Source organism: Gluconacetobacter liquefaciens (genome assembly GCF_003350405.1).
Taxonomy (GTDB): domain Bacteria; phylum Pseudomonadota; class Alphaproteobacteria; order Acetobacterales; family Acetobacteraceae; genus Gluconacetobacter; species Gluconacetobacter liquefaciens.
The window spans coordinates 1-55,932 of record NZ_QQAW01000003.1; the positions used below are offsets into that span (position 1 = coordinate 1).

The following is a 55,932-nucleotide window of genomic DNA, read 5'->3' on the forward strand; positions in this document are numbered from 1 at the left end:
GCCGAAGCGATACTGCCCGCACCCGCAACATACGCGCCCCCCGTCGGCAGCGCCTGCGCCGATGCCACCGACGTCATCCACGAGGTCAACGCCGTAAACCCGAGCAGGAATGCGCGCTTATGCAGTCTGGTCGGGGGCATCTTCATGACAGGGCAAGCTTTCTGGCGATGATTTCAAGGGTAAGGAACACGGTGCGTGTTCAACGGACTTTCAGGTTCGGTCAATTGGTGTGACCTGATTCCTTGTATGATCCGGGAAGAACGGTTTTTGTCATCTCCCACTTAATGGGAGCTAATTTCTGTTTTTTTTGAAAAATGTTCCAATTAATTTCATATTTTTATTTTCATGTTATTTATATTTAGTTTCAAAAGATTGCTTTTTTGTTTATTTTTATGGTTTCTTTTAATTTTATTTTCGGCCTTATTCTGCATGCCTTTCTTCTGTTTGCAATGCGAAGTAACAACACCACCAAAAATGTTACAAATCCCGTGAGGGGGATGGGTGGCTGCGCCTTCGCGTACGACACACCGTCCATCGTGGGGTGCTGTTTCGGATTGAATAAACGTTTCAAGTCGTATCAGGATGAATTTCGAAATTGCGCCTTCGGATAGTCAGAATGGGCGGGATCGCGGTTCGGCCGGAGAGAATGGATGAGCGACAAAATGCGATTTTTGCGGTTGGCGTGTTCGTTCTGTCTGGCATCGGCCCTGTGGCTTGCCGGACAGGACCCTGCCTTTGCACGGATGGTAACGCGGCCCGTTAGCTGGACGCAGGATGGCGTGCGGTTCGATAGCGTGCTGGTCTATGACGATTCGGTTTCGGGCCATCGGCCGGGGCTGGTCATGGTGCCCAACTGGCATGGGGTGAATGCGATCGCCATCGACAAGGCGCGGATGATCGCGGGGCATCGTTATGTCATTCTGCTGACGGACGTTTACGGTGCCTCGGTGCGCCCGGCGGATGATGCGCAGGCCCAGGCCGCGGTCAAGCCGCTGATGGCCGACCGGGCGTTGCTGCGGGGGCGGATGGCGCGGGCGCTGGCGGAATTGCGGGCGCAGGCGGCGTCGGCGCCGATCGATCTTTCCCGTCTGGCGGCAATCGGGTTCTGTTTCGGCGGAACGGCGGTGCTGGACCTGGCGCGCAGCGGGGCCGACCTGGGTGCGGTGGTGTCGTTCCATGGCGATCTGGCGACCGACGATCCTGCACTGGCGCGGGGTATTAGGGCTTCCGTGCTGGTGATGAATGGGGCGGATGATCAGTGGACGATGCCCGACGTACCGGCCTTTCTGCGCGAAATGGGCCAGACGCCCACGGCCTGGCAGTTCGTGGCGATCGGCCATGCGGTGCATTGTTTTACCGAGACCGAGGCCACCACACCGAACGGCCCATGCCGGTACGATGCCGGTGCGGCCGAGCAGTCTTACGCGCTGATGCGTGGCTGGCTGGCGACGCATCTCGCGGGGGCGCCACGGTGAGGATGTCGTCCGCCGCCCGGCTTGCCGCCCTGATCGTGGGGCTGGCAGGGCTGCCGTGGGGAGCAGCGGCATGGTCGCAGGCCTATCCTGCGGGTGCGGGCTTTCCACCGGGCGTGTTCATGCCGGGGGAGGGCGTGGCGTCGGCGGCCGACCGGGCGCGGCGGCAGATTGCGGCGGAGACGGCGATCAGACAGCAGGATCTCGCTGCCCGCACCCGTCAGCAGCAGGCGATTGCGCGCGATCAGGAGGCGCTTGATGCCGCGCGCGGGCAGCGTGGCGCGTCGTCTCCGCCGACACCGGAACAATGGCAGCGCGAGCAGGCGTTGCATAATGACATCGATCGGCGGATCGCGGTGCAACGCCGGGGCGTGACCGTGACGCCGACCGGGCCGGGCGGATGGATCATCCGGGACGGGGAAGGAACGACCCGGGGCGTGTGCCGCGAGATCGGCGGCGTTCTGACCTGCTAAGAGGGGCGGCCCGTCGCTTTATGGCGGCCAGCCGTCATGGGCGGGTGGCGCGTCATGGCGGTTCCACCAGCCGCCGCCGAGCGACTGGAACAGGCCGGCGGTGTCGGACAGGCGGGCCGCGCGGGCCTGTGCCAGGGTGAGGCGGGCCTGGAGCGTGGTCTGGGTGGCCAGCAGCATGTCCACCCGCGAGGCGTCGCCATAGGCGAGGCGTGCGCGGGCGATGTCGAGGCCGCGCGTGGCCGCGCGTTCGGCTTCGCTGTCGGCGACCACGGCGGTGGCGTCGGCGCTGACGGCGTTGAGGCTGTCCGTCACGTCCTGGACGGCGGTGACGACGGCGGCGCGGTATGCAGCGGCGGCCTGTTCGTACTGCGCGCGGGCTGCGCGTTCCTGATGCATCAGTTGTCCGCCCTGGAACAGGGGCTGGGAGACCATGCCGGCGATCATCCACTGACCGTAGCCGGGGACGAACATCTGGCCGATCGAGGCTGCCGCCACGCCGGGCTGGGCGCTGAGTTGCAGGTTGGGCAGGCGGTTGGCGATCGCGACGCCCACCTGCGCGCAGGCGGCGTGCCAGCCGGCTTCGGCCACCTTGACGTCCGGCCGCTGGTCGATCAGCCGGGCGGGCAGGCTGACGGGCAGGTCCTGGGGCAGGGTGAAGCCGTCCAACGTGAAATCGGGAGTGGGTGCGTCGGGCATGTCGCCGGCCAGGGCCGCGATCTGGTCATGCTGCTGCGACAATTGCTGGCGCAGGGGCACCAGCGTGGCTTCGGCCTGGGCGAGCTGGGCGCGCTGCTGGGCCAGGTCGGCGTCGGACAACTGCCCCAGGGTGATCTGGCGTGTGGCGGATTCCAGAATCTGGCGCTGGCTGGCAATCACCTCCTGCACCGTGTCGACCTGCGCGCGCAGCGCGGCGTAGGCGATGGCCGCCTGCACCAGTTCGCCGGTCAGGGACAGGTAGGCGGCCTCCAACTGAAAGCGTTCGGCGTCGCGCTGGGCGCCCGAGGCTTCGATCCCGCGTCGCAACCCGCCCCAGATATCGGCCTGATAGGAGATGTTCAACTGCGCCGTGTGGACGGTGTACAGCCAGCTATTGCTGTTGGGCACCGGCGAGTAGGTGCGCGAGGTCTTGAAGCGTGCCGGATTGAAGCTGGCCGAGATGTTGGGATACAGCACCCCCGCCTGGGCGGCGCGGTTTTCCTGTGCCACGCGCAACGCGTGGCGTGCGGCCTCCAGGTCCGGGCTGTTGGCCAGCGCGTGCCGGACCAGCCGGTCCAGCGCCGGGGAATGGAACAGTTCCCACCACCGGGCGGGGATGTCGGCGCCGGGGTGGAAGGTCTGGGCCTGCCCGTCCGCCACCGCCGCACTGTCGGTGCGCGTGGGGCGGCCCGCCTGCGCGAACTGCGTCGCGGGGGCGGAGGGGTGGTGGAAGTTTGGTCCGACCGCGCAGCCGCCCAGGTCCGCCAGCAGCGCGAGCGCGCCGGCTCCGCACAGCAGGCGTCGCCAGTGGCCCGGAAACGGGGTGCGCGCAGGAAAGGCGGTCATGCCCGGTCTCCCTTCCGGCGTGGGGCGCGGCGGGCATGCCAGGCTTCCAGCTCGCAATAATAGGTGGGCAGGATGAACAGCGTCAGCAGGGTGGCGATGCCCAGCCCGCCGACGACGACCGTGGCGAGGCCACGCTGGACGTCGGTGCCGATGCCGGTGGCGATGGCCGCGGGCAGCATGCCCATGCTGGCGACGGTGGCCGTCATCAGCACCGGCCGGAACCGTTCGCCGGCCCCTTCCAGCACCGCGTCGCGCAGGGGCATGCCTTCGTCGCGCAGCCGGTTGATGGCCGAGATCATGATGATGCCGTTCTGGATCGCGACGCCGAACAGGGCGATGAAGCCGACGGCGGTGGCGATGTTCAGCGTCTCGCCCCGCAGGTTCAGCGCCACCAGGCCGCCCAGCGTGGCCATGGGCACCACCGCCAGCACCAGCAGAGCCTGGCGCATGCAGCCGAACTGGCTGAACAGCAGGACCAGCATGACGCAGAACATGATGGCGAGGGCCACGCTCAGCCGGGCCTCCGCGCGTTCCTCCTGCTGGAAGGTGCCGGCCCATTCCAGCCGGTAGCGCGCGGAGTCGAAATGTACCTGCGCGGCGATGCGGCCCTGCGCATCGGCGAGATATTGCGACAGCGGGCGCTGGCCGTTATCGACGCGGATGGTGATCTGCCGGTGGTTCATCTCGTGCGCGATGTTCGCTTCCCCGGTCTGGAGCGAGACGCGAGCGACCAGTCCGAGCGGAATGCGCGCGCCGTTCAGGCCCGTAAGCGGAATCTGGCGGATGGCCGGCAGGTCGTTGTTCAGGCGCCGTTGCATGTGCGCGGTCATGGCGTAGATGCGGTCGCCCACATAGACCTGTCCCACGGCGGCATCGCCGACCATGTTCTGCACCACGTTCATGATATCCGTGCCGTTGACGCCGTAGCGGGCCGCCGCGGCCCGATCGACCGTGATATCCAGTTGCGGAATCTCCGGTTCCTGGAAGATCGAGGCGTCGGCGGTGCCGGGGACCTGGTGCAGGATGGACACGATATGGGTGCCGATCCGGCGGAGTTCCTTCAGGTCGTCGCCATAGACGCGCAGTACCAGCGGGCTGTGCGCGCCGCCGACCAGATCGTTCATGTTGTCGGCGATCGGCTGGCTGATGCCGAAGCTGATGCCGGGGATCTGCGCCAGCCGGTCATGCAGGCGGCGGATGAATGCCACGCGGGTTTCGCCGTGCGGCCACGTTCTGTAGGGCGTGAGGCCGACCGGGGCTTCGATATGCGAGGGGCTCCACGGGTCGGTGCCTGAATCGTTGCGGCCGATCTGCGTGGCTACGAAGCTGGTCTCGGGGAAGGCACGGATCGCGCCGCGGATCTCGTCGGCCATCGCGCTGGCCTTTTCCAGCGACAGGCCGGAGGGAAGCTGGATCTGCAGCCACAGCGAGCCTTCGTCGAGATCGGGCAGGAACTCGCGGCCCGTGCGCGCGCCCAGCCAGACCACCAGGCAGAAGGCGATCGCGCCGGCCAGATAGGCGGCCCACGGCCGGTCCACCATATGGCCCAGGCCCCGGTGGTAGGCATGGTGCAGCTTTTCCAGCGGCACGTTGTGATACAGGCGGTGCGGCTTGCGCATGGCCAGATAGGCCAGTGCGGGCGTAAGCGTCGTGGCACAGAGCAGGGCGCCCAGCAGGGCGAAGCTGACGGTGAAGGCCATCGGCCGGAACAGGCGGCCTGCGGCGCCTTCGAAGGCGAAGAGCGGGCCGTAGGCGATGATGATGATCAGGGTCGCGAAGACGATCGCCTTGCCCACATGCCGTGTCACGGCAAGGATGTCGCCCTCGTCCATCTTGTGGTCCGGCCGTTCCTCGCGGATGCGCAGGATGGCCTCGGTCACCACAATGGCGCCGTCGACGATCACGCCGAAATCGATGGCACCGAGCGAGAACAGGTTGGCCGGCATGTGCAGCAGGTGCATCAGCACGAAGACGGTGGCCAGCGCCAGCGGAATGGTGACGGCGGCGACGATCGCGCTGCGCGGGCTGCCCAGGAACAGGACCAGGATCAGGAAGACCAGGCCCACGCCCTCGATCACCGTATGCGTGACCTTGTCGGTGGTGGTTCGCACCAGGCTGTCGCGGTCGATGATCGGCACGATCTTCACGCCCGAGGACGCAAGCTGCGCCTGAAGCCGGGTGACCGTGGCGTGCAGGTTGTCCAGGACCAGCGACGGGTTCTGTCCGCTGAGCATCGTGACGATGCCCTCGATCGTGTCCGGATTGCCATTCAGGCCCAGGATGCCCTCGCGCACCTGATGGCCAAGCTGCAGCTCGCCCAGGTCGCGGATCAGGACCGGTACGCCATTGTGCTGGGCCACGGCGATGGTGCCCATGTCGTCGAGCGTATGGACCATGCCGACGCCGCGCACGATGTAAGACTGATCGCCACGCGTGATGCGGCCGCCGCCGGCGTTGGCGTTGTTGGCCTGCAGGGCGGTGATGACGTCATTGACGCCGACGCCGTAGCGGAACAGGGCCTGCGGATCGAGCACGATCTGGTACTCGATGGTAAAGCCGCCGAAATTATTGACCGCCGCGACACCGGGCACCTGTTCCAGGGCCGGGATCACGATCCATTTCTGGATATCGGACAGTTCCATCAGGTTCCGGCCGTCGGATTCCAGCGTGTAGCGATAGATCTCGCCCGAGGGGCCGGTGATCGGCCCCATCGTGGGGATGACGCCCGACGGCAGCATGGCCTGTGCAAGCTGTTCCGACACATGCTGGCGCGCGGCACTGACATCGGTGCCGTCGCTGAAGATCAGGGTGATCAGCGAAAGGCCGAAGGTGGAGCTGGAGCGGCTGTCCACCAGCCCCGGCGTGCTGGCCAGCAGGCGCTCCAGCGGGATCGTGACTTCCTGCTCGATCTCCTCGGCCGCCAGGCCCGGAACCTGGCTCGTGATCTGGACGTTAACCGCGCCCAGATCGGGATAGGCCTCGACCGGGATCTGATGCCAGGCGATCGCGCCCAGGGTCATCAGGACCATCATGGCGGCGAAGACGACGCGCCTCTGCTGAAGGCAGGCGGCGATAAAGCGGTTAATCATCGTTCAGCAGCACCGCACCCTGGGTCACGACGCGGTCGCCGGCAGCCAGGCCGGATGTGACCTCGCACAGGTCGCCGTTGTCATAGATGATCTCGATATCGCGCCGTCTGTAGGCGTGGGGCGCGACTTCGACGAACACCGTCACGGTATCGTTGTTCATCAGCAGCGCCGATTGCGGCACCATGATGCGCGGCGGCTGCGGGGTCAGGATGGTCACGGTGGCGAACATGCCGGGCTTCAGCGTGTCATCGTCATTGGCCAGCACCACGCGCGCCTGGAGCGTGCGGGTATCGGAATGCAGCGCCGGTTCGATCGCCGCGATCGTGCCGTGCGTCGTCCGGCCCGGCAGGGCGGGAAAGGTGATATCGACCGTCTGCCCGACATGGACGGCATCGGTCAGGTTTTCCGGCACGGCGGCGACGGCCCAGACCTGCTGTGTGCCGGTGACCGTCATCAGTGGTGCCGTCGGGTCGGTGACGAAGGCGCCGGCGGCGGTGTTGACCGCCGAGACCATGCCGTCGATCGGCGTGGTCAGCCGGATCACGCCGCCCTGTCCGGGCTGAGCGCGCAGGGCGGCCAGTCGCGCGGTGGCGCGGTCATCTTCCGCCTGGGCCTGGAGCCACGCGCTGCGTGCGGCTTCCACATCGCGCGTGGCGGCGCCGCCGGCGCTGGCGACGCCTTGGGCGCGCAGCAGGGCCCGCCGCGCATAGTCCAGCCCGGCGCGGGCCTTCGCGGCATCGGTCGTGGCCTGGGCCATGTCGCCCGAGGCCAGTTCGGCGAGGATCTGGCCGCGCGTCACATGATCGCCGGCGGTTACCGGCAGGCTGATGATCGCGCCGGCAACCGGCGTCATGACCGAAAGCGACTGAGACGGCTCTGCACGGATTTCGCCGGGCACCGGAATCGTGCGGCTGGGCGAGGCGAGCGTGACGGGGGTGACAGACAGGCGGGCCGCCAGCGGCGAGTCTGGCGTGACCGTCAACAGGCCATGGTCATTGCGTACCATGGTGCTGGCCGAAGCCATGGCGGACGTGGCGGCGCCGGACAGGATGGCGCAGATCACGAGACCGGCCCCCAGCAGACGCGCTGTGCGGCCGGATGATCGGGAGAAGGGCGGCGAATGTATCACGGGCGCGATCTGGTGCATGGGCCTGAGCCTGGGGTCCTGGAAGAAAAGGCGGCATCCAACCCTAACGAGAGCCAGGACGGGACCGATTCCGGACGAGAATATGATGTTACGGGAAGGCGGTTACGGGGAGGCTGGGGCCGACACCGCGCGCTGCCACTAGCGACGATCCCGATCCTTGTCCATGGGCGCGCCGGAGGTGCCGCCTTGCACGCCGCGGAGCCGACAGTCGGCACGAAACGGGGCTGTCGCCGGGGGAGGGAGACAGGTGCCGGAAGGACGGAACAGGCCGTGGCAACCGGGCGGAAAAGGGAGCCGGCCACAGGGGGAAAAACGGGACCTGTGGAAAAGGAAATGAAAACATCTGTCTGTATCAGGTCTGGCACGGCTGTTTCTTTTGTATCGGGCCGATCCGGCCGATGCGCGGCCAGGAGGGACGGGCACGACAGGCACGTATGACGATCGATAAAATATTACAAACTTTTTCAAAACCATAACGATAAGATGATCGTTATTTAATATTTTCTCATGAGAGAATGCGGAATTCGTATATGTCATGAAAATTTCACAGCCCTTTTCCGGGCTCTCCGGAGGGGATCTGCCTGTGGGCAAGGGCGCACGCCGGCCTGCGGCGTGACGGGCCGTGCGTTTCATGTCATTGCGGAATGTGATCGCCGGGCCTGTGACCCGGCACTGCATGCGATTTCCCGAAATTTTGAAAGGTTGCCCATTTGCGTCCGCTTTCCAAACGCATTCTCGCCCTTTCCTTGTCCACAGCCCTGGCCACGGTCGGCCTGGTGGGGCTGTCGCAGAGCGCGGGGGCGGCTGACAGCCAGCCCCAGCCGGAGCCTCTGCCGCTGCCCGATTCCATCCCGGCGCCGCGGGACGTGCCGTTTGGTGGCACCATCCGGCTGTCGGTCGATGCCACCGACCTGGCGCGTCATATCATGACCGTGCATGAGACCGTGCCGGTGCCGGCCGCGCTCGCGGCGACGGGCGGCGACCTGCCGCTGTTCTACCCGATGTGGCTGCCGGGCGATCATTCGCCGACCGGTGCGCTCGATCAGTTCGGCGGCCTGGTGGTGAAGGCCGGCGGAACGACGCTGCCTTGGCTGCGTGACACTGTCACGGTCAGTGCCTTCCATATTCCCGTGCCCAAGGGGGCGCATACGGTGGATGTGTCGTTCCAACTCCTGTCGCCGGTTTCGCGCGAAGAAGGGCGCGTGGTGATGACGCCCGCGATGCTGAACGTGCAGTGGAATGCGGTGGCGCTCTATCCGGCCGGGTATTTCACGCGCCAGATCCCGGTCGAGGCCAGCTTGCGCCTGCCCACGGGCTGGCAGTACGGCACGGCGCTGCGCGCGCAGAGCAAGGCCGGTGACGTCGTGACCTTCAAGCCGGTGCCGTTCAATACGCTGGTGGATTCCCCGCTGTTCGCCGGGCGGTATTTCCGCCGCATCGACCTGGCGCCGGGTGCCGCCGTGCCGGTGGCGCTGAACCTCGTGGCGGACAAGCCGGGGGAACTGGAGGTGACCGATGCCCAGATCGCGGCGCATCGTGCGCTGGTGACGCAGGCGAACCTGCTCTACGGCTCGCATCATTACGATCATTATGACTTCCTGCTCGCGCTGACCGAGGAACTCGGCGGGATCGGGCTGGAGCATCATCAGTCGAGCGAAAATAGCGGTCCGCGCGGCTATTTTACCGAATGGGACAAGACGTTCGCGACCCGCGACCTGCTGGCGCATGAATACACCCACTCGTGGAACGGCAAATACCGCCGGCCGGCCGGCCTGTGGGCGCCGAACTTCAATACCCCCCAGCGTGGGACGGGCCTGTGGGTCTATGAAGGGCAGACCCAGTATCGGGGGTATGTCCTGGCGGCGCGTGCGGGCCTGATGACGGCACCGCAGGTGATCGAGGCGCTGGCCGAGGTGGGGGCGGTGTATGACACGCGCCGCGGACGCACCTGGCGGCCGCTGATCGATACGACGAACGACCCGGTGATCGCGCGACGTGCGCCGCTGTCGTGGCGGAGCTGGCAGCGGAGCGAGGATTACTACTCCGAAGGCCAGCTCATCTGGCTGGATGCCGACACGCTGATCCGCCAGCTTTCCGGTGGCAAGCATTCGCTGGACGATGTGGCGCGTCATTTCTTCGGCACCAATGATGGCAGCTTCATCACCAGCACCTATGAGTTCGACGACGTGGTGAAGGCGCTGAACGACATCCAACCCTATGACTGGGCGACGTTCCTGCATCAGCGGCTGGACAAGACTTCGGAGCACGCACCGCTGGACGGGTTCACGCGCGGTGGCTACCGGCTGGTCTATACGGATCAACCCAACAAATATGTCGCGTCGTTCGCCAACGTGCGGCATGTGGCGGATTTCGCTTTCTCGCTGGGCCTCACGATCGGCAAGAGCGGCACGCTGGGCAATGTGGAATGGGGCAGCCCCGCCTGGCAGGCCGGCATAACCCGCGATGCGAAGGTGATCGCGGTGAACGGCGAGGCGTATGACCCCGACGTGCTGCGTGAGGCGATCGTCGAAGCGAAGGATGCGCACGCCGCGCCGATCGCTCTGCTGCTGCAGGAAGGCGATCGCTATGTGACGGTCTCGGTCCCGTATCATGGCGGGCTGCGCTATCCGCATCTGGAGCGTGTGGACGGCAAGCCGGACATGCTGGCCGATATTCTGGCGCCGCGTCACTGAAGACTGGAGGAGGGGGGCTGATGCGCGGGCGTTTCGGCTTCCCTCCGCCGGGCGGGGCTGGCGGATTCTGACATGCGTCCGACCCTGGCCTCGGTCGTGTTGGTTGCCGATCTGACGGGGACCCTGGTGTTCGCGGCGGAAGGCGCGATGGTGGCATCCGCCCGCCATCTCGATCTGTTCGGTATCATGGTGCTGGCCTGCGTGGTCGCCCTGGGTGGCGGCATGATCCGCGACGTGCTGATCGGCGCCGCGCCGCCCAGCGCGATCCGCGACTGGCGCTATCCGGCGCTCGCCTTCCTGACCGGACTGGTGGTGTTTCTTCTTCCGCCCGCCATGCGGCTGGCGCCGGGGGGGACGGTGCTGGCGGTGTTGGATGCAGCGGGCCTGGCGCTGTTTGCCGTCGCGGGGGCCGAGAAGGCCCTGTCACGTGGCGTCGGCCCGCTGGGATCGGCCCTGATGGGCATGGTAACCGGCGTGGGCGGCGGTGTGATGCGTGACCTGCTGCTGGCGCGCGTACCGCTGATCCTGGTTTCGGACATTTATGCCACCGCCGCGCTGGCCGGCGCGGCGGTGGTCGTCGCCAGCCGGAGGCTGGCGGTACCGGTGGCCTGGGGGGCCGTGGCGGGTGGGCTGGTCTGCTTCGGCCTGCGGCTGACGGCCCTGCGCTATGGCTGGAACCTGCCGGGGGCTGCGCATTGAGCCTTTCTGGACCTGCACGATGGCTGCGGTCCTGAAGGGCCGTTTCTGCGCATCCGCGCATATTGCCGGACAGGCTCTTATTAATCCTGTGTCGGGTGTATGCTGTATTCCGCATGAACGGGCGGGAGAGACCATGCGACGTCGGACGATGCTGCTGGGGGCGGCGATGCTTCCCGTTCCGGCATGGGCGCGGGGCGGCCGGACCGTGGACGTCCTGTATGCCGGATCGCTGCTGAAACTGATGGAGCGGGGGATTGCTCCCGCCTTCGACGCGGCTGGCGATGATATCTTTCGCGGCTACGCGGGCGGCTCGGGGGCCCTTGTCAACCAGATCCGGGGCGGGTTGCGGCGGGGTGATGTGTTTATCAGTGCCGATCCGGCCCTGAATGGCCGGCTGGGCGACCAGGCAGGCTGGTATATCGTCTTCGCACGCTCGCCGCTGGTGATCGGGTACAACCCGCAAAGCGCCATCGCCGACGCCTTGCGGACACGGCCCTGGTATGAAGCGCTGCAATTGCCCGGTGTCCGGATCGGCCGGACCGACCCGGCGCTGGACCCGAAAGGCGCGCTGACTGTCCGCATGCTTCAGCAGGCTGAGGCCTTCTATCATCAGCCAGGCCTTGCAGCACGGATCATGGGTACCGACCGGGGTGTCGATCGGTCCGGGCAGGTGCGGCCGGAGGAAAATCTGGTCGGGCGCCTGCAATCGGGGCAGATCGATGTCGGTTTCTTCTACGCGCTGGAAACAACCGACCTGAAAATTCCAAGCGTGGCATTGCCGCCTGAATTGTCTCTGGCAGCCCGGTATTCGGTCACGATCCTGAAGAATGCGCCGAACCCGGACGGCGCAGCACGGTTCGTCGCCTTCCTGCTGGGCAAGGAGGGCAGCGCCGTCATGCGGCAGCATGGGCTGGAGACAATGGTGCCCGTTCTTGCCGGGGATGACAGGACGCTGCCCGTTCTTCTGCGGCCGGTCCTTCGCCCCTGACCATGCGCGCCATGCGGCCGATGCCCCGTGCGGTAAAGGGGCTGGCCTGCCTTCTCGGCCTGTGGCTGCTGGCGCCCTTCGTGGCGGGCATGGTGCGGTTGGGCGATGCCGACTGGTCCGGCGTGGATCGGGCCGGATTGGTCCGGGCCGCCGGTGTGTCGATGGCCAGTGCCGGGGTGGCGACGCTGCTGATCGGGCTGTTCGGCATTCCGCTGGGCTATGTACTGGCGCGGGGGCGCGGCTGGTGGACGGTGTGGCTGGGCGGGGTGGTGCAGTTGCCGCTCGCCCTGCCGCCGCTGGCCGGCGGCGTGCTGCTGCTGTTTCTGCTGGGTTATGGCGGCCCGCTGGGCGGGCTGGGGCTGAGCGAGCATTTCGGCGGCATCGTCGCGGCCGAGATGTTCGTCGCGGCACCGTTCCTGATCATTGCCGCACGCTCGGCCTTCGCGGCGGTCGATCCGGTGCTGGAGGACGTGGCAGCGACGTTGGGGCACCGGCCGGGCGCCATCTTCCGTCGCGTGAGCCTGCCGCTGGCGTGGCGGCCGATCCTGGCCGGACTGGTTCTGGCGTGGCTGCGGGCCTTCGGCGAATTCGGCGCAACGGTCATGCTCGCCTATCATCCTTATTCCCTGCCGGTCTTTACCTATGTCGCGTTCGGCGAGGCGGGATTGCCGGCCATGTTGCCGGTGCTGGCACCGACCCTGCTACTGGCCGGGCTGCTGATGGTGGCGGGGCACTGGCTGACGCGCCCCGTCGCCCGTGGTGCCGCGCCCCGCATGGCCCCGTTGCCTCTTCCGGCCACGCGGGAGAGGGCCGAAGCATCGCCGCGCCACTTGGCCCTGGCGATCCACCGTGACCTGCCGGGCTTTACCCTCGACGTGACGCTGGAAAGCCGGACGCGGCGCATTGCCATACTCGGACCGTCCGGATCGGGCAAATCAATGACCTTGCGGGCGATCGCGGGGCTGGAGGATGTGGCCGGACAGGTGCGGCTGGATGGGGGCGACCTGTCGCCGCTGCCGCCGGAGCAGCGTGCGGTTGCCTATGTTCCGCAGGGCTATGCGTTGCCGGCGCATCTGACAGTGGCGCGGCAGGTGACGTTCGCGACCGATTGTGTGCCGGAGCGGGCTGCGGCCTGGATGGGCGCACTGGGGCTCGAGGCGTTGTCGGGGCGTTATCCTGCCGAACTCTCGCCCGGCCAGCGACAGAGGGTGGCGCTGGCGCGTGCCCTGTCGCGACGCCGTGTGGATCTGGTGTTGCTGGACGAGCCGTTCTCGGCGCTGGATGCGCCCCTGCGCGCGCGGCTGCGGCGGGAGGTTCTGGCCGTGCTGCGCGGCATGGAGGCGCTGACGGTATTGGTGACCCATGACCCGGCAGAGGCGCTGGCGATGGCGGAGGAACTCGTGCTGCTCGATGGTGGCCGCGTGATCCGCGCTGGACCGACCGCAGATGTGTTCGCCCGGCCGGGCAGCGAACTGGCCGCCCGCCTGCTGGGGGCGGAGGCGATCGGCGATGGTGTGATGCTGCCGGACGGGCGGATCGATCTGGGGCAGGGCGTGGGCCTGCTGGTGCGGCACCCGGTAGGCGAGGGGGCGGATTTGCCGCCAACGGGGACGCGCGTACGCTGGTCGGCGCGGCCCTACCAGATCCGACTGGCGAAAGATGGCGCCTATCCGGCGCGCATCCTGTGGCGGGGGACGGTGCGCGACGGCCAGCGCCCGACGAGATTGCGTCTGGGTGATGCCGAACTGGAGATCCTGGCCGATCCGTCCTGCGAGGCGGATGGCGCGTGCCGGGTGACTATCGACCCCGGTTGTCTACAGGTCTGGCCTGCCGCCTGATGCCCGGGTTTGGGGGGAGTAGATCAGACGATGCCGGTGGCCTCGCTGGTTACGGGTGCCTGAATGGCGTCGCGCACGATATGCAGTGCCCGCTCCAGAGTCGGGCGGTCGTCTGGAGCGCCGAGGCAGATGCGCAGACCGGATTCTGCGTCACGGGACACGCTGCAGGCTTCGGGCGGCGTCAGTTCAACGCCGGCGCGCAGGGCGTGGTTCAGGGTACGTTGGGCTGCGAGTGGAGAGAGTGGCACCCAGACATGGGGCGAGCGTGCCGCGCCCGGATTGTTCATGGCTGGTCCCAGGATCTGGCGCGCCATGGATACTCTCGTGGCGGTTTCGGCCTGCACCGCGTCCGCGACGGCGTCGGCAGTGCCGTCCGCCACCCAGCGCGCGAAGATCATGCCGCCGAGTGCCGGCGGGCAATAGCCCAGCGCGCGGATGCCCCGCATGATCTTCTCGCGCGCCACATTGGGCGGCAGTGTGACGAAGGCCAGGCGAAAGCCCGGACAGATTCCCTTGGAAATGCTGGCGAGATAGACGGTACGTTCAGGCGCGATGGCGGCGAGCGGCGGCGGACGGTCGGCGGGATCGGCATAAATATAATAAGCGTCGTCCTCGAAGATGGTCAGGTCGTGCTGCCGGGCGATCCGCGCGATGTCCTGCCGTCGGGAGGGGCTCATGGTCCGGGTGGTTGGGTTCTGCAGGGTCGGTACCGTAAACAATACGCGGGCGCGGGTCTCGATGGCGGCGCGTTCCAGCGCGGACGGGATCAACCCTTCCTCGTCCATCGCCACCCCGCGCAATGTCAGGCCCATATGTTCGGCGGCGGTGCAGGCACCGTAGAAGGTGGCGGACTCGCACAGCACAATGTCGCCCGGTCGGCAGAGCGAGGACAGCACCAGCGTGATCGCGTGCTGGCCGCCATTGCACTGGATCAGATCGGCCGGGTCGCACGCCAGGCCATGGCGGCGCGCCAGCCACGTCGCGCCGGCTTCGCGTACCGAGCGCAGGCCGCTGGCCTGGATATACTGGACGGCGAAATCCAGTTCTCCGGTGGTGGCCAGATCCGCCACCGCGCGTTCAAGAGCCCGGGATAATCCGACACGCGGCGGGATGTTGCAGCGCAGGTCGATGCTGGCGCCCCGTGGATGGCCTGCCTCCGGGGTGGAGGTGGATGGAACCGGATCGAAGCTGGTAGCGATCGTGATGTCGGGGCTTGCCCCGCGAATGAAGGACCCACGGCCGACATGGGCCAGCAGCAGGCCCCGCCGCTCGGCTTCGGCATAGGCCTTGGTCACGGTGCCGACGCTGAGCCCGAGAGTATGCGCCAGATCGCGCTGGGCAGGCAGCCGGCTGCCTGCCGGCAGGATGCCGGTCGCGATATCCCGTTCCAGTGCGTCGGTCAAACGGGAATAGAGCGGGCCGGGTGGAGGCGGAATGTCAGGGCGCCAGATGGGGGGCATTTGTCCTGCCTTGAACGGTGCATTCAGATTGAACTATGACAATATAACGATTGACCCTCGAAAATCCTAGGACAAAACTAATAATCAGAAGGGGAAATTAGCATTGTAATAGTACAATGATCGAAATTGTCATGCTCGCCGGGAAATGAATCCCCTGTCGGCGCAGACGGCCTCTTCGTGCCGGTATCGAGGACGATTGATGATGATCATCGCAGGAAAGGAAACGCGATCCACCCGGACGCCGGGCCAGCCACTCCGGCTGCCCGGAGCGGACAGGGTCTGGTCTCATGTCGAATGGGGCGGGATCGGGCTGGTCATCGCGCTGGGCCTGATTCTGTTGCTCGCGCTGCATGGGGCGTCAGGAGGACGGGGTGAGCCGGTGGAGAAAAATGCCGCGATGCGGCTGGCGTACGCGGCGGCCTACCTGCGGGACGTGGCCCATGCGCGATGGCAGCCGGTCCGGCTGGACCACGCCGCGCGGCATGAGCGTGCGACGGTATGATGAATGATCGTGGTAATTCGGAGAAATGACAGATGACGACTTACATCTTTCATCAGGTTGATGTCTTCGCGGCAGCCCCGCTGAAGGGTAATCCGCTGGCCGTCGTTGCCGGGGCGGACGGGCTGGACGATGCGCAGATGGCGGCCTTCGCGAACTGGATGAATCTGAGCGAGACGACATTCCTGCTGAAACCCACGCAGCCGGGTGCCGACTACCGGGTGCGGATCTTCACGCCGGAGGAGGAACTGCCGTTCGCCGGTCATCCGACTCTCGGATCGTGCCATGTCTGGCTGGCCATGGGCGGCGTACCGCAGGGGCGCGACGTCGTGCAGGAATGCGGCGCCGGGCTGGTGACGGTGCGGCGTGATGCCGACGGGTTCGCCTTCGCCGCGCCACCCCTGCGCCGGGCTGGGCCTGTCGACGCGGCAGACCTGGCGGCAGTGGCCCGTGGGCTCGGTCTGTCGCCCGATCGGGTGGAGGCTGCGAACTGGGTGGATAATGGACCCGGATGGATCGGCTTGATGTTGCGCGACCGTGCGGAACTACTGGCTCTCCGCCCCGATCTGCGGGCCTTGGGCGATTGGCGGGCTGGCCTGGTCGCACCGTGGGATTGCGCGCGCGACGGCGACGCGGCGCAGTTCGAAGTCCGTGCCTTTATCGGCGGCGAGACGGGATTCGAGGACCCGGTGACCGGCAGTCTGAATGCGGGACTGGCCAAGTGGCTGATCGGCGCAGGTCTGGCACCTGCATCTTATGTCGCCAGCCAGGGCACGGTAATTGGACGCATGGGGCGTGTACGGGTGGCCCGGGACGAGGATGGGCTCTGGATCGGCGGCGAGACCGTGACCCGTATTCGCGGTCAGGTCACGCTTTGATGGACGCTCCTGGGAGAAGATCAGGAAATTGCTTTTCTGGTCTTCTCTTATTTCGGATCGTGCAGCAGAAGGACGCAGCCGAACAGAATAAACAGCGCGCCGCTGGTGCGCTGCATGCGCCGTCGCCATGCGGCGCGGGACAGCACTGCCGCCAGCCGGGCGCCGCTGCCGGCATAGACGAGGTACCATAGCACTTCCACCACCGCCGAGGTTGCGATCAGCAGCGTGTATTGCGGGGCCTGGGGTGCGGCGGGGTTGACGAATTGCGGCAGGAACGACGCCGCGAAGATGATCGCCTTGGGGTTGCTGGCGCCGACCAGGAACGACGTGCGCAGCGAGGCATGCCAGGGCAAGGGCGGCAGGACGATGCCTTCCGCCTGCGCGGCGGGAGCGTTTGACAGCCAGCCGCGTACGCCGAGCTGGATCAGGTAGAAAGCACCAGCGAATTTCAGGATCGTGAACAGGATGGGCGAGGCCGCCAGTACGGCGCTGAGCCCCAGTGCCGAGGCCGCCATGAGCGCGACCAGCGACAGCAGGCAGCCCGCCATGTCCGGAATCGTCCGCCGCACCCCGTAGCGGATGCTGGCGGTCATGATATGCGTCATGTTCGGCCCCGGAATGGCCGAGAGCAGAAACACGGCGTTCAGATAGAGCAGCCACGATTGCAGCGTCATGACGGGGCGGGTTCCTATGCGGCGTCGGTGGTCGTGAGCGCGCGCAGGTCGGCCGCCAGCGCATCCACACGGGCAATTTGCGCATCCCATGCGAACATGAAGCGGGCGCTGCCGCCGATGAAGGTATAAAACCGCCAGCCCCGTGCGTGCAGCCCTTCGATCAGGGTCTCTGACAGTTTGAGAAAGACGCCGTTGGCCTCGACAGGAAACATGATTTCGACCCCTGGCAGCGCCTCGACCTGCTGGGCGAAATGGCGGGCGCAGGCGTTGGCGTGTGCGGCATGCGTGCGCCATGCGCCGGTTTCGAACATCACGGCCCAGGGCGCCGAGAGGAAGCGCATCTTGGAGGCCAGTTGCCCTGCCTGCTTGCAGCGGTAGTCGAAGCCTTCGGCCAGGGCGCGGTCGAAGAAGATCACGGCTTCGCCGATCGCCATGCCGTTTTTGGTGCCGCCGAAGCTCATGACGTCGACACCGGCCTGCCACGTCATCTCGGCCGGCGAGCAGCCCAGGCTTTCGATGGCGTTGGCGAAGCGCGCGCCGTCCATGTGCAGCCGCAGGCCCAGTTCGCGGCAGGTGGCGGAAATCGCGCGGATCTCGTCCAGCGTATAGACCTGCCCGGTTTCGGTCGGCTGGGTAATGGTGACGGCCCTGGGGCGCGGGAAATGGATGTCGGTGCGGCCCAGAACGAACGCGCGGATCGTCTCGGGGGTCAGCTTGCCGTTGGTGGTGCGGCCGACCAGAATCTTGGCGCCGTTGGAGAAGAATTCCGGCGCGCCGCATTCGTCGGTTTCGACATGGGCGATATCGGCGGCGATGATGCTTTCGTAGGACTGGCAGAGCGATGCCAGCGCCAGCGAATTGGCCGCCGTGCCGTTGAAGACGAAGAACAGTTCGCAATCGGTCTCGAATGTCCGGCGAAAGGCGTCGGCGGCGCGTAGCGTCCACGGATCGTCGCCATAGGCGGTGGCGGAGCCGCGATTGGCCTCTTCCATCGCCCGCAGGGCTTCCGGACAGATACCGGCATAATTGTCGCTGGCGAATTGCTGGGTATGGGGCATCGCGATTGCGGCCTTTCCTCGCTTGCTACAGGCATCACGAGGATCGATGACAGTGAGGTAGCGGTCCGTTTTTTGCCGGATCGGCCACATCTTCCCGGAACGGGAACGCCACCTTGCTCGGATGCAGGTTGGTGCCGGGAGGTCCCGGCTCTGGATGCGGCGCGCACCATATCGCAGCGTATTGGTGACGGCAAGCGAGGTCCCGGCGCATGGCGGGGGTGTGTTTCGACTGGATGGGAAAAGGCGCCCGGCGGTTGGGCCGGGCGCTGCCCGGATCAGGCTTTATAGCGGCCGAGCGCCAGATCCTCATGCGCTATGTCGGGCTTGCGGCCCGAGAGGATGTCGGCCAGCACCCGGCCCGAGCCGCACGCCATGGTCCATCCCAGCGTGCCGTGGCCGGTATTGAGATAGAGATTGTCGATTCCGGTCGGGCCGATGATCGGCGTGCCGTCCGGTGTCATGGGGCGCAGGCCGGTCCAGAAGGTGGCGGCCGGCACGTCGCCGCCACCCGCGAACAGGTCGGTCAGCGAATGTTCCAGCGTGGCCCGGCGCGGTGCGCGAAGCGTGGTGCTGAAGCCCGCCAGTTCGGCGGTGCCGCCGACGCGGATGCGGTCGCCCAGCCGGGTGATGCCGATCTTGTAGGTTTCGTCCATCACGGTGGAGACCGGCGCGCGCGCCGCGTCGATGATCGGGGCGGTGATCGAATAGCCCTTCACCGGATAGATCGGCAGGTCGAGCCCCAGGCTGCGTACCATGGCGGGCGAGAAGCTGCCCAGCGCCAGCACGTAGGAATCCGCCTCCATCCGGCCCCGACTGGTGTCGATGCCGGTGATGCGGCCCCCCTCGCGCTTCAGGCCGCGGATCGTGGTGTCGTAGAGGAAGGTCACGCCGCGTTCCGCCGCCATCGCCGCAAGGCGCTGGGTGAACATGTGGGCGTCACCGGTCTCGTCGCCCGGCAGGCGCAGGCCGCCTACGAGCTTGCCCTGGGCCGCCGCCAGGCCGGGTTCGGCCCGCACGCAGCCGGCTGCGTCCAGCAGTTCGTAGGGCACCTTGTACTGGTCGAGCACGCGCAGGTCCTCGCCGATATGGTCGAGCTGCTTCTGCTTGCGGAAGACCTGGAGCGTACCCTGCTGGCGGTCGTCGTAGGTGATGCCGGTGCTGGCGCGCAACTCGGTCATGACGTCGCGGCTATATTCCGCCAGCCGGACCATGCGGCCCTTGTTACGGTCATAGGCGGCGGTGGTGCAGTTGGCCAGCATCTGCGTCAGCCAGCGCCACTGGTGCGGGTCGGCCATCGGGCGGAATACGAACGGGCGATAGGCCATCAGCAGCCAGCGCACGGCCTTTAGCGGCACGCCCGGCCCGGCCCAGGGGGAGGAATAGCCGGGCGAGACCTGGCCGGCATTGGCGAAGCTGGTTTCCAGCCCCGCAGCCGGCTGGCGGTCGATGACCGTGACCGTGTGGCCTGCCTGCGCGAGGTACCAGGCCGAGGTCACGCCGACCACGCCGCCGCCGAGAATGATGATCTTCATGATATGTTGTCAGGTCCGCTCAGGAGAGGGAGGAGGCCGCGCCGTCCGCGACATAGGCACGGTGGTAGCGGTGGCCGAGGGAGGTCAGGATTTCGTAGCCGATGGTGCCGGCACCACGGGCGACTTCGTCGACCCCGTGCTGCGGCCCCAGCAGGTCCAGCATGGCACCGGGGCCGGTGAGGGAATCAGGGGCCTCGGTGATGTCGACGGCCATCGAATCCATCGAGATGCGGCCGACGATCGGCAGGGGCTGGGTGCCCAGCCAGGCGCGGCCTTCCCGCGCCGCGTGGCGCATGAAGCCATCGGCATAGCCGGCCGCGATGGTCGCGATCCGGCGTCTGCTGGTCGGGCGGTAGGTCAGGCCGTAGCCGACGCCGTCTCGGGGGCCGACGGTTCGGGTCTGCAGAATGCGGGCCTGCAGCCGCACGACCGGGCGCATGGGGTTGGGTGCGGTGCCGTTGGGCGCCACGCCATAGAGGGCGGCGCCGGGACGCACCAGGTCGAAATGGAAATCCGGCCCCAGGAAGATACCCGAGGAGGCGGACAGGCTGAGGGGCGCGGCCGGCAGGCGGGCGCGCATGGCCAGCAGGCGGTCGCGCTGATGGGCGCTGGCCGGGTCGGACGGGTCGTCGGCACAGGCGAGGTGGCTCATGACCAGGCAGTGCCCGATGCCTCGCCAGCCGTCGGGTGCGGTGTCGATCCGGTCGAGATCCTCTTCCGACAGGCCGAAGCGCGACATGCCGGTATCGAGTTGCACCGCCGCAGGCAGGGTGCGGTCCAGCCGGTGGGCCAGGGCGCGCCAGGCGCCGATCTGCTCGACGCTGTTCAGGACCGGGATCAGGTCGTGGTGTACGCAATCGGCCTCGGCCCCGGTCAGCGGACCGTGCAGGACGAAGACTCGGCTTGTGGGGGCAATATGAGGACGCAGGGCGATGCCCTCATCCACATGTGCGACGAAGAAGGTACGTGCACCAGCCTGTTCCAGCATGGGGGCGACCCGTGCCGCACCCAGCCCGTATGCATCGGCCTTGACCACCCCCGCGCATTCCGCGCCGGCCGCACGGGCCTGCACCGCGCGGTAATTGGCGCGGATGGCGTCGAGGTCGATCGTCAGGGTCGCACCTGCCCGGGCACGCGGCCAGCCGGCGTCGTAAGAATGGGGAATCGGGGTGGAATGGGGCATGGGCGGCGCGGCCTCGACCGATCAGGGCATGGGGTGTGCGCCATCAGCTTAGGCCGCCTTGGACTGATATTTCCTGCCGAATGATTGCATGATCTGTCGCTGGGGCGGGAAATATGCAATTCTCTGCGCCTAAATGGCATGATCTGCCGGGATGGTTGCCGAAGCATGATAGATTCCGATTCAAAACAAAAAATGGACCGGGCGACCGGAGCGATTCTGCGTCATCTGAGCCAGGATGGGCGCATGACCAATGCCGATCTGGCGCAGCGGGTCGGGCTGTCTCCTTCGGCCTGTCTGCGCCGGGTGCGGCAACTGGAGCAGGCCGGAGTGATCCGCGGCTATCGCGCCATCATTGACGAGCGCGGGCGCGAGGCGACGACGATCGTGATCGTGCGGATTACGCTGGACCGGCAGACGGAGGAATGTCTGCGGCGGTTCGAGGCGCGGGTGAAGACCTGCCCCGATGTGCGCCAATGTTATCTGATGACGGGCGATGCCGATTACCTGCTGCATGTCGCGGTACGCGATGCGGCGGATTACGAGCGTATCCATAACGAGGAACTTTCGCGCCTGCCGGGCGTGGCCCAGATCCAGAGCAATTTCGCCATTCGTCCCGTGGTCTGGCGATAAAGGAGGGCGCATGCCGGACCAGAGCGAGACCGTCATTCCCGACAGCCATCGTGCCGAGCCGGTGGAACTGGAGAAGGATGATACCGTGCGTCGCGCCGTGGTGCGGATCGCCCGCGTCCTGCGCGAGCATCTGGAGGCCAACCTGCCGGTGGCGATGGATGGGCGGAATGTGGAGGGCGTACATCAGGTACGCGTGGCCCTGCGCCGCTTTCGCGCGCTCGCGGGGCTGCTGCGGCGCGATTATCCCAGCGCCACGCTGGACGAAGCGGCGGCGCGGGCGCGCATGCTGGCGCGTGCGGTCGGCGAGGCGCGGGATTGGGATGTCTTCATGCTGGAGACGCTGCCCGGCCTCAGCCCGCTGGGGCGGGCGGGAGTCAATGTCGTCGGGCGCCTGCTGCCGCTGGCCCGGCCTCTGCGCGATGGCGCCTACGCGCGGGTGCGGCAGGCGCTGGCCAGCGCGGATGCCGAGTGGCTGCTGAATTTCATGGGGAATCTTGCCGATGGCAGCCTGTGGGACGAGGCGCGGTCGCCGGCGGGGCTGAAGGCGCTGGAAGAACCGGCGGCCGATTTCGCCGCCCGTCATCTGGCACGGCTGCATCGCAAGGCGCGACGCCGTGGACGGGGGTTCGCGCGGCTGACACCGCCGGAGCGTCATCAGGTGCGGCTGGCCCTGAAAAAACTGCGCTATGCGTCTGAATTTTTCGTGACGCTTCATGCGCCAGGTCGGAAGAGCGGGCCCTACCTACGGCGCCTGTCGGCGGCGCAGGCGGCCTTGGGGGCGGATAGCGATGTGTTGACCACGGGACGGCTGCTGACCCGATTTGGCGGCAGGCCGGACGACGAGATGCGCCATGTGGTGGGCGCGGTGACCGGGTTTCTGTGCTGCCGGCAGGACGCGACCCACGATGCGGCGCACAGGCAGTGGCGCAGGTTTCGCCGCACCCCGGTCTTCTGGGCCTGATGCCGGTAAAGGCCTTCATCAGAGTGTCACGAAGTCTTCATCCGGCCGTCGTTGCTTCCGGTCCGATATCGTGGTCTTGAGCCCCATTCTTACGGACATGCTGCCGCGAGAAGGAGAGCCATGTCATGATCAAATCCGAGATCGTCGAGATTGACGGTGTATTCGTCGGGGTTGTCATTCAGTCCCGTCACGATGGAACGCGCGTCTTCCGTGCCATTCATGAATGGCTGAGTCCGCTCAACGGGCAGATCATGGCCTCGCTTCAGGATGCGCGGATGCTCGCGGCCGGCCTGTTCCGCCGGCAGAGAGTGGCGGCACTCGCCGCCGCCTGACGGCACGACGGGAAACGTACGCCGGATCGCCGATCGTGCGCGTTTCCAGAGGGCTCTTTCAGGTGCCCTGAACGATGACGACGCGGTAGGACGAGCCTTTCCAGCGGTGCTTCACCACCTCCTGGTAGGCCGGGCTGTCGTACCAGGCGCGGGCGGCCTCCATAGTGGGGAATTCCAGAATCACCACGCCCTCGGGCGGCGTCCCTTCCAGCACTTCCTGGGCACCATAGGCTGCCAGTATCTTCAGGGGATGGCCCGCGAAACTTGCCGCGACTGCCTGTCCGTAGGCGTCGAGTTCCGTCTGGTCGGTGGTGGCTTCGCGGGTAAAGACGATATAGGCGGTCATGGCCTGTTTCTCCTGTGGAAGAACGATGCTGCCATGACGGCAGGTCGCCGGCCAGCCGCCGTCACGTCATTGTGGTCGGGTGCGTATCCATGGGCGCGCTTTCATACAGTTCCAGCGGCAGATCGTCGGGATCGGCGAAGAAGGTGAAGCGTCGGCCGGTCAGCGCGTCGGTCCGGACCGGTTCCACGGCGACGCCGGCCCCGATCAGGGCGTCGATCGTGGTGTCGAGGTCCCGCACCGCGAAAGCCAGATGCCGCAACCCGCAGGCTTCCGGCCGCGATGGGCGCGGCGGCGGGGTGGGGAAGGAAAACAGCTCGATCTGCATTGCGCCGACCGCAAGGTCGCATTTCCACGATTGGCGCCCGGGCCGCCAGGTTTCGCGCACCACCGGCAGGCCGAGGATGCGCGTGTAGAAATCCTTCGAACGGGCGTAGTCCGAGCAGATGATCGCCACATGGTGAAACGCTTCGATCATGGCGGCATCCTTTTGTGCTGCGGTTGGAGCGGGAACGCACCGGATCGGCTCCAGGCTCGGAAAACAGGCGGTGGGAAGAGCGCCGTGCGCATGAGACCTGCGCAATCCATGCCATTACGCGGTACGCGATTTTGACGCCATTCTCGCTGCAATCATTCATGCTGGGAAGGATTCGCGGCAATGGGCGGGGCTTCGGGGCCGTCGGGACAGCGGGAGAGAACGGGGAAAAGAATTCTGGCGGCTCATGTGCCGCAGGCCCTGTCCCGCCTGCGGGTTCATCGTGCGCTGGAAGGGCGGAGCGATGACAATATCGTGCGGGTGGGCCATGCCGACAGGGCGTGGTCCGATTTCTATCATCATGCCCTGACGATCCGCTGGAGCAGTTTCTTCTGGTATGCCCTGGCCGGTTATGTCGTGGTCAACGCCGCGTTCGCGCTGCTTTACATGATGGTGCCCCGGCAGATCACCGGCACGCAGCCTGGCGTGTTCTGGGATTATTTCTTCTTCAGTATCCAGACCTTTTCGACCGTCGGCTATGGCGTGATGGCTCCGGTAGGGCGGGCGGCGCATGTCATCGCGTCATGCGAACTGTTGGGGGGCATGATCCTGAATGCGGTGGCGACCGGGCTGGTCTTTGCACGGTTCGCTCGCCCACGGGCCCGGCTGATGTTCAGCAACAGCGCCCTGATTCGCAAGGATGGCGATACGGCGCATCTGAGCCTGCGCATCGCCAACCGGCGATTGAGCCCGATCCTGTCCGTCGATGTGGAATTGTTTCTCTCGCGCCTGATCGTCCAGCCGAACGGGCGCCTCGCCCGGCAGTTCGATCCGCTGGTGCTGGTGCAGTCGCATATTCCAGTCCTGCGCTTCGCTTTTCCGCTGATGCATGTCATCGACGCGCACAGCCCGCTATCCGGCCTGACGATCGAGGCATTGCGCAAGGAGGAGGCGGAGATCGTCCTGACCGTGACCGGAACCGACGAGGTCTCGGGGCAGAGCGTCTTTGCCCGCACGGCCTACGGTTTCGACCGGGTGCTGTATAACCACCGTTTCGTCGATATCATCGACGCCTCGGCCGATGGGCGGATCACGGTCGATTATGCCCGCTTCCACGCGACCGAGGGAGAGTGACGGTCAGAGAGGCTTTCGGTCCCATGTATCATGATGACGACCGGCACCCCACTTGCACCCCGTGCCGGCCCGGCACGAGAGATCAGAGCGTGACGTTCTGCAGCACTTCGAACCCTTCGAAGACCGGCGGCCCGATCGTCAGTTTCTTGCCTTCGCCGGCGGTGGCGTGGGCCTGACGGAACTGTTCGGATTGCGTCCAGGCGATGAAGGCGTCGCAGGATTCCCAGACGGTATGGGAGGCGTAGAGCACGTAGTCATCGCGCCGCGGGCCCTTGAGGAACTGGAACGAGACGAAGCCGGGAACCGTCTTGAGCAATACGTCGCGGTCCAGCCAGCGGCGCTGGAAAGCCTCTTCGCATTCGGGGGTGACGCGGAACCGGTTCATGGCGATGTACATGATGCGCTCTTTCTTTCGGTTGTGGCCCGGAACCGGGCGAAATCATGCGGAATGACGAACGGACGTCCGGTTTCCACATGGATGCGAAGGCGGGGGGCGGCAATGTCGAACGCCGTCTCCAGCATGTCCGGCGTCAGGACCTCGGCTGGCGCTCCTTCCGCGCAGGTGCGGCCATGGTTCAGCACGAGGATGCGGTCCGCGCGGCTGGCGGCCCAGTTGAGGTCGTGCAGTACCATCAGGCAACCGCCGCCTTGCCGGGCATGGTCGCGCGCAATGTCCATCACCAGGCGCTGCCTGGCGAGGTCCTGGGCCGAAATCGGTTCGTCGAGCAGCAGAAAGCCGGGCCGGCCCACGTGCATGGACGGGGCGAGCTGGGCGAGCACCCGTGCGAGGTGCGCCCGCTGGCGTTCGCCGCCCGACAGGCTCATGACATCGCGCCCGGCGAACGCCTCCAGCCCGACGCGCCGCAGGGCTTCGCTGGCGATGGCCTCGCGCTGCGCGGGCGCGCATGGCGGCCGGATGCCCAGCCGCACCAGTTCGCCGACCGAAAAGCGGGCGCGCAGCACCGAATCCTGGCCGAGCATCGCCCGCCTTGCCGCCAGTCGTTCCGGCGGCAGGTCGCCGATCGGTGTGCCGTCCAGGCTGACCGTGCCCGAGGTCGGGGCCGCCAGCCCGCTGGCCAGCCGCAGCAGCGTGCTTTTCCCCGCGCCGTTCGGCCCGATGACGGCGACGATCTCTCCCGGATGGAGCGTCAGCGATACGGTATCGAGCAGGGGACGCTCCCTGCCGTGAAGTGACACGGCGTCGAGGCGCAGCGTCATGGCTGCCCCCTCATGACGGGACATCGACATCATGGAGGCGGATCAGCAGCCAGACGAAGAGGGGGGCGCCGATGGCGGCCGTGACGACGCCCACCGGTACGTCGGCCGGAATGGCGATGATCCGCGCGATCGTATCGGCCGTCAGCAGCAGAATGGCACCCAGCAATGCGCTGCCGGGCAGGACCAGCCGGTGGTCCGGCCCGGTGACCATCCGCACCAGATGCGGCACCACCACGCCGATAAAGCCGATGACGCCGACGAAGGCCACGACAGGGCCGGTGGCAACCGAAACACCGAGCATGGCCAGCCGCTTGGCCCGTTCGACGCGGTAGCCCATCAGCGCCGCGTCGGTCTCGCCAAGCAGCAGAGCGTTCAGGGGGGAGGCGAGGCCGGCCATGAGGATCGTGGCCGCCAGCAGGAAGGGCAGCAGCAGGCCGATGCGTGTCCATGTCGCGCCGGCAAGGCTGCCCATGGTCCAGAATGTCAGGTCGCGCAGGGCCGTGTCGTTGGCGCGGAAGATCAGGATGCCGGTCAGCGCGGCGGCGAAGGCGCCGAGCGCAACCCCGGTGAGGATTACCAGATTGGTGGAGGTCACGCCCTCGCGGGTCGTGATCAGATAGAGCAGCGCCGTACTGGCAAGGCTGCCCGCCATGCCGCCCACCGGCACGGCCCAGCGCCCCATGGCGCCGCTGCCCAGCCACGCGCCACCGGCCACGATGACGATCGCGGCCCCCAGCGCCGCGCCGGACGAGACGCCAATCAACCCCGGATCGGCCAGCGGATTGCGAAACAGCCCCTGCATGACGGCGCCGGAGGTGGCAAGGGCCGCGCCGGTCAGGGCCGCCAGCACCACCCGGGGGGCGCGGATCTGGCTGAGGACCAGCCACGCCACGTCGTCGCGGCCTGCCGAGCCCGGATGCAGCAGCCCGCCGAGGCCGAAGCCGGTCGCGCCGATGGCCAGAGCGGCGATGCCGGTTGCCAGCAGCAGCACCGACAGGCCGGCCATCGTGGAGCCGAAGCCGGGGCGGCGGATGATCATGCCGGCATCGCGGCGTCGATCATCCGGGCCAGGTCGAGCGCCGCATCGGGCGTACGTGGGCCGAAGCCCAGCAGGCGCTCGCCCTCCATGGCGATGATGGCGCCCTTCTGGCCGGCCGGCGTGAGGCGGAAGCCGGGATCGGCGAGCAGGGCGGCGCGCAGGCTGGCGGCATCCTGCGCCATCGTCAGTACGATATCCGGCCGCAGGGTCAGCAGGGCTTCATCCTCGACGATCTTGTAGCCCTGCATGCCTGCCCCGGCGTTGGTGGCACCGGCCAGCCGGATCACCGCGTCCGCCGCCGTTCCGCTGCCGGCGGCCAGCGGGTGGCCGTTGGTCATCCGCATCACGAAAAGGATGCGGGGCGTGCGGGGATGGGCGGCCCGCCATGTCGCAAGGGCACTGAAGCGGGCATCGATCGCGGCGCTCAGCGCTTCGCCAGCCGCCTGGGCACCGACCACGCGGGCCAGGAAGCGGGTCCGGTCCCGGATTGCATCCGTGGAGGGCGTGGACTCCACGAACACCACGGGAACCGGGGAAGCGACGAGTTGGTCCATTGCCGTTGGCGGGCCTGCGTCGTTCATCGCAAGGATCAGGTCCGGGCGCAGGGACAGCACGCCCTCGGCGGAGATCGCGCGCATGTAGCCGAGGGATTTCTTCTCGCGCAGGGCCTGTGCCGGCCATGTGGACGTGATGTCCACCGCGACGATCCGATCCGCAGCACCCAGCGCGTAGAGGGTTTCGGTAATGGTGCCGCCGATGCTGGCAATCCGCCGGGCCGGGCCGATTGTGACGGATCGGCCCCGGCAGTCGGTGATTCTGCCTGCGTCGCCGATGCCTGCTGCCATGGCGGAGAGGGGACAGGTGCCTGCGATCGCCATGATCGCCGCGCGGTGGAACTGTCTGCGGTCGAGAAGGCGGGGTTGTCGCACTGTGTCGTCTCCAGAACGGCGAACCGGTTGTACCGGCACGCAGAATGTCGATTCGTCGACGTTATATGCGAATGATTATTATTACAAGTATCGGACGATCGGGCGATCTTCCGGACCTCTGACGCCATCAAATGCGGGGGCTGATCGCCTGCGAGTGATAATCATATCTATTATCATACTGATATATATGCGTTTTATGTTTGCAATCGGGGTGCGGCAGGGTGTAGGTCGAGGGTCGAAGCGTTGCCCCATTCATCGGAGACGGCACATGGCCATCAAAGACCCCAAGGTTATCGAGCACCTGAACACGCAGCTCACCAACGAGCTGACGGCGATCAACCAGTATTTCCTGCATGCCCGTACGCTGCGCCACTGGGGCGTTACCCTGCTGGGGAAGAAGGAATACGAGGAATCAATCGAGGAGATGCGTCATGCCGACTGGCTGATCGAGCGCATTCTCTATCTCGGCGGCCTGCCGAACGTGCAGCGGCTGAACACCATCCTGATCGGCCAGAACGTCCAGGAGATCCTGGAATGCGATCTGAAGCTCGAGGAAAAGGCGCTCGACGACCTGCGTGAGGGCATCGCCTATTGCGAGAGCGTGCGCGATTACGTGTCGCGCGACCTTCTTCTGAAGATCCTCGATAACGAGGAAGAGCATGAAGATTTCCTCGACCGTCAGTTCGACCTGATCAAGCTGGTCGGGATCGAGCGCTACATTCAGCTGAACTCGGCCCCCGCTCCCGACCAGGCCTGAGACCCCGCCTGTAAATGCGCGCTGGTGACGATCCGGCGCGCATTTCCTGCGCTCCGATGCTCACGGCCCTTGAGGCCGCTACGCTCCGGTGCTCGGAAACATCGACGGGCGCGCCGCTTCGCGGCGTTCCCGCTCACCAGCCCACATTTCCAGGCAGGGCCTGCGTGGCTGCCTGAAAATGGGGCGGTCCCGCTTGTCCGCCCATATTTCCATTCCGGCTGTGAAGGCTCAGGGCGCGACGTGTTCCGGCGCTGTGCGGGGCCACAGGACGCGGGTGGTCTTGATATCCAGCCCGTGCCAGCGGGACATGGTCCGCAGGCAGGCACCGCCAAGCAGTAGCCTTTCCTCTGCCGGGAGACGCGGCTTGGCATAAGGCAGCCAGTAGCCGGCAGCCATGAGATACTCCCCCAGCATCTTTACCGCCGCCACGAACCGGGCATGGACCGAGGGGCGGGAAAAGACGCGATACAGGGCCGCGCCGACTTCCGGCGTGTGGCCCTGCTGGGCGGCTGCCGTAGCGTGCAGGAAGCTCTGCTCCGTCGCCGTAAGTCGGGTTGCACCCGACGCGCCAACTGCCAGGCCGGGCAGGCATAAATGCGCCATGCGGCCAAAAGCATCATGAAAGGCGTGTGTCACGGTGGCATGCGCGGCCCGTGAGCGCGATGGGGGCGGCAGGGCGGTTTGTCTGTTCGCCTGCCGGGTTGTCCATTGGGCGGACAGGCGCCGGATGATCCGGACCGTCAGCCTTTCGCCGGGGGACAGGTCGTGAAGGCGGGGCATTGCGTCAGTCATGGGACACTCCCGATCGGCCGTTGCGCATCATGCGTGAACATGGCCTTAACTGAGAACGCCTCTCAATTGCAATACAAAACCCACTGTTCATCATGCCGTCATGACGCGCGGAGGTGGGGCAGGTTTCCTAAAAGCCGTGATTTTTTGAAGAGAAATCAATTCCATCGGAAAATGTGCGTGGCGTTGCCTTTTCCCGGGCGGTATGGGGCACGCCTATCACGCTTGCGTGAACGAGCACGCCCCGATTCCGTCATCCGGAATCGGGGCGTGCCATTCGGTCCAGCCCAGCCTTGGAGTGTTTAATTCATCGCCTGGACCAGGGCATCGACATCCTGCTGGTGGGCACGCAGAAGGGCGACATTGGCCGGGTTGGGGGTAGGCGCCTGTGCGCCGGCCGGCGGCGGCTGGCGGATCAGGGACTCGGTCAGCCCGAATGAGCTGAGCCCGAGCACGAAGTCGCGAGCCGTGAAGCCGTGCGCCGACAGGATCGGCGCCAGGCCCGGTATGGCGGCGGTCTGGTCGATCGTCTGCGCCAGCGACAGGTTCTGGGCATTCGGGGGGCTGATGTTGGCGGCCCTGATGGCGTTCAGGGTCGCCGTCATGCGCGGCAGGAAGTCGGCCGGCAGCGGATATTGCGCGGCCGTCTGCATGTCGCGCTTGAAGGCCGCGATTTCAGCGGCCGAAGGCTGGCGTGCCTGCTGGACGGGCTGCTGCTGGGGCTGCTGGGCCAGCGCCGCCACGGGCAGGGCGGCGGTCAGGGCGGCCGCCAGGATCGTCAGTCGTTTTGTCATACCGTCTTGACCCATTCACCATGTTTCATCAGGGGTTCGCGAACGCCATCCTGGGTGATGGCGGTCACGTCGATTTCGGCCGAGCCGATCATCCAGTCGATATGGATGAAGCTGGTATTCGCACCTCGGGCCTCAAGCTGCTCCGGCGTCTGGCCTTCGGTTTCCACCATGCATTTCGTGTAGGCCTGTCCCAGCGCGATATGGCTGGAGGCATTTTCGTCGAACAGCGTGTTGCGGAACAGCACGCCGCTCTGCGAAATCGGAGAGGAATGCGGCACCAGAGCGACCTCGCCCAGGCGCCTGGCACCGTCGTCGGTAGCCAGGATGCGTTCCAGCACCGCCTGGCCCTGCGTCGCATGGGCCTCGGTGATGCGCCCACCCTCGAAGCGTACCGCGATGCCGTCGATCAGCGTTCCCTGATGGAACAGCGGCTTGGTGGCGCGGACGAAGCCTTCGACCCGCCGCGCGTGCGGAGTGGTGAAGACTTCCTCGGTCGGGATGTTGGGGTTGCACACGATGCCGTTGCGTGCGGGCTCCGAGCCGCCGGCCCAGGCATGGCCGTCCGCCAGGCCGACCGTGAGGTCGGTGCCGGGGCCGGTGAAGTGCAGCGCCGCGAAACGCCGGTCGTTCAGCCAGTCGGCGCGCCGGTGCAGGGTTTCGTTGTGGGCGGCCCAGGCCGCCACCGGGTCGTCTACCGTAACGCGCGAGGCCTGGAAGATCGCATCCCACAGCAGCGCCAGCGCCCGCTCGGGGGATTCGTCGGGGAAGACCTGCTCCGCCCAGGCGGGTGTGGCGCAGGCAACGATGTTCCAGTTCACGGCGAAGCTGGTGATCAGTTCCATCGCCGGGCGGCCGGCCAGCGACGCGGCCTTGCCGGCGCGGGCTACGCGGTCGGGGTCTTCCTGGCTCAGAAGCACGGGGTTGCCGCCGGTGATGGCCATGCGGGCCGCGCCCGCGCGGTAGGCATTCGCCATGCCGTCATGCAGCCAGTTCGGCGCGATGTCGAACGCATCGTCGGGTGCGTAATGGAAGCGTGCCAGGGTCACCGCGTCGTCGGCATAAAAGGGGGTCACCAGCGACGCACCGGCCCGATAGGCATGTTCGGCAATTTTCCGCACCAGCGGCACGGCGTCCAGCGGTGCCGTGATCAGCACCTGCTGGCCCGGCGCGACGTTCAGTCCGGTCCGGACCGCGACTTCGCCCAGGCGGTCCAGAAGCCTGTCATGGGACAACCCGTCAGGGGACGATGAGGATGTCATTGAAAGCGGATATCCTGCTCACGTTGATGCGCTGACCCTAGCCTGATCGCTCCGGACCGGATAGGCAACCGCCCCGGAAGGATCGGAGCGGGACACAGATGGACGAGCATTGCGGCCGAAGCATGGATGACTGGGTAAGGCTGTGTGACACCGAGGCTGCGCGGGCGGCGCCGCATCGCGTGGTGCTGGACGGGACGGGGCTGGTCGCGTGGCTTGCGACGGACGGCACGCCGCACGTATTCGCCGACCGCTGTCCGCATCGTGATGCCCGGCTCTCGGCGGGATATATCGAGGATGGGCGCCTGATCTGCCCGTTCCACCTCTGGTCCTTCGACGAATCGGGCCATTATGTCGGCCCCGATGGCGTGGCCGACCCGCAATGCGCGGTGGCGCGCTTTTCTGCTCGCGCGCAGGACGGCGCGATCTGGGTCAGGGACGTTCCCGCTCCAGCCACGTCCGGATGACCGTCAGGACGTAGGCGCGGCCGGTCGGATCCAGCGGCTGCCCCTTGGCGAACCCGTGCCATTTCTCCAGGCAGCCACGACAGCAGGTGGCGGTGGCATGCTGGGCGACGAACACCGGGTGGCCGCGCCACGGCGTCTGCCGGCCGTCACGCGCCGGTCTGGCGGGGGCAAGGCGGCGGGCGATAAAATCCGCTGCGTGCTCCATAATCGTCGGCAGGCCCCTGTCTTCCAGATAGGCACGGTCTTTCGCGTCCAGATGAAAGCGCGCGCGGAAGGCCGAGCGGGCCAGGGCCTGCCACAGCGCGTCAGGGATCGGCGGGGGCGGGGTGCCGTCGTCGGGTCCCCCGTCCCCCGGCCGGGTCATCAGGCCGGCCGCACCAGCAGGTGGTGCTTGCGTCCGGAGGACAGCTTGATCGCGCCGTCCACCAGGTCTGCCGGGGTGACCGTGAGGGATTCGTCCTTCACCGCCACGTCGTTGATCCGGGCGCCGCCGCCACGGATCAGGCGCCGTGCCTCGCCATTGCTGGCGGCCATGCCGCTTTCGGCGAACAGGCGGAAGGCGGGGATGCCCGCGTTCAGCAGGTCGGCCGGAATCGTCGTCGCGGGCAGGGCAGCGGGGGATTCTCCGGCCTCGAAGGTGCGGCGCGCGGTCTCGGCGGCTTCCTCGGCCGCGGCGCGGCCGTGGCAGAGGGCAGTCACCTCGGTGGCAAGGATCTTCTTGGCCTCGTTGATCTCCGCACCGTCCAGCGCGGCCAGGCGGTCGCACTCGTCCAGCGGCAGGTCGGTGAACAGGCGCAGGAAGCGGCCGACATCGGCATCCTCCACATTGCGCCAGAACTGCCAGTATTCGAACACCGGCAGCCGCTCTGCCGACAGCCACACCGCGCCGCGCGCCGATTTGCCCATCTTGGCGCCAGAAGCGGTGGTGAGCAGCGGCGTCGTCAGGCCGAAGACCTGCTTCTGGTCGGTGCGGCGTACCAGGTCGATGCCCGAGACGATGTTCCCCCACTGGTCCGACCCGCCCATTTGCAGGGTCACGCCCATCGTGCGGTTCAGTTCGCGGAAATCGTAGGACTGGAGAATGGAATAGTTGAACTCCAGGAAGGTCAGCCCCTGTTCGCGCTCCAGGCGCGAACGCACCGAATCGAAGGCCAGCATGCGGTTGACCGAGAAATGCACGCCGACATCGCGCAGCAGGTCGATGTAGGACAGCCGGTCCAGCCAGTCGGCATTGTTCGCCAGCCGGGCGCCGGTCTCCCCCTCGAATGTCAGGAACTGGCGCAGACAGCCTTCGATCCCGCGCAGATTGGCGGCGATCGTCTCGTCGGTCATCAACTGGCGGGCTTCCTCGCGGAACGAGGGGTCGCCGATCCGCGCCGTGCCGCCACCCATCAGCGCGACCGGCCGGTGGCCGTGCTTCTGCATCAGGCGCAGCATCATGATCTGGATCAGGCTGCCGACATGCAGGCTGTCGGCCGTGGGGTCGAAGCCGATATAGCCGGCCACCGGGCCGGCCGTCAGGGCGGCGTCCAGGGCCTCCATGTCGGTGCACTGGAAGATGAAGCCGCGGGCCTCGGCTTCCTGGAGGAATTCGCTTTTCGGCATGGTCGGCTCACTCTGGTCTCATGTGCGGCCCGGCCGGATGAAAGACGCCGGACAGGGGCGGCGATCCTCTAGCATGCCGGCCCCGAGACATGAACCCAGAGACGAACCTGTCTGGAAATGCGCGCTGCGGCGATCCGACGCGCATTTCGTGCACTCCGATGCCCACGGCCATCAAGGCCGCTCCGCTTCGGTGCCTGGGAGCACACGACGAGCGCGGCCCTGCCGGGCCGCAGCCGCCCACCGGCCAACATTTCCAGGTAGCGTCTGAGGCCGGGGCGGGGATGGAGCGCCGTCGATTGCCGTGTCGCCGGAAGGAGGCCCGGCGGGCACGGCAACAGGGGGTCAGTCGGCGGCCAGGGCCAGCGCGCCGCGCGCCATGATGGTGCTGACGTGGTCTTCCAGGGCTTCGGCCACCTGGTCTGCATGGTTGGCGAAGACGTGGTCGGCACCGGCAAAGATGCGATAATCCACCGAGACGCCCTTCTGGGTGTTCAGCTTGTCGACCAGCTTGCGGATCGCGGGTTCGGGAACCAGTTCGTCCGCCTCGCCGGCAATCATCAGCCCGCCGCAGGGGCAGGGAGCCAGAAAGCCGAAATCGTAGTGATTGGCCGGCGGCGCGACGCTGATCCATCCGGTGATTTCCGGCCGGCGCATCAGAAGCTGCATGCCGACGAAGGCACCGAACGAATAGCCGGCGATCCACAGCCCGCCGGCATTCGGGTTGACCATCTGCATCCAGTCCAGCGCCGCCGCGGCGTCGGAGATTTCACCGATGCCGCCATCGTAGCGGCCCTGCGAACGGCCGACCCCACGCGAATTATATCGCATGACCGAGAAACCCATCTTCTCGAACGAGCGATACATCGCATAGGTGATGCGATTGTTCATGGTGCCGCCATGAAGCGGGTGAGGATGAAGGACCAGAGCGAGCGGCGCATTGGGCTCGCTTGAATGGTGATAACGTCCCTCAAGGCGGCCGTCGGGGCCGGCGAACATGACCTCAGGCATTCGTATCCCGCAATATGCTTCCCGCGCCCCCTGGCATGGCGTCGGGATCGTTACTGTGGCGGCCGGTCGACGACGATGCCCCGTCGCCTGCCGGCGGATATGAAAAGGCGGCTTACAATCCGCCCTCGACAGATGGGCATGTAGCCCTTGCGATCACGCTTGACGTCTGGTCATACCGACAGCGCCGATCCGAATGGGATGGGGGCAGGCCGACATTGCATCCTCGTTAAAGTGGCGCAACGCGAAGGCGGCGCGAAATGCCGGTTCGTCAGGCGTGGATTGCATTTCAGGCAGTCATGGAACCCCTGGGAAGGCCGCTTGCGGCAGGCCGGTTGACTTCCTGCGGGGTGTGGCCATAGTCCAGTATCCCTTCATTGCATCAGGGCGGTAGCCACCGTCCATGAACATCCGTGCGGACGACGCTGTTCCGCCCGGCATTGACAATACTCATCGCGCTTTCGGCGGTTCATGGACCGACCGCCTTGCTATGGGGATGTATATAGCGATCCGGAATCGCCAATTGCCAGATAATTCGTATTTACACTGGCCGGCACGGCCCGCAGCGTGCCGTCACGCTGAACAGGCTGGCACTGGGACAGGGGAGAATGGCATGGAGCAGGACTGGATTTATTTCGATGCCAACGCCTCGGAACCGGCGCGGCCGGCGGCGCTGGAAGCCCTGGCCCGGGCGGGGGCCGTGACTGGCAATCCATCGTCGGTGCACCGGGCGGGGCGACAGGCGCGCGCCGTGCTCGAATCGGCGCGGGAGCGGCTGGCTGCCCTGTTCGGCGCACGGGCGGAGAATTGCGTCATGACCTCCGGCGGCACCGAGGCCAACCTGCTGGCGGTGGCAGCTCTCGGGGGCGGGCGTCGGGTGCTGGCCTCGGCCGTGGAACATGATGCGGTGCGCGCGGCGGCGGTCGCGGAAAGCATTCCTGTGGACGGTAACGGCGTGGTCCTCCTGGATGTGCTGGGGCGGATGCTGGCCGAGCCGGATGCCCGCCCGGCGCTGGTGTGCCTGATGCTGGCCAATAACGAGGTCGGCACCATCCAGCCGGTCGCCGAGGCGGCGCGCCTCTGCCGCAGTCACGGCGCGCTACTGCATGTCGATGCGGTGCAGGCAGCGGGGCGGATTGCGGTGGATCTGCGCGCGTTGGGTGCCGACAGCCTGGCGATATCGGGGCACAAATTCGGCGGGGTGAAGGGGGCCGGGGCGCTGCTGCTGGCCGGCGAGGCAACGCGCACGCTGACGCCGGTGATGGCAGGCGGCGGGCAGGAGATGGGGCGGCGCGGCGGCACTCCCGCCCTGCCGGCGATCGCCGCGATGGCCGAGGCGGCAGCGGAAGCCGTCGGGGCTCTGGCGGCTGGAAACGCTGCCTCCGAAATGGCGGGCTGGCGCGATGCCATCGAGGCGGCGGCGGTGGCCGTGGGGGCCGTGGCCTGCGGGGCGGCGGCACCGCGCCTGCCCAACACCCTCTCTCTGGCGTTGCCGGGGCGTGCCGCGCAGACGCAACTGATTGCGCTGGATCTCGCCGGGTTCGGAGTATCGGCCGGGTCGGCCTGTTCTTCGGGTAAGGTCGCGCGCTCGCATGTGCTGGAGGCAATGGGGCTGGGCCCGCTGGCAGGCGAGGCGATCCGGGTTTCGCTGCCCTGGACGACGCGGGAGGAAGATGTGACGCGCTTTATCGACGCCTATCGCGCGATGGCGGCCCGACTACCCGCACGCCGTGTGACGCTGGAGGAGACGGGAGCATGATACCGGACATTTCCGACGCGGACAGAAGTCCGCTCTATCTGGACTATCAGGCCACCACGCCCTGCGATCCGGAGGTCGTGGCGGCGATGATGCCCTGGTTTGCCGAGGCGTTTGGCAACCCGCACAGCGTGGATCACGCGATGGGCCGGCAGGCGCGCGACGCGGTGGAAGCTGCGCGGGGCGAGGTTGCGGCGCTGCTGGGGGCGGATGAGCGCGAGATCGTGTTCACTTCCGGCGCCACTGAGGCCAACAACATCGCCATCAAGGGCGCGGTGCGCCATCTGGCGGCGCGGGGCGATGCGCGGCGGCGCGTCATCACCGTGGCGACCGAGCATAAATGCGTGCTGGAATCGGTGCGCGACCTGGCGGCGGAAGGGTTCGAGCCGGTGATCCTGCCGGTAGGGGCGGATGGACGGCTGGACCCGGCGGTGCTGCGCGCGGCGCTGGCGATGCCGACACTGCTGGTCAGCATCATGGCGGCGAATAACGAGACCGGCGTGCTGCACGACATGGCCGCACTGGCACCGGAGGTGCGCGCGGCGGGCGCATTGCTGCATAGCGACGTGGCGCAGGCAGCGGGCAAGGTGCCGCTGGATGTACGGGCGATGGACCTCGATCTCGCATCGGTTTCCGCCCATAAACTTTATGGGCCCAAGGGCGTGGGGGCGCTGTATGTCCGCCGGCGGCCGCGCGTGCGGCTGGCGCCGCTGTTCTCCGGCGGCGGGCAGGAGCGGGGGCTGCGCTCGGGCACGCTGGCCACACCGCTTCTGGTCGGGTTCGGCGTGGCCAGTCGCATCGCGCGTGCGGTGCGGGTGGAAGAGGCACGACGGATGGCAGGGCTGCGCGACGGTTTGCTAGACCGTTTGCAGGCGGCCATTCCAGGGGTGGTGGTCAATGGCTCCATGGCTCATCGGCTGCCGGCCAACCTCAACCTGCGGTTCCCCGACGTGCGGGCGCTGGATGTGATCGCGCGGGCGCCAGACCTGTGCGTCTCTACCGGATCGGCCTGTTCTTCGGCCGAACTCGTGCCGTCCTATGTGCTGACGGCGATGGGGCTGGATGCCGACGCGGCCGCGCGAAGCTTGCGTCTGGCGGTGGGACGCTATACCTCAGCCGCCGATATGGATCGCGCGGCGGCGATCCTGTGCCGGGCGGTGGCAGATGCGCGCGCGGCAGGGGGCGCCGCCCTTCACCCCACTGATGACGACACGGCCAGGATAGCAGAATGCCGCATATGATTTTCATCGAGCATGACGGAACCCGTCGCGAGGTCGACGCACCGGTCGGCTTGTCGGTTCTGGAGATCGCCCACAAGCACGGGGTCGATCTGGAAGGCGCGTGCGAGGGTTCGCTGGCCTGCGCCACCTGCCACGTGGTGGTGGACCCGGAATGGGCCCCGAAACTGTCCGAGCCGACCGAGGATGAGGAAGACATGCTGGACCTGGCCTTCGGGCTGGAAAAGACGTCCCGCCTGGGCTGCCAGATCGTGATGACCGATGCCCTGGACGGGCTGGTCGTGCGCTTGCCTCGTACGGCCTGAGTGCCGGCCCGGAAACGTACGACGGCCGTGCCGCTTGCGCGGCACTCTCGCTCACCAGCCCATGTTTCCGGGCCGACATTTGATACCAAGGGGGTATGATTGATGCGGATCATGGTCGCTATGTCGGGCGGCGTGGACAGCAGCGTGGTTGCCGCGCGCCTGGTGGCCGAGGGCCACGAGGTCGTAGGCGCCACGTTGCAGCTCTATGATTCGCGGGCCAGCGCACGCAAGGGTGCGTGCTGCGCGGGGCGCGATATCCATGACGCGCGTCGTGTGGCCGACCGGCTGGGCATTCCTCACTATGTCATCGATGCCGAAAGCAGGTTCCGCGAGAGCGTGATCGAGACGTTTGCCAGCGCCTATGCCGGTGGCGAGACACCGGTGCCCTGCGTGGCCTGCAATCAGGGCGTGAAGTTTACCGACCTGCTGGGCATGGCGCGCGATCTGGGCGTGGATGCGATGGCGACCGGCCATTATGTCCGCCGCATCGAAGGCGCGGCAGGGCCGGAACTGCATCGCCCGGTCGATACGTCCCGCGACCAGTCGTGGTTTCTGTTCGCGACCACGCGCGAGCAACTCGATTTCCTGCGTTTCCCGTTGGGCGACATGCCGGACAAGGCCGCCGTGCGGGCCGAGGCCGAACGCTTCGGGCTGGAGGTCGCCGCCAAACCCGACAGCCAGGATCTGTGTTTCGTCTCCGATGGTTCGTATGCGGAAGTGGTCGAAAAGCTGCGTCCCGAGATGGCGGGCAGCGGCGAGATCGTGGACGAAACCGGTCGGGTGGTGGGCCAGCATGATGGCGTGACCCGCTTTACGGTCGGGCAGAGCCGCCGGTTGGGCAATGCCGCGATGCGCGACGGCGAGCGGCAGATGGTGGTCGGGATCGAGCCGGCGGCGCGCCGGGTGGTGATCGGCCCGCGTGCGCGCGGCGCGGTGCATGAGGTCTCGCTACGGAACATGAACTGGCTGATCCCGCCGCCTGAAGAGGACCTGCGCTGCATGGTGCAGATCCGTGCGCGCGAAGAGGTACGGGCGGCGACCGTGCGACGGACGGCGGATGGTGCCCTCGTGACGCTGGACGAGCCGGCGATGCCCGCACCGGGGCAGGCCTGCGTGCTGTATGATGGCAGCCGGGTGCTGGGTGGCGGGTTCATCCGGCGGCGGGAGCCGACAGTAGCTTCTTTTTCTGAAGAAAAAGAAGCAAAAAGACTTTGATCCGTTAAAGAGCCTCGGGCGTCTCCAGCAAAAGGCACCCTGAACGGATCAGAAGTTTTTTGGTTCTTTTTTTCAAAAAAGAACAAGAACTCTCGCGAAGGGCACCCACCATGGCGGACGGCAAACTCTATATCGGCACCAGGCGCTATTCTTCCTGGTCGCTCCGTGGCTGGCTGGTCGTGCATCTGGCGGGGCTGGATGTCGAGGACGTGGTGATTCCGCTTGCCGGCGGTGGCGGGACGACCGCGATCAAGGCGGTCTCGCCCAACGGCATGGTGCCCTATCTGGAGCATCGCGGTGCCCGTGTGTGGGAAAGCCTGGCGATCGGCGAATATTGCGCCGAGATCACGCCTGCCCTGTGGCCGTCGGACCGGCTGGCGCGGGCGCATGCGCGCAGCATCGCCGCCGAAATGCATGCCGGCTTCCGGCCGCTGCGCATGGCCCTGCCGATGAATCTGGGCCGCCATGGCCGACCGCTGGCGGGTGGGCTGGCTGATGATGTGCAAGCCGATATCGCGCGGATCGACGCCCTGCTGTCGGGTACCCGCGCCGCGTTCGGGCAGGGCGGCCCGTATCTGTTCGGAGCCGACCTGACGGTGGCTGATGCGATGTTCGCGCCGGTGATCGCCCGCTTCCTGGGCTATGGTGTGCAACTGTCGACGGTGGCGGCCGATTACGCGGCCCTGCTGCGGGCGCACCCGCTGATGGCGCGCTGGTATGACGATGCGGCCCGCGAGCCGGAAGCGTGGCATCTCGAACGGTTCGAGACCCTGGCCTGAACGGTCGGTGATGCAGAGCGCACCAGTCCTGACCGTCCTGCCGCCGCGCGAGCGGTTCGCGCCTGGGCACGCAGGCGCGATCAGCCTGCTGGTGCATAGGCTCGCCGCGCCCGGCGATATCGTGGTCGGATCGCCTGTCGAACAGCCTTTTGCCGACGTAGTGTTTCTGGCGGTACATCGCGTGCCATGGATCGTCTGGCCCCGCAGCACGGTAGGGCGTTATTCGGCCGGCGTGGCACGGATCGTGCGTCAGGTCAGGCCGGCGCTGGTCGAAATCCACAATCGGCCCGATATCGCCCTGTCATTGGCAGGCTGCTTCCCCGACCTGCCCATGACGTTGACCCTTCATAACGATCCGCGCGGGATGCGGGGGGCGATGTCTCCCGCACAGCGGGCCACGCTGGCACGGCGCATGCGGGTCATCGTGGTGTCGGACTGGGTGCGCCAATGCTTTGCCGAGGGGCTGTCCGATGTCGCGGTGACGGTGATGCCGAACTGCATAGACATGGCTTCCCTGCCGCCGCCACTGCCGGCGGCAGCGCGCGAGCCGACGATTCTATTTGCCGGACGGATGGTGGCGGACAAGGGGGCGGATGCGTTCGTCGCCGCCTGTGGGGAGGTGCTGCCGCATCTGCCGGGGTGGCGGGCACGCATGATCGGGGCCGATCGGTTCGGCGAAGATTCGCCCGAGACATCGTTTCTGCGGACGCTGCGCCCTGCCGCACAAGCGGCCGGAGTCGAGATGACAGGGTATCTGCCGCATGGGCAGGTGCTGGAAGAGATGGTGCGGGCCGCGATCGTCGTGGTGCCCAGCCGCTGGGCCGAGCCATTCGGCCTGACGGCCCTGGAGGCGATGGCCTGTGGAGCCGCGCTGGTCGCCTCGCCGGTCGGCGGGTTGCCGGATCTGGTGGGCGATGCGGCGATTCTGGCACCGCCGGACCCCGTGGCCGGGTTGGCGGCGGCGATCGACGATCTGGCAGCCTCACCCGAGCGGCGGGCCGCGCTCTCGGTGCGTGGGCGGGCGCGGGCGGCGCTGTTCGACTGCGTGGCGGCGCGTGAGAGGCTGGGCGCTCTGCGTCGGGCTGCTGTCGCAGGGCGACTGCCGGATGGTTTGTGACCGTCTATAACTGCGGCAGGGTCTGTTCGACCTCGTTCAGGGCACGTTGGGCGGCCTGGATGTCGCTATCCGGTTGTTTCTTCAGATGGTGCCTTGCTGCATGGAGCAGGGATTCCATCTGCTTTGCCAGCGTCCGCACGCTCTGCCGGAAAGCCTGATTGTCGTTTGTTGCCGTGGCACCTTGTCCGGTCTGCGAAGTGCTTCCGGATGCGGGATCGGGGGAAGCGGTCTGGTCTGGAACATCCGGAGTGCTCTGATCGTCCTGCGCGGGGGGCTGCGCCGTGGCCTGCGGCGCGGTCGTGACCATGGCGCCGATGTTGGCAAGGCTGGGGGCCGATCCCTGATTCTGCGCATATTGTTGCACGGCGACCGCAAGCTGATGGGCGAGTTGCGCCAGTTCGCCGGCCAGGGCCTTCGGCGACGTGAAGGCCTCCATGAGCATCAATTGCCGGATCTGCGCGGTGAGGCGATCGACCCATTGTTCGGCCATGGCCCGGATGGTTTGCCTGCTGGACTGGATATCCTGATCCAGCCGCGCGAGCGCCGTCTGTGACGAGGACTGGCTGCTTTCCCCATGGGTAGACGAGCCGGTTAGAAAAGCCAGGCCTGCCTGCGACAGCGTGACGATGTCCGATGATGCCTCGGCCCGATCCGGCTGGCCGGAGATGGTGACGAAGACGATTTCGCCTTCCGCGATGTCGGCCGAAGAATTAGGTGCCGGTCTGGGTGGTGACGGAGGAAACGGGCATCGTTCTATCCCTTGAAGATCCCCGAGTGTTCGGAAGAATCGTTGACAGGTGGTTAATGGCGCTCGGTGCGGAGTGGGGGCGTCGGCAGGGTGCGCGCCGTTTCCCTTCACACGGGGGATGGGATGGACGCGCGGGGACGCCTATATGCTGAAGCGAATATGGACGCATGGACAGGAGACGACATGTCTGAGACCCAAGCGGCGACCGGCGACGGGCTGGTGCCGGTCACGGTGCTGACCGGCTTTCTCGGTGCCGGAAAGACGACGCTGCTCAATCATATCCTGACGGCCGAACACGGGCGGAAATACGCCGTCGTGATCAACGAGTTCGGCGAACTGGGTGTGGATAACGACCTCGTGGTGGATGCCGACGAGGAAGTGTTCGAAATGAACAATGGCTGCATCTGCTGCACCGTGCGGGGTGACCTGATCCGCATCCTGGGCAGCCTGATGAAGCGGCGCACGAAGTTCGACGGCATCATCGTCGAGACCACGGGGCTGGCCGATCCGGCACCCGTCGCGCAGACTTTCTTCGTCGACGAGGATGTGCGCGGCAAGACGCGGCTGGATGCGGTCGTGACCGTGGTCGATGCGCTGAACATGGTGCAGACGCTGGAGGAAAGCCCCGAGGCGGTGAACCAGATCGCCTTCGCTGATGTGATCATCGTGAACAAGACCGATCTGGCGGACGAGGCGACGCTGGCTGCCATCGAGGCGCGCATCCGCACCATCAACCCGGTCGCCCGCCTGCATCGTGCCCAGCGCGGCAATGTGGCGCTGGCCGAGGTGCTGGACCAGGGCGGGTTCGACCTGGCGCGGGCGCTGGAACATGCGCCGCACTTCCTGGAGGACACCAGCCATTCGCATGAGGAGAACGTGACCTCGGTCTCCTATGTGGTGGAAGAACCCCTGGATGCCGCCAAATTCCAGGCATGGATCGGCGCGGTGCTTCAGGAGCAGGGGGCGGACATCCTGCGGGCCAAGGGCATCATGAACTATGAGGGCGAGGACCGGCGTTTCGCCTTCCAGGCCGTGCACATGATGGCCGATGGCGGGTTCATCGGGCCGTGGAAAGAGGGCGAGAAGAAGGAATCCCGCCTGGTGATGATCGGCCGCAACCTCAACCGCCCGCGCCTGCGTCGCGGTTTCGAAAGCTGCCGCGCACGATGACGGGTATGCAGACCGAGAGCGGGGCCCCGGCCGGACTGCTCGAACGGCGGGGCGCCACGCGCACGCTCGATGGCCATGTCATCGGCTGCGTGGCGTCGCGCGACAGCAACCAGTTCGCCTTCGCCACCGCCGAGGGGGATGTGGTGCTGGCGGCGCGCGAGGATTTCGCCAACGCCGCCGCGTGGCAGGTGCAGACGGTGCATGACGGCGCGATCCTCTGCCTGGCGCCGGACGCCGCGCCGAGCGGCTTTCTGACCGGCGGCGACGATTCCACGCTGCGCCGGATCGGCGCGGACGGCGCGGTGACCGACCTGGTGCGCGGCCGGCGCTGGATCGAGCATGTCACCACCTGGATCGACGCCAAGGGCACGCCGAAATCGGGCGTGATCGCCTTTGCCTCCGGCAAGCAGGTCGAACTGCGCGATGCTGCCGGCACGACGACGCTGAAGGTGCTGGAACATCCCTCCACCGTCAGCGGCCTGACCTTCGATGCCAAGGGCAAGCGGGTGGCGACGTCGCACTATAACGGGGCGTCGATGTGGTTCGTACAGGCCAAGATCGACAATCCGAGGCGGCTGGACTGGAAGGGCAGCCATACCGGCATCATCATCCATCCGGGCGGCGATGCGCTGGTGACCAGCATGCAGGAAAACGAACTGCATGGCTGGCGGCTGGCCGACGGGCACAACATGCGCATGAGCGGCTATCCGGCCAAGGTGCAGTCGATGGCGTTTTCGCGCACCGGCAAATGGCTGGTGACCAGCGGGGCGGACAGCGTGGTGATGTGGCCGTTCTTCGGCGGTGGCCCGATGGGCAAGGCACCGGTCGAACTGGCCGGAATGCCCGGCGTGATCTGCCGGCGCGTGGCGTGCCATCCGGTGCATGAGATCGTGGCCGCAGGCTTTGTCGACGGCACGATCCTGCTGGAGGATGCTGCGGCGCAGAAGGTCCTGCCGGTGCGCGATGCCGGCGGCGGGGCGATCTCGGCGCTGGCCTTCAGCCCCGACGGCACCGGCCTGGCATTCGGGACCGAGGATGGCGCGATCGGGATCGTGGATCTGGCAGCCCGCTAGAGGCTGTTGGGCGTGCCCGCTGGCAAGCGGGCGCGCCTCTTTTCAGCGTCCCTCGTTCACGAAGCGCGTTCGCCGCTGGTCGGGGCGGGCAAGGCGGTGCCCCCCTCGGGTTTCGGCGCTTCGGCCGGCGGCGCCTGTTCCACCACCGAGAGGAATTTCTCGGCCAGTGCGCTATAGAGCGAGCGGGAGCAGATCATGCGGGAGACGGCATAGGCGAGGAACGACGTGGCGAGCAGCGCCAGCGTCACCTGCTGGTTGTCCGACATCTCCATCACGATCACGCTCGCCGTCAGCGGCGCCTGCACCACGGCCGAGAAATAGGCCACGGTGCCCAGAAGGACCACCGCGCCGGGCGTGGTGTGCGGCAGGAACTGCGCGACCCAGCCGCCGATGCCCGCCCCGATGGCCAGAGACGGCGCGAACAGCCCGCCCGGAATGCCCGAACAGTATGATACGATGGTGGCAATGTATTTCAGGATGAAGAACGAGGCCGGATAGCTTGTCTGCCCGGCGATGATCTCGCGCGCCTGAAGATAGCCCGTGCCGTAGGTGATCCCGCCCGAAGCGATCCCGAGAATGGCCAGCACCAGGCCGCAGCTCGCGGCGAAGGCGATCGGCCGGCGGACCACGAACCGGCCAAGGATGCCCGGCAGGCCATGCTGCGAGGTCCGGATCAGGATGGCCGAAAACACACCGCCGCTGATGCCGCCCAGAATGCCGCAGGTCAGCACCGCCATCCAGCTTATGCCGATCGGGACGACGACGTCGGTATGGCCGAAATAGGTGTAATTGCCGACCAGCGCGATGGCGGTGACACCCGACAGGATCACGCCGGTCAGCATCGTGCCGCTGGTGCGCTGTTCGAAGGAATGGCTCAGTTCCTCGATCGCGAACACGATGCCGCCCAGCGGCGTATTGAAGGCCGCCGATACGCCGGACGCCCCGCCGGCCAGGATCAGTCCGCGCCGGACGCTGACCGTGGACAGGTTAAGCCACCGCCCGAAATTATGCATGATGGCCGCACCGACCTGTACCGTCGGCCCTTCGCGCCCGATCGAGGCACCGGCCAGCAGGCCCAGCGTGGTCAGCAGGATCTTACCGAAGGCGATACGCAGCGACAGCAGCCGGTCGACGATGGTGAAATTTTCCAGATGCAGGGCGGCGATCGTCTGCGGAATGCCCGAACCCTGGGCACCGCGGAACCACGTCCGCGTCAGCCAGGTCGACAGGGCCAGCCCGGCGGGTGTCAGCGCCAGCATGATCCACGGGTCCCACGCGATCAGCCGGGTCCGGAGCGCGGCCGCGCTATCCGCCGCCGTCGCGAAGCCGACCGCCACCACGCCGACCAGCACCGCGGCCGCCCAGTAGACGATCTTGCGGCGCCATTGCGCGGTCGTGACCCGGGCGGAACGGCGCAGATGTCGCATATGACGGATGCGCAGCTCGGTCAGGTCGGTTTTCATCGTCGGGCGTCCAGGACAGTAGCTTCCCCGAACCTTATCGGAGAGGCGATGGCGATTACGTACCGCCCTTTACTCCGTATATGTCGGCCGTTTCCATAGGAACCGTGTCCTTATCCGCGACCGGAGAGGGAGGCTGTGTTGTCATCGACACAAGGGAACTAGCGCGGGATCGCGATCCCGCAATGCTTGGCCTTGCGTTCCGGTTCGACATGGATGTGGATCAGGGCCTCGCCGACGCGCGCGCGCAGCGCGGCCTCGATCCGGTCGCAGATATCGTGCGCGGCATCCACGCTCATGCCACCGGGCACGACGAGGTGAAATTCCACGAAGGCCATGGCGCCGACGATCCGGGCGCGCAGATCGTGCGCCTCGATCGCGCCGTGTCCGCTGGCGGCGATGACCTGGCGGATCGTCTCCAGCGTCTCGGCGGCGGGGGCTTCGTCCATCAGGCCGGCGATGGATTCGCGCATCATGCCCCAGCCCACCCGCAGCACATTCAGCGCGATCAGCCCCGCCAGCAGCGGGTCGATCCACGGCCAGCCTGTCAGCGGAATCAGGATGAAGCCGCCCACCAGCCCGACAGTGGTCCAGACATCGGACATGACATGCTGGCCGGCCGCGATCAGGGTAGGCGAGCGTTTCGCGCGCCCCGCCCGCAGCAACACCAGCGCCCACGCCAGGTTCAGCACACCGGCCGAACCGTTCAGCGCGATGCCCAGCAGCGGCGCGTCGGGCAGGCTGGGATGCTGCCAGTCGATCCAGGCCTCGCGGCCGATGACGAAGGCCGTGACCAGCACCAGCACGCCCTCGGCCACGGCCGAGAGATATTCGGCCTTGTAATGGCCGTAGGTATGGTTCTCGTCCGCCGGCAGGCTGGCGATATGCAGCGCCCACAGGCCCGTTAGGGCGGCCACGACATTGATGATCGTCTCGACCGCATCGGAATAGAGTGCGATCGAACCGGTGACGCGCCACGCCGCGTATTTCAGGCCCAGTGCCGCGATGCTGACGCCAAGACTGGTCCAGGCCAGCGCGGTCTTGCTGATGTCGGGTGTCCTGATCTCGGGCATGGGGTCAGGGTACGTTCGCGTCGGCCAGCACGCAGCGGGTGGCGTAGGACAGGGTCTCGATCTGGAAGGTCGGGTGGCCGATGCTGAAGCGGGTGCGCAACGTGTCGGTCGCGTCGCTCAACAGCGTATCGTCGGCCGGGGTGGCGCAGACCAGATGGACGGTCAATGCGGTCTCGGTGGTGCTGATCGGCCAGATATGCAGGTCGTGCAGGTCCTCCACGCCCGGCAGGGCACGCAGATAGGCTTCCACGCCCGTGCGGTCGATGCTGCGGGGCACGCGGTCCAGCGCCATGTCCAGCGAATCGCGCAGCAGCGACCACGTGCCGGCGACGATGGCGCAGGACAGCGCCAGGCCCACGATCGGGTCCAGCCGGACCCAGCCGGTATAGTAGATGACCGCCCCCGCGACGACGACGCCGGCCGACATCACCGTATCGGCCAGCATGTGCAGGAAGGCGCCGCGAATGTTCAGGTCGTCGCCGCCATGGGCGAACAGCAGAGTCGTCGCACCATTGACCACGATGCCCCCCGCCGCCACGGCCATGACCGTGCCACCCGGAACGGCCGTGGGTTCGATCAGGCGCAGGATCGATTCCCAGACGATGCCGCCGGTCACCAGCAGCAGCGCCACGGCATTGCCCAGCGCCGCGAGGATCGAGGACCGCCGCAGCCCGTAGGTAAATTCGGCACTGGGCGCGCGCTTCGACAGCGTATGCGCCAGCCACGCCGCCGCCAGTGCCAGCACGTCGGACAGGTTGTGCCCCGCATCGGCCAGCAGGGCCAGCGCGTGGGAGGTAACGCCCCAGGCGGCCTCGGCGATCACATAGACAAGGTTGAGCCCGATCCCCCAGGCGAAGGCGGCGCCGAACGACGCGGGCGCATGGACATGCCCATGCCCGTGATGTCCATGATGGTCATGGTCATGGTCATGGTCATGGTCATGGTCATGGTCATGGTCATGGTCATGGTCATGGTTGCAGGCGTGCGCCCCGTTCGGCCCGGCATGCCCGTGCGCGGATGAGGAATCGTGCGAATGGGCCATGGATGCAGGTTCTCCTCGAACGGCGGCTCTCTCTATCAGAAGCATTGCGCCGGGGGCCAGTCCCGCGTTCTTTCGTCATGGCAACCGGTCGTGATAAGGCACGGCGCATGGTTGCCGGTCGCTCCGGCCGCCTTTGTACACTCCCGTAATCCCGCAAACGGATGCTCCGCCCCGCATGATCCGATTGACCGAAATCAGGCTTCCTCTCGACCATCAGCCCGACGCGCTGATGGCGGAAATCGTGCGCCGGCTGGGCATCGCGGGCGAAGACCTGCTGAACCATACGATCTTCCGTCGCGGTTACGACGCGCGGCGACGAGCGGCGATCACGCTGGTCTATACGGTCGATTGCGCGGTACGGAACGAGCACGCCGTCCTGGCGCGGCTGGCCGGCACGCCGCATGTCGGCGTCGCGCCCGACACCGAATATCATTTCGTCCTGCGCGACGGCGCGGATTTTGCCGACCGGCTGGGTTATCGCCGCCCGGTGGTGATCGGGGCAGGGCCGTGCGGCCTGCTGGCCGGGCTGCTGCTGGCACAGATGGGCCTGCGCCCGCTGATCCTGGAACGGGGCAAGGTGGTGCGCGAGCGCACCGTCGATACCTTCGCGCTGTGGCGTAAATCGGTGCTGACGCCCGAGAGCAACGTGCAGTTCGGCGAAGGCGGTGCCGGCACGTTCTCCGACGGCAAATTATACAGCCAGGTCAGCGATCCGCGCCATTACGGGCGCAAGGTGCTGCATGAATTCGTCAAGGCGGGCGCGCCGGAAGAGATCCTGTATCTCTCCAAACCGCATATCGGCACCTTTCGCCTTGTGTCGATGGTCGAGCATATCCGCGCCGAGATCGAGGCGCTGGGCGGCACCTACCGGTTCGATACCCGCGTCGAGGATATCCTGCTGGCCACCGATGAAACGGGCGCGCGACGGGTCGCGGGGCTGCGCCTGGCCGATGGCGAGGAGATCGCGGCCGATCATGTCGTGCTCGCGGTCGGCCACAGCGCGCGCGATACGTTCACGATGCTGCATGGCCATGGCGTGGCGATGGAGGCCAAGCCCTTTTCAATCGGCGTGCGGATCGAACATCCGCAGTCGGTGATCGACGCAGCACGGTTCGGCGCGCAGGCGGGCAATCCGCTGCTGGGGGCGGCAGATTATCGGCTGGTGCATCATGCATCCAATGGGCGCGCGGTCTATTCCTTCTGCATGTGCCCCGGCGGCACGGTGGTGGCCGCGACCTCGGAGGAAGGGCGCGTGGTCACCAACGGCATGAGCCAATATTCCCGTGCCGAGCGCAACGCCAATGCCGGGATCGTGGTCGGCGTGACGCCCGAGGCCGACTACCCCGGCGGCCCGCTGGCCGGCATCGCCTTCCAGCGGCATTGGGAGCGTCAGGCGTTTCTCGCGGGCGGGGGCAACTACCGCGCACCCGCGCAGCGTGTCGGCGACTTCCTCGCCGGCCGGCCCTCCACCCATCTCGGCACGGTCGAGCCCAGTTATCGCCCCGGCGTCACGCCGACCGACCTCGCCACCTGCCTGCCGGATTTCGTGGTGTTGGCGATGCGTGAGGCACTGGCCGCATTCGGCGGACAGCTTGACGGGTTCGACATGGCGGACGCGGTGCTGACGGGGGTGGAAACCCGCACATCCTCGCCACTGCGCATCCCGCGCGGCCCCGACGGGCAATGCACCAACGTCGCCGGCCTGTATCCGGCGGGCGAGGGGGCGGGCTATGCCGGTGGCATCCTGTCGGCGGCCATCGACGGCATCCGCGTGGCCGAAGCCGTAGCCCTGACCATGGCGGGCCGGCCAGTGGACGGGCTAATCCGCCAGACCATGACCCGCGCTGCCCAGGCCCAGTAGTCTTCCCGCCTGACCGACGAAGGGTGCGTAGATCGGCTATTTCCCGAACCGGCGTTGTAACAGGAAGAGATGCACCGCCGGCCAGAAACTGAGAATGGCGGCCACCAGCAGCGACATGCGCAGGGCATCGGCACCGAAATGCGGTGTCAGCATATCGCTGATCCATCCGAAGAGCGGTGGGCCAAGCCCGATGCCGATCGCATTGGCCAGTAGCGCGTACATCCCCACCGCGGCTGCCCGGCGATGCGCCGGAACCACGCTGGGGATCGCCCCGTAAATCGGCCCGGTGCACAGGGCCGAAAGCGTCGATGTCAGCACCAGCATCGTCAGCGACAGATCAAGTGAATGCGTCAGCACCTGGATGACCTGAAACGGTTGGGCAATGAGATAGGCCCAGAAGGCAAACCGCATCGCTCCACGAAAACCGAAGCGTGATGCCACGCGGTCGGCAATCGGGCCGCCGAGAAACGTCCCGACCACGCTTGCGATCCCGATACCGATGCCGAACCATGCGCCAGCCTGGCCAGATGACAGGCCAAATGACCGCATATAGAAGGAAACGCCCCACAAGGTGACGCCGTAGGTCACGACCTGACTGGTGACACCATACAGCAGCAGGTCGCGCAACGGCCGGTTGGCGAGCAATGCGCGCCACGATTCCGCATTTCGCGCGACATGCGGCAGGCGCGGTTCGCGGACGAAAAGAACCATCAGGATCGCAACCGGAATCCCTGCCAGCCCGACTGCCGTAAATGTCATGCGCCAGCCGACATGCTCCACCAGCCAGCCGCCCCCTGCCAGCCCGATGATGTATCCAAGATAGGATATCCCATAGGCAATCGAAAACGACGTGCTGCGCTTCTCGGCAGTCGAATAAGCCGCATTCAACGCGGCGGATGAGGGCGAGAACGCAGCCTGCCCCAACCCCACGCACACACGGGCGGCCGCCATGCTGGCGATGCCATGCGTGCGCCCCATCAGGGCGGTTGCGACACTCCACAGCGCAATGCCGAACGACGCCATGCGCGCCGCAAACCCTCGATCGGAAATCAGCGCGAACGGCAGGATCATCACGCCGTAGAGCAATGCGAAGGCGGTCCCTCCCAGCAGCCCCACCGTGGCATCCGATAGATGCAGATCGTGCTTGATCGCATCATTTGCCGTTGAGAACACGAACCGATCGATGAAATCGAGCATACCCGCGACACCGAGCAGCAGGATGACAACAGGTGACCAGCCACGCTTGCCCAGATTGCCCTCTGGCCTCGTTCCGCTCATGCCCGACGCCTGAACGCCCAGAATGTGTAGTGTGTCATCAAATGCTTCCATTTTTGTGCACGGTCTCAACCCGTAGCACAGCCGGGAAAGCTACGGACAATCTGCCATGGACCGTGTTCCATGCTCGACATCGCTACGTTGCGTGTCGTCGGACAGAGGTGGACGATATCAACATCCTCTGCATAGACTTCTGGCGGTTTTCTCCCACTTACTGTCGATAAAGCTCACGGAAGGAGAGGCGTCCCGTCCTCCCTGTCCTCGCGATAGGATTATGAGAATTATGGTGCATGGCCTTTCATCGCCCCTCGCGTATCCACCGATGGAAATAGCCTTGCATGGTTGTGAAGGCGGGAAATTGCCACGGTCGCCAACGGCGACATGTGGGGAGCAGTCTGTTAGATGTTGGGGTAGGATCGCCCCCAAATGACGGTGCCGGGGACGATAGAGGAGCATACCGAATGCCACATCAGACTCTCGTCTTTGGCCCGATGGGTCTCCCTGCGAGACAGGGGGCCGATGGCGGAGTGCCAGTGGGGGGGGGCGGAGACCTGCCGCGCTGGGATCTGCGAGACCTGTATGAGAGCCCAGAATCGGATGCGCTGCGCACCGATCTGGTACAGGCTGAATCGGATGCCGCCGGTTTTTCGGCTGCCTGGAAAGGGCGGCTGGTCTCGGCCACGCCGGCCGGGCTGGCCGAGGCGATTGGGGAATATCAGCGGATCGACGAGGTGCTGGGGCGGGCAGCATCCTACGCGCAATTGCTGTTTGCCGGCGATTCGTCCGATGCCGGGATCGGGCGATTCTCGCAGTCGATCAATGAGCGGCTGACGGATATTTCCAGCCATCTGCTGTTCTTCACCCTGGAGTTGAACCGGATCGGGGATGAGGAATTGTCCGCGCGTCTGGCAGATCCGGCGCTGGCGGTGTGGGCGCCGTTCCTGCGGGATCTGCGGGTTTTCCGGCCGCATCAATTGTCCGACGAGATCGAACAGGTCCTGCACGAGAAATCGGTGACGGGGGCTGCGGCGTGGAGCCGGTTGTTCGATGAGACGATGGCCGGGTTGCGCATTCCGCTGGACGGGCGGGAGTTAACGGTGGGCGAGGCGCTGAATCGGCTGTCGGATCAGGACCGGGCGGTGCGCGAGCGGGCGGCGAAGGCGATCGGCAGCGTGTTCGGTGGCAATATCAAGCTGTTCTCGCTGATCACCAACACGCTGGCCAAGGACAAGTCGATTACCGACTCGCTGCGGCATTATGCGCGCCCTGGTTCCTATCGCAATCGCAGCAACATGGTGGAAGACGAGGTCGTCGACGCGCTGGTGCAGGCGGTGACGGAGGATTATCCGCGCCTGTCGCATCGCTATTACGCGATGAAGGCGCGCTGGCTGGGGCTGGAGAAGCTGGAACATTGGGACCGTAACGCTCCGTTGCCGGCAGCCGACGAGCGGACCATTCCCTGGGATGAGGCCACGCGGCAGGTGCTTGCGGCCTATGAAGGGTTCGACCCGCGGATGGGGGCGGTGGCCCGGCGGTTTTTCGACAATCCGTGGATCGATGCGCCGCCGGTGCCCGGCAAGGCTTCGGGTGCGTTTGCCCACCCGACCGTGCCGTCGGTCCATCCGTATCTGCTACTGAATTATCATGGCCGCACACGGGACGTGATGACGCTGGCGCATGAGTTGGGCCACGGGGTGCATCAGGTGCTGGCGGCGCCGCATGGGTACCTGATGTCCGGGACGCCGTTGACGTTGGCCGAGACGGCCAGTGTATTCGGCGAGATGCTGACCTTCCGCGCGCTGCTGGATGCCGAGACCGATCCGGTGCGGCGGCGGCTGATGCTGGCGGGCAAGGTCGAGGATATGCTCAATACGGTCGTGCGGCAGATTGCATTCTACCGTTTCGAGACCCTGGTGCATGACGAGCGGAAATCGGGCGAATTGCTGCCTGAGCGGATCGGCGCCATCTGGCGGCAGGTGCAGACCGAGAGCCTGGGGCCTGCCTTCAATTTTACGCCGGATTATGACGTGTACTGGACCTATGTCCCGCACTTCATCCATTCTCCGTTCTATGTCTATGCATACGCATTCGGGGATTGCCTGGTGAATGCGTTGTATGGCGTGTTCACCTCCGGCCATGCGGGGTTCCAGGACAAATATCTGGACATGCTGCGGGCGGGGGGCACGATGCGACATCGCGAATTGCTGGCGCCGTTCGGGCTGGACGCGGCGGACCCCGGGTTCTGGCGCAAGGGACTGGACGTGATCGCCGGATTTATTGACGAACTGGAGCGTGCCTGACGTGGCGGAGGAACGGGATCTCGACAATACTGGCATGTTCGGCGAACTGCGCCGGATGGTGCGGACGTCGGGCGCGGTCGGCGGCATCGCCGCGCGCATCGCGGGCCACAAGATGGGGCTGCGCACCAACCACGCCACCCATGCCGGTGATCTGAAATCGGTTCTCGGCGGCCTGAAGGGGCCGCTGATGAAGGGCGCGCAGCTTCTCTCCACCATTCCCGGTGCATTGCCGGACGAATATGCGGCGGAACTGGCGCAGCTTCAGGCCAACGCGCCGCCGATGGGGTGGAGCTTCGTGCGCCGCCGCATGGCCGCGGAACTGGGGCGCGACTGGGAGCGGCGTTTCCGCTCGTTCGAGCATGAGGCCGCTGCGGCCGCCAGTCTGGGGCAGGTGCATCGGGCCGTGCTGCCGGACGGGCGCCGGGTGGCGTGCAAGCTGCAATATCCGGACATGCAGGCGACCGTGGATTCCGACCTGCGGCAGTTCCGCATGGCGGTGGGCCTCTATTATCGCATCGACAGCACGATCAAGCAGGATGATGTGCTGGTGGAGCTGACGGCCCGGTTGCAGGAGGAACTCGACTATCTGCGCGAGGCGGCGAACCTGCGGCTTTACAACCTGATGCTGGCCGAATGCCCCGACGTCAGCGTGCCGATGCCGGTCGAGGACCTGACGACGCGGCGGCTGCTGGTGATGGACTGGCTGGATGGCAGGGGCGTGCAGTCGGTACTGGATACCGACCCCGCGCAGGAGCAGCGCGACGCCATGGCGCGGGCGCTGTTCCATGCCTGGTATGTGCCGCTCTATCGCAACGGCGTGATCCATGGCGACCCGCATATGGGCAATTTCACGGTGCGGCCCGATTATGGGCTGAACCTGCTGGATATGGGCGCGATCCGGATCTTTCCGGCGAGGTTCGTTCAGGGGATCATCGACCTGTATCGCGCGCTGGAGACCAATGACGAGGATCTGGCCTATCATGCCTATCAGGCATGGGGCTTTACCAACATGTCGCGCGAGACGATGCGCGTGCTGAACGAGTGGGCGCGCTTTATCTACGAGCCGCTGATGCAGGATCGGGTGCGTGCGATCCAGGAGAATGACGACCCGCAATATGGCCGCGTGGTGGCCGAGCGGGTTTATGCCGGCCTGAAACAGACCGGGGGCGTGCGGCCGCCGCGCGAATTCGTGCTGGTGGATCGTTCGGCGATCGGTCTCGGTAGCGTCTTCCTGCGGTTGGGAGCGAAGCTGAACTGGTATCGGCTTTTCCAGGAACTGATTGCCGATTTCGACTCTGCCAAGCTGGCGGCGCGGCAGGCGGAGGTCCTGCGGCAGGCAGGCGTGCCGCCCACCGCCTGAAGGGCTCTTTGCGAAGAGCTTCGATTCTGCCTGCTCGGATCTGGCCATGTCTTCCTCCGCAGGGGGTATGGCCGGATGATATGCGTTCGGGCGTCCTGAACGATGGGCCCTGACCTGATCCCGCCTGGAGCGGTTTGTCTCTCAAACGCGATGATATCATGTTATCGTGAAGAGGAAGACGGGCAGCGGCCCCCCTGTCCTGTTGGTTCGAGGTTTGAATGCGGCTCATAGTGATTGTCGACGACCGTTCGACCAATCGGACCATCTTTGCCAGGCTGGCGGCATCGCTCGGGGCCGACATTCGGGTTGAGACCTTCGCGACGCCACAGGAGGCGCTGGACTGGTTCGCCACCGAGCAGGTGCCCGATCTGGTCATTACCGACTACAAGATGCCCCGGATGGACGGGGCAGCCTTTACCGCCCGTATCCGCGCGCTCGACTGGGGATATGATGTGCCGGTCGTCGTCGTGACGGCTTATGAGGATCGTAATTATCGGCTGAGTGCCCTCGAAGCGGGGGCGACCGATTTTCTGCTGAGCCCGGTCGACCATACCGAGTTTCTGACGCGTGCCCGCAACCTGTTGCGGTTGAGCTGGTACCAGAAGCGGGTGCGTTCTCGCGCCATGCAACTGGAAGAGGAACTGATCAGCAGCCGCCGGGCGCATGACGACCTGCTGCGCGGTAGCCGCGACCGGCTGCTGCAGGTGATTGATACCGTGCCGGCCATGATCAGCGCCACGGATCGCGATGGAAACTATATTTTCGTGAACCAGTTTCACGAGAATATTCTCGGACGACAGAGCTGCTGCGACGATGCGGCCGCATTGGTACTGGACAGGCAGGTTCTGGCGTGCGGAGAGCCTACAGCCCGTTACGAGGAAAATTTCGTCGATCGTCATGGGGTGAGATGGAGCCTCCTGACATCGAAGATTCCGTTTTATGACGATACGAGCGGCGAGCGTTATGTCTTGACGACCTCGCTTGATATAACGGATCGCAAGAAATCGGAGCGGGAGTTACATAATCTTGCCTACTTCGATCAACTGACGGGCCTGCCCAATCGATCGCATCTGGAAAAACATGCTCAGATGCTTCTGACGGGGGAGAGCGAGCGGCCTTTCGCTTTTTTCCTGCTGGATCTGGATCGTTTCAAGAGTGTCAACGATACGCAGGGCCATACGATCGGGGACCAGCTTCTACG

The 55,932-nt window shown here is 66.3% G+C and carries 51 protein-coding genes, 1 pseudogene and 1 riboswitch (1 of these 53 only partly in view); of the genes and pseudogenes, 26 read left to right on the forward strand and 26 right to left on the reverse strand.

The window, feature by feature from the left end; genetic code table 11:
• Window positions 1-650: 650 nt before the first annotated feature.
• Together C7453_RS06300 and C7453_RS06305 are read left to right on the forward strand one after the other, a co-directional pair.
• On the forward strand, window positions 651-1,475 hold the full coding sequence (locus tag C7453_RS06300; RefSeq protein ID WP_245948881.1) for a dienelactone hydrolase family protein: 825 nt from the start codon (window positions 651-653) through the stop codon (window positions 1,473-1,475).
• Window positions 1,472-1,945, forward strand: coding sequence for a hypothetical protein (locus tag C7453_RS06305; RefSeq protein WP_141288800.1), 474 nt, complete (start codon window positions 1,472-1,474; stop codon window positions 1,943-1,945). The genes C7453_RS06300 and C7453_RS06305 overlap by 4 nt, the downstream gene beginning before the upstream one ends.
• Before the next feature lie 18 nt (window positions 1,946-1,963).
• Here C7453_RS06305 and C7453_RS06310 read toward each other — a convergent pair whose 3' ends face one another.
• From C7453_RS06310 to C7453_RS06320, 3 genes are read right to left on the reverse strand one after another with little or no spacing between them, the layout of a single operon-like run.
• Complete coding sequence (locus C7453_RS06310; protein ID WP_114726710.1) at window positions 1,964-3,487, reverse strand: efflux transporter outer membrane subunit; 1,524 nt, start codon at window positions 3,485-3,487, stop codon at window positions 1,964-1,966.
• Window positions 3,484-6,576 carry an efflux RND transporter permease subunit gene (locus tag C7453_RS06315; protein ID WP_114726711.1) on the reverse strand — a complete coding sequence of 1,031 codons (3,093 nt, stop codon included), beginning with the start codon at window positions 6,574-6,576 and terminating at the stop codon, window positions 3,484-3,486. The genes C7453_RS06310 and C7453_RS06315 overlap by 4 nt, the downstream gene beginning before the upstream one ends.
• Window positions 6,569-7,723 (reverse strand): efflux RND transporter periplasmic adaptor subunit, encoded by a 1,155-nt coding sequence (locus C7453_RS06320; RefSeq protein WP_114726712.1) that lies wholly within the window; start codon window positions 7,721-7,723, stop codon window positions 6,569-6,571. Before C7453_RS06320 ends, C7453_RS06315 begins: the two co-directional genes overlap by 8 nt.
• 746 nt (window positions 7,724-8,469) lie before the next feature.
• Here C7453_RS06320 and C7453_RS06325 point away from each other — a divergent pair.
• From C7453_RS06325 to C7453_RS06340, 4 genes are all read left to right on the forward strand, one after another.
• Entirely contained in the window at window positions 8,470-10,416 is a 1,947-nt protein-coding gene (locus C7453_RS06325; protein WP_170143146.1) for a M61 family metallopeptidase, read from the forward strand.
• 72 nt (window positions 10,417-10,488) lie between these two features.
• Window positions 10,489-11,115: a trimeric intracellular cation channel family protein gene (locus C7453_RS06330; RefSeq protein ID WP_114726714.1), complete on the forward strand. Its 627-nt coding sequence runs from the start codon at window positions 10,489-10,491 to the stop codon at window positions 11,113-11,115.
• Window positions 11,116-11,248: 133 nt separating this feature from the next.
• Window positions 11,249-12,103, forward strand: coding sequence for an extracellular solute-binding protein (locus C7453_RS06335; protein WP_114726715.1), 855 nt, complete (start codon window positions 11,249-11,251; stop codon window positions 12,101-12,103).
• Window positions 12,104-12,114: 11 nt separating this feature from the next.
• The gene (locus tag C7453_RS06340; RefSeq protein WP_114727041.1) at window positions 12,115-13,941 is read left to right on the forward strand and encodes an ABC transporter ATP-binding protein/permease; all 1,827 of its coding nucleotides are present in this window, start codon (window positions 12,115-12,117) and stop codon (window positions 13,939-13,941) included.
• A 23-nt stretch (window positions 13,942-13,964) separates the two neighbouring features.
• Here C7453_RS06340 and C7453_RS06345 read toward each other — a convergent pair whose 3' ends face one another.
• Window positions 13,965-15,401, reverse strand: a complete 1,437-nt coding sequence (locus C7453_RS06345; protein WP_114726716.1) for an aminotransferase-like domain-containing protein — start codon at window positions 15,399-15,401, stop codon at window positions 13,965-13,967.
• Between the two features lie 199 nt (window positions 15,402-15,600).
• Here C7453_RS06345 and C7453_RS06350 point away from each other — a divergent pair, with 199 nt between their 5' ends.
• Both C7453_RS06350 and C7453_RS06355 read left to right on the forward strand, forming a co-directional pair.
• Window positions 15,601-15,903: a hypothetical protein gene (locus C7453_RS06350; protein WP_114726717.1), complete on the forward strand. Its 303-nt coding sequence runs from the start codon at window positions 15,601-15,603 to the stop codon at window positions 15,901-15,903.
• Window positions 15,904-15,935: 32 nt separating this feature from the next.
• Window positions 15,936-16,778 (forward strand): PhzF family phenazine biosynthesis protein, encoded by an 843-nt coding sequence (locus tag C7453_RS06355; RefSeq protein ID WP_114726718.1) that lies wholly within the window; start codon window positions 15,936-15,938, stop codon window positions 16,776-16,778.
• A 47-nt stretch (window positions 16,779-16,825) separates the two neighbouring features.
• On the opposite strand, the gene C7453_RS06360 is transcribed toward C7453_RS06355, so the two are convergent.
• The 4 genes from C7453_RS06360 to alr all read right to left on the reverse strand — a co-directional run bounded on the left by C7453_RS06360 (window position 16,826) and on the right by alr (window position 21,225).
• Window positions 16,826-17,452 carry a LysE family translocator gene (locus C7453_RS06360; protein WP_114726719.1) on the reverse strand — a complete coding sequence of 209 codons (627 nt, stop codon included), beginning with the start codon at window positions 17,450-17,452 and terminating at the stop codon, window positions 16,826-16,828.
• A 14-nt stretch (window positions 17,453-17,466) separates the two neighbouring features.
• The gene (locus tag C7453_RS06365) at window positions 17,467-18,510 is read right to left on the reverse strand and encodes a threonine aldolase family protein (RefSeq protein ID WP_114726720.1); all 1,044 of its coding nucleotides are present in this window, start codon (window positions 18,508-18,510) and stop codon (window positions 17,467-17,469) included.
• Window positions 18,511-18,568: 58 nt separating this feature from the next.
• A riboswitch (SAM-I-IV-variant riboswitch) is annotated at window positions 18,569-18,673 on the reverse strand.
• Window positions 18,674-18,785: 112 nt separating this feature from the next.
• Entirely contained in the window at window positions 18,786-20,042 is a 1,257-nt protein-coding gene (locus C7453_RS06370; RefSeq protein ID WP_114726721.1) for a D-amino acid dehydrogenase, read from the reverse strand.
• 19 nt (window positions 20,043-20,061) lie between these two features.
• Entirely contained in the window at window positions 20,062-21,225 is a 1,164-nt protein-coding gene (gene alr, locus C7453_RS06375; RefSeq protein ID WP_114726722.1) for an alanine racemase, read from the reverse strand.
• Between the two features lie 192 nt (window positions 21,226-21,417).
• Here alr and C7453_RS06380 point away from each other — a divergent pair, with 192 nt between their 5' ends.
• From C7453_RS06380 to C7453_RS06390, 3 genes are all read left to right on the forward strand, one after another.
• Window positions 21,418-21,855: an Lrp/AsnC family transcriptional regulator gene (locus C7453_RS06380; protein WP_114726723.1), complete on the forward strand. Its 438-nt coding sequence runs from the start codon at window positions 21,418-21,420 to the stop codon at window positions 21,853-21,855.
• A gap of 10 nt (window positions 21,856-21,865) precedes the next feature.
• Window positions 21,866-22,816, forward strand: a complete 951-nt coding sequence (locus C7453_RS06385) for a CHAD domain-containing protein (RefSeq protein WP_211311030.1) — start codon at window positions 21,866-21,868, stop codon at window positions 22,814-22,816.
• Window positions 22,817-22,941: 125 nt separating this feature from the next.
• A complete protein-coding gene (locus C7453_RS06390; protein ID WP_114726724.1) occupies window positions 22,942-23,148 on the forward strand; it encodes a hypothetical protein in 207 nt (68 codons plus the stop codon).
• A gap of 58 nt (window positions 23,149-23,206) precedes the next feature.
• Here the strand turns inward: C7453_RS06390 and C7453_RS06395 are convergent, their stop codons facing one another.
• Both C7453_RS06395 and gloA2 read right to left on the reverse strand, forming a co-directional pair.
• Window positions 23,207-23,494, reverse strand: a complete 288-nt coding sequence (locus C7453_RS06395) for a DUF1330 domain-containing protein (RefSeq protein ID WP_114726725.1) — start codon at window positions 23,492-23,494, stop codon at window positions 23,207-23,209.
• 61 nt (window positions 23,495-23,555) lie between these two features.
• Window positions 23,556-23,969 (reverse strand): SMU1112c/YaeR family gloxylase I-like metalloprotein, encoded by a 414-nt coding sequence (gene gloA2, locus C7453_RS06400; RefSeq protein ID WP_114726726.1) that lies wholly within the window; start codon window positions 23,967-23,969, stop codon window positions 23,556-23,558.
• A gap of 180 nt (window positions 23,970-24,149) precedes the next feature.
• Here gloA2 and C7453_RS06405 point away from each other — a divergent pair, with 180 nt between their 5' ends.
• Window positions 24,150-25,100 (forward strand): ion channel, encoded by a 951-nt coding sequence (locus C7453_RS06405; protein ID WP_114726727.1) that lies wholly within the window; start codon window positions 24,150-24,152, stop codon window positions 25,098-25,100.
• A gap of 82 nt (window positions 25,101-25,182) precedes the next feature.
• Here C7453_RS06405 and C7453_RS06410 read toward each other — a convergent pair whose 3' ends face one another.
• From C7453_RS06410 to C7453_RS06425, 4 genes are read right to left on the reverse strand one after another with little or no spacing between them, the layout of a single operon-like run.
• Complete coding sequence (locus C7453_RS06410; RefSeq protein WP_114726728.1) at window positions 25,183-25,497, reverse strand: antibiotic biosynthesis monooxygenase family protein; 315 nt, start codon at window positions 25,495-25,497, stop codon at window positions 25,183-25,185.
• Window positions 25,482-26,351, reverse strand: coding sequence for a heme ABC transporter ATP-binding protein (locus tag C7453_RS06415; RefSeq protein WP_245948882.1), 870 nt, complete (start codon window positions 26,349-26,351; stop codon window positions 25,482-25,484). The genes C7453_RS06410 and C7453_RS06415 overlap by 16 nt, the downstream gene beginning before the upstream one ends.
• Window positions 26,329-27,357: a FecCD family ABC transporter permease gene (locus tag C7453_RS06420; RefSeq protein WP_114726730.1), complete on the reverse strand. Its 1,029-nt coding sequence runs from the start codon at window positions 27,355-27,357 to the stop codon at window positions 26,329-26,331. Before C7453_RS06420 ends, C7453_RS06415 begins: the two co-directional genes overlap by 23 nt.
• Window positions 27,354-28,286, reverse strand: coding sequence for a heme/hemin ABC transporter substrate-binding protein (locus C7453_RS06425; RefSeq protein ID WP_245948884.1), 933 nt, complete (start codon window positions 28,284-28,286; stop codon window positions 27,354-27,356). Before C7453_RS06425 ends, C7453_RS06420 begins: the two co-directional genes overlap by 4 nt.
• Before the next feature lie 268 nt (window positions 28,287-28,554).
• On the opposite strand from C7453_RS06425, the gene bfr reads away from it, so the two are divergent.
• A complete protein-coding gene (gene bfr, locus C7453_RS06430) occupies window positions 28,555-29,043 on the forward strand; it encodes a bacterioferritin (protein WP_114726732.1) in 489 nt (162 codons plus the stop codon).
• Between the two features lie 228 nt (window positions 29,044-29,271).
• Here bfr and C7453_RS06435 read toward each other — a convergent pair whose 3' ends face one another.
• The 3 genes from C7453_RS06435 to C7453_RS06445 all read right to left on the reverse strand — a co-directional run bounded on the left by C7453_RS06435 (window position 29,272) and on the right by C7453_RS06445 (window position 31,885).
• Window positions 29,272-29,835, reverse strand: coding sequence for a hypothetical protein (locus C7453_RS06435; protein ID WP_141288802.1), 564 nt, complete (start codon window positions 29,833-29,835; stop codon window positions 29,272-29,274).
• A 299-nt stretch (window positions 29,836-30,134) separates the two neighbouring features.
• Complete coding sequence (locus tag C7453_RS06440) at window positions 30,135-30,626, reverse strand: hypothetical protein (protein WP_114726734.1); 492 nt, start codon at window positions 30,624-30,626, stop codon at window positions 30,135-30,137.
• Window positions 30,623-31,885, reverse strand: coding sequence for an aminopeptidase (locus C7453_RS06445; protein ID WP_114726735.1), 1,263 nt, complete (start codon window positions 31,883-31,885; stop codon window positions 30,623-30,625). The genes C7453_RS06440 and C7453_RS06445 overlap by 4 nt, the downstream gene beginning before the upstream one ends.
• A 98-nt stretch (window positions 31,886-31,983) precedes the next feature.
• On the opposite strand from C7453_RS06445, the gene C7453_RS06450 reads away from it, so the two are divergent.
• Complete coding sequence (locus C7453_RS06450) at window positions 31,984-32,349, forward strand: Rieske (2Fe-2S) protein (protein WP_245948886.1); 366 nt, start codon at window positions 31,984-31,986, stop codon at window positions 32,347-32,349.
• Here C7453_RS06450 and C7453_RS06455 read toward each other — a convergent pair.
• From C7453_RS06455 to C7453_RS06465, 3 genes are all read right to left on the reverse strand, one after another.
• Window positions 32,315-32,713, reverse strand: coding sequence for a DUF4186 domain-containing protein (locus C7453_RS06455; protein WP_114726736.1), 399 nt, complete (start codon window positions 32,711-32,713; stop codon window positions 32,315-32,317). The two genes, C7453_RS06450 and C7453_RS06455, sit on opposite strands and share 35 nt — an antisense overlap.
• Window positions 32,713-33,954 (reverse strand): tyrosine--tRNA ligase, encoded by a 1,242-nt coding sequence (gene tyrS, locus C7453_RS06460; protein WP_114726737.1) that lies wholly within the window; start codon window positions 33,952-33,954, stop codon window positions 32,713-32,715. Before tyrS ends, C7453_RS06455 begins: the two co-directional genes overlap by 1 nt.
• Before the next feature lie 342 nt (window positions 33,955-34,296).
• Window positions 34,297-34,962, reverse strand: a complete 666-nt coding sequence (locus C7453_RS06465) for an alpha/beta hydrolase (RefSeq protein WP_114726738.1) — start codon at window positions 34,960-34,962, stop codon at window positions 34,297-34,299.
• A gap of 610 nt (window positions 34,963-35,572) precedes the next feature.
• Here C7453_RS06465 and C7453_RS06470 point away from each other — a divergent pair.
• From C7453_RS06470 to C7453_RS06495, 6 genes are all read left to right on the forward strand, one after another.
• Window positions 35,573-36,718: a cysteine desulfurase family protein gene (locus tag C7453_RS06470; RefSeq protein ID WP_114726739.1), complete on the forward strand. Its 1,146-nt coding sequence runs from the start codon at window positions 35,573-35,575 to the stop codon at window positions 36,716-36,718.
• Window positions 36,715-37,956, forward strand: a complete 1,242-nt coding sequence (locus C7453_RS06475) for a cysteine desulfurase family protein (RefSeq protein WP_114726740.1) — start codon at window positions 36,715-36,717, stop codon at window positions 37,954-37,956. The genes C7453_RS06470 and C7453_RS06475 overlap by 4 nt, the downstream gene beginning before the upstream one ends.
• Window positions 37,944-38,258: a ferredoxin family 2Fe-2S iron-sulfur cluster binding protein gene (locus C7453_RS06480; RefSeq protein WP_114726741.1), complete on the forward strand. Its 315-nt coding sequence runs from the start codon at window positions 37,944-37,946 to the stop codon at window positions 38,256-38,258. Before C7453_RS06475 ends, C7453_RS06480 begins: the two co-directional genes overlap by 13 nt.
• Window positions 38,259-38,360: 102 nt before the next feature.
• Window positions 38,361-39,473: a tRNA 2-thiouridine(34) synthase MnmA gene (mnmA, locus tag C7453_RS06485; protein ID WP_114726742.1), complete on the forward strand. Its 1,113-nt coding sequence runs from the start codon at window positions 38,361-38,363 to the stop codon at window positions 39,471-39,473.
• A gap of 110 nt (window positions 39,474-39,583) precedes the next feature.
• A complete protein-coding gene (locus C7453_RS06490; RefSeq protein WP_114726743.1) occupies window positions 39,584-40,252 on the forward strand; it encodes a glutathione S-transferase family protein in 669 nt (222 codons plus the stop codon).
• Between the two features lie 10 nt (window positions 40,253-40,262).
• Window positions 40,263-41,369, forward strand: a complete 1,107-nt coding sequence (locus tag C7453_RS06495; RefSeq protein WP_114726744.1) for a glycosyltransferase family 4 protein — start codon at window positions 40,263-40,265, stop codon at window positions 41,367-41,369.
• A gap of 4 nt (window positions 41,370-41,373) precedes the next feature.
• Here C7453_RS06495 and C7453_RS06500 read toward each other — a convergent pair whose 3' ends face one another.
• Window positions 41,374-41,859, reverse strand: a complete 486-nt coding sequence (locus C7453_RS06500; RefSeq protein ID WP_114726745.1) for a hypothetical protein — start codon at window positions 41,857-41,859, stop codon at window positions 41,374-41,376.
• Between the two features lie 441 nt (window positions 41,860-42,300).
• On the opposite strand from C7453_RS06500, the gene C7453_RS06505 reads away from it, so the two are divergent.
• Both C7453_RS06505 and C7453_RS06510 read left to right on the forward strand, forming a co-directional pair.
• Window positions 42,301-43,287, forward strand: a complete 987-nt coding sequence (locus tag C7453_RS06505; protein ID WP_114726746.1) for a CobW family GTP-binding protein — start codon at window positions 42,301-42,303, stop codon at window positions 43,285-43,287.
• A 5-nt stretch (window positions 43,288-43,292) separates the two neighbouring features.
• Window positions 43,293-44,360, forward strand: coding sequence for a WD40 repeat domain-containing protein (locus tag C7453_RS06510; RefSeq protein WP_114726747.1), 1,068 nt, complete (start codon window positions 43,293-43,295; stop codon window positions 44,358-44,360).
• A gap of 56 nt (window positions 44,361-44,416) precedes the next feature.
• Here C7453_RS06510 and C7453_RS06515 read toward each other — a convergent pair whose 3' ends face one another.
• The 3 genes from C7453_RS06515 to C7453_RS06525 all read right to left on the reverse strand — a co-directional run bounded on the left by C7453_RS06515 (window position 44,417) and on the right by C7453_RS06525 (window position 47,935).
• A complete protein-coding gene (locus C7453_RS06515; protein WP_245948925.1) occupies window positions 44,417-45,787 on the reverse strand; it encodes a chloride channel protein in 1,371 nt (456 codons plus the stop codon).
• A gap of 194 nt (window positions 45,788-45,981) precedes the next feature.
• A complete protein-coding gene (locus C7453_RS06520; protein WP_114726749.1) occupies window positions 45,982-46,893 on the reverse strand; it encodes a cation diffusion facilitator family transporter in 912 nt (303 codons plus the stop codon).
• A gap of 4 nt (window positions 46,894-46,897) precedes the next feature.
• Complete coding sequence (locus C7453_RS06525) at window positions 46,898-47,935, reverse strand: cation diffusion facilitator family transporter (RefSeq protein WP_114726750.1); 1,038 nt, start codon at window positions 47,933-47,935, stop codon at window positions 46,898-46,900.
• A gap of 175 nt (window positions 47,936-48,110) precedes the next feature.
• On the opposite strand from C7453_RS06525, the gene C7453_RS06530 reads away from it, so the two are divergent.
• The gene (locus C7453_RS06530; RefSeq protein WP_114726751.1) at window positions 48,111-49,796 is read left to right on the forward strand and encodes an NAD(P)/FAD-dependent oxidoreductase; all 1,686 of its coding nucleotides are present in this window, start codon (window positions 48,111-48,113) and stop codon (window positions 49,794-49,796) included.
• 36 nt (window positions 49,797-49,832) lie between these two features.
• Here C7453_RS06530 and C7453_RS06535 read toward each other — a convergent pair whose 3' ends face one another.
• A complete protein-coding gene (locus C7453_RS06535) occupies window positions 49,833-51,074 on the reverse strand; it encodes an MFS transporter (protein ID WP_245948888.1) in 1,242 nt (413 codons plus the stop codon).
• A gap of 186 nt (window positions 51,075-51,260) precedes the next feature.
• Window positions 51,261-51,444: pseudogene (locus C7453_RS19330) on the reverse strand (IS5/IS1182 family transposase); the annotation flags it as partial.
• A gap of 88 nt (window positions 51,445-51,532) precedes the next feature.
• Between C7453_RS19330 and C7453_RS06540 the strand changes: the two are divergent.
• The 3 genes from C7453_RS06540 to C7453_RS06550 all read left to right on the forward strand — a co-directional run.
• Window positions 51,533-53,371, forward strand: a complete 1,839-nt coding sequence (locus tag C7453_RS06540) for a M3 family oligoendopeptidase (RefSeq protein ID WP_114726753.1) — start codon at window positions 51,533-51,535, stop codon at window positions 53,369-53,371.
• A gap of 34 nt (window positions 53,372-53,405) precedes the next feature.
• Window positions 53,406-54,731: an ABC1 kinase family protein gene (locus C7453_RS06545; protein ID WP_174787940.1), complete on the forward strand. Its 1,326-nt coding sequence runs from the start codon at window positions 53,406-53,408 to the stop codon at window positions 54,729-54,731.
• 218 nt (window positions 54,732-54,949) lie between these two features.
• A protein-coding gene (locus tag C7453_RS06550) for a putative bifunctional diguanylate cyclase/phosphodiesterase (protein WP_114726755.1) crosses the window boundary here: on the forward strand, window positions 54,950-55,932 show its start. The gene runs 1,147 nt beyond the window's last position; 983 of the gene's 2,130 nt are visible here — the first part of the coding sequence; its start codon is at window positions 54,950-54,952; its stop codon lies beyond the right edge, outside the window.

What these genes read in the sequence shown, in the direction of transcription:
- C7453_RS06300 (WP_245948881.1), top strand. Translation starts at nt 651, where the DNA reads ATGAGCGACAAAATGCGATTTTTGCGGTTGGCGTGTTCGTTCTGTCTG.
- C7453_RS06310 (WP_114726710.1), bottom strand. Translation starts at nt 3,487, where the DNA reads ATGACCGCCTTTCCTGCGCGCACCCCGTTTCCGGGCCACTGGCGACGC.
- C7453_RS06315 (WP_114726711.1), bottom strand. Translation starts at nt 6,576, where the DNA reads ATGATTAACCGCTTTATCGCCGCCTGCCTTCAGCAGAGGCGCGTCGTC.
- C7453_RS06320 (WP_114726712.1), bottom strand. Translation starts at nt 7,723, where the DNA reads ATGCACCAGATCGCGCCCGTGATACATTCGCCGCCCTTCTCCCGATCA.
- C7453_RS06330 (WP_114726714.1), top strand. Translation starts at nt 10,489, where the DNA reads ATGCGTCCGACCCTGGCCTCGGTCGTGTTGGTTGCCGATCTGACGGGG.
- C7453_RS06335 (WP_114726715.1), top strand. Translation starts at nt 11,249, where the DNA reads ATGCGACGTCGGACGATGCTGCTGGGGGCGGCGATGCTTCCCGTTCCG.
- C7453_RS06340 (WP_114727041.1), top strand. Translation starts at nt 12,115, where the DNA reads ATGCGGCCGATGCCCCGTGCGGTAAAGGGGCTGGCCTGCCTTCTCGGC.
- C7453_RS06345 (WP_114726716.1), bottom strand. Translation starts at nt 15,401, where the DNA reads ATGCCCCCCATCTGGCGCCCTGACATTCCGCCTCCACCCGGCCCGCTC.
- C7453_RS06350 (WP_114726717.1), top strand. Translation starts at nt 15,601, where the DNA reads ATGATGATCATCGCAGGAAAGGAAACGCGATCCACCCGGACGCCGGGC.
- C7453_RS06355 (WP_114726718.1), top strand. Translation starts at nt 15,936, where the DNA reads ATGACGACTTACATCTTTCATCAGGTTGATGTCTTCGCGGCAGCCCCG.
- C7453_RS06360 (WP_114726719.1), bottom strand. Translation starts at nt 17,452, where the DNA reads ATGACGCTGCAATCGTGGCTGCTCTATCTGAACGCCGTGTTTCTGCTC.
- C7453_RS06365 (WP_114726720.1), bottom strand. Translation starts at nt 18,510, where the DNA reads ATGCCCCATACCCAGCAATTCGCCAGCGACAATTATGCCGGTATCTGT.
- C7453_RS06370 (WP_114726721.1), bottom strand. Translation starts at nt 20,042, where the DNA reads ATGAAGATCATCATTCTCGGCGGCGGCGTGGTCGGCGTGACCTCGGCC.
- alr (WP_114726722.1), bottom strand. Translation starts at nt 21,225, where the DNA reads ATGCCCCATTCCACCCCGATTCCCCATTCTTACGACGCCGGCTGGCCG.
- C7453_RS06380 (WP_114726723.1), top strand. Translation starts at nt 21,418, where the DNA reads ATGGACCGGGCGACCGGAGCGATTCTGCGTCATCTGAGCCAGGATGGG.
- C7453_RS06385 (WP_211311030.1), top strand. Translation starts at nt 21,866, where the DNA reads ATGCCGGACCAGAGCGAGACCGTCATTCCCGACAGCCATCGTGCCGAG.
- C7453_RS06390 (WP_114726724.1), top strand. Translation starts at nt 22,942, where the DNA reads ATGATCAAATCCGAGATCGTCGAGATTGACGGTGTATTCGTCGGGGTT.
- C7453_RS06395 (WP_114726725.1), bottom strand. Translation starts at nt 23,494, where the DNA reads ATGACCGCCTATATCGTCTTTACCCGCGAAGCCACCACCGACCAGACG.
- gloA2 (WP_114726726.1), bottom strand. Translation starts at nt 23,969, where the DNA reads ATGATCGAAGCGTTTCACCATGTGGCGATCATCTGCTCGGACTACGCC.
- C7453_RS06405 (WP_114726727.1), top strand. Translation starts at nt 24,150, where the DNA reads ATGGGCGGGGCTTCGGGGCCGTCGGGACAGCGGGAGAGAACGGGGAAA.
- C7453_RS06410 (WP_114726728.1), bottom strand. Translation starts at nt 25,497, where the DNA reads ATGTACATCGCCATGAACCGGTTCCGCGTCACCCCCGAATGCGAAGAG.
- C7453_RS06415 (WP_245948882.1), bottom strand. Translation starts at nt 26,351, where the DNA reads ATGATGTCGATGTCCCGTCATGAGGGGGCAGCCATGACGCTGCGCCTC.
- C7453_RS06420 (WP_114726730.1), bottom strand. Translation starts at nt 27,357, where the DNA reads ATGATCATCCGCCGCCCCGGCTTCGGCTCCACGATGGCCGGCCTGTCG.
- bfr (WP_114726732.1), top strand. Translation starts at nt 28,555, where the DNA reads ATGGCCATCAAAGACCCCAAGGTTATCGAGCACCTGAACACGCAGCTC.
- C7453_RS06435 (WP_141288802.1), bottom strand. Translation starts at nt 29,835, where the DNA reads ATGACTGACGCAATGCCCCGCCTTCACGACCTGTCCCCCGGCGAAAGG.
- C7453_RS06440 (WP_114726734.1), bottom strand. Translation starts at nt 30,626, where the DNA reads ATGACAAAACGACTGACGATCCTGGCGGCCGCCCTGACCGCCGCCCTG.
- C7453_RS06445 (WP_114726735.1), bottom strand. Translation starts at nt 31,885, where the DNA reads ATGACATCCTCATCGTCCCCTGACGGGTTGTCCCATGACAGGCTTCTG.
- C7453_RS06450 (WP_245948886.1), top strand. Translation starts at nt 31,984, where the DNA reads ATGGACGAGCATTGCGGCCGAAGCATGGATGACTGGGTAAGGCTGTGT.
- C7453_RS06455 (WP_114726736.1), bottom strand. Translation starts at nt 32,713, where the DNA reads ATGACCCGGCCGGGGGACGGGGGACCCGACGACGGCACCCCGCCCCCG.
- tyrS (WP_114726737.1), bottom strand. Translation starts at nt 33,954, where the DNA reads ATGCCGAAAAGCGAATTCCTCCAGGAAGCCGAGGCCCGCGGCTTCATC.
- C7453_RS06465 (WP_114726738.1), bottom strand. Translation starts at nt 34,962, where the DNA reads ATGCCTGAGGTCATGTTCGCCGGCCCCGACGGCCGCCTTGAGGGACGT.
- C7453_RS06470 (WP_114726739.1), top strand. Translation starts at nt 35,573, where the DNA reads ATGGAGCAGGACTGGATTTATTTCGATGCCAACGCCTCGGAACCGGCG.
- C7453_RS06475 (WP_114726740.1), top strand. Translation starts at nt 36,715, where the DNA reads ATGATACCGGACATTTCCGACGCGGACAGAAGTCCGCTCTATCTGGAC.
- C7453_RS06480 (WP_114726741.1), top strand. Translation starts at nt 37,944, where the DNA reads ATGCCGCATATGATTTTCATCGAGCATGACGGAACCCGTCGCGAGGTC.
- mnmA (WP_114726742.1), top strand. Translation starts at nt 38,361, where the DNA reads ATGCGGATCATGGTCGCTATGTCGGGCGGCGTGGACAGCAGCGTGGTT.
- C7453_RS06490 (WP_114726743.1), top strand. Translation starts at nt 39,584, where the DNA reads ATGGCGGACGGCAAACTCTATATCGGCACCAGGCGCTATTCTTCCTGG.
- C7453_RS06495 (WP_114726744.1), top strand. Translation starts at nt 40,263, where the DNA reads ATGCAGAGCGCACCAGTCCTGACCGTCCTGCCGCCGCGCGAGCGGTTC.
- C7453_RS06500 (WP_114726745.1), bottom strand. Translation starts at nt 41,859, where the DNA reads ATGGCCGAACAATGGGTCGATCGCCTCACCGCGCAGATCCGGCAATTG.
- C7453_RS06505 (WP_114726746.1), top strand. Translation starts at nt 42,301, where the DNA reads ATGTCTGAGACCCAAGCGGCGACCGGCGACGGGCTGGTGCCGGTCACG.
- C7453_RS06510 (WP_114726747.1), top strand. Translation starts at nt 43,293, where the DNA reads ATGCAGACCGAGAGCGGGGCCCCGGCCGGACTGCTCGAACGGCGGGGC.
- C7453_RS06515 (WP_245948925.1), bottom strand. Translation starts at nt 45,787, where the DNA reads ATGCGACATCTGCGCCGTTCCGCCCGGGTCACGACCGCGCAATGGCGC.
- C7453_RS06520 (WP_114726749.1), bottom strand. Translation starts at nt 46,893, where the DNA reads ATGCCCGAGATCAGGACACCCGACATCAGCAAGACCGCGCTGGCCTGG.
- C7453_RS06525 (WP_114726750.1), bottom strand. Translation starts at nt 47,935, where the DNA reads ATGGCCCATTCGCACGATTCCTCATCCGCGCACGGGCATGCCGGGCCG.
- C7453_RS06530 (WP_114726751.1), top strand. Translation starts at nt 48,111, where the DNA reads ATGATCCGATTGACCGAAATCAGGCTTCCTCTCGACCATCAGCCCGAC.
- C7453_RS06535 (WP_245948888.1), bottom strand. Translation starts at nt 51,074, where the DNA reads ATGAGCGGAACGAGGCCAGAGGGCAATCTGGGCAAGCGTGGCTGGTCA.
- C7453_RS06540 (WP_114726753.1), top strand. Translation starts at nt 51,533, where the DNA reads ATGCCACATCAGACTCTCGTCTTTGGCCCGATGGGTCTCCCTGCGAGA.
- C7453_RS06545 (WP_174787940.1), top strand. Translation starts at nt 53,406, where the DNA reads ATGTTCGGCGAACTGCGCCGGATGGTGCGGACGTCGGGCGCGGTCGGC.